Source organism: Pseudomonas sp. Mn2068 (assembly GCF_049319725.1).
Taxonomy (GTDB): Bacteria; Pseudomonadota; Gammaproteobacteria; order Pseudomonadales; family Pseudomonadaceae; genus Aquipseudomonas; species Aquipseudomonas gingeri.
The window spans coordinates 1-57,032 of record NZ_JBMOUG010000022.1; the positions used below are offsets into that span (position 1 = coordinate 1).

At 62.8% G+C, this 57,032-nt stretch carries 47 protein-coding genes (1 of these 47 running past the window's edge); 14 read left to right on the plus strand and 33 right to left on the minus strand.

Annotated elements, in window-relative coordinates:
- Positions 1–129: 129 nt before the first annotated feature.
- Positions 130–2,154: a TonB-dependent receptor gene (locus tag ACL9RJ_RS30960; RefSeq protein WP_422765964.1), complete on the minus strand. Its 2,025-nt coding sequence runs from the start codon at positions 2,152–2,154 to the stop codon at positions 130–132.
- A 291-nt stretch (positions 2,155–2,445) separates the two neighbouring features.
- Here ACL9RJ_RS30960 and ACL9RJ_RS30965 point away from each other — a divergent pair, with 291 nt between their 5' ends.
- Positions 2,446–2,670, plus strand: coding sequence for a VF530 family DNA-binding protein (locus ACL9RJ_RS30965; protein ID WP_017126370.1), 225 nt, complete (start codon positions 2,446–2,448; stop codon positions 2,668–2,670).
- Positions 2,671–2,694: 24 nt separating this feature from the next.
- Positions 2,695–3,345 (plus strand): Pr6Pr family membrane protein, encoded by a 651-nt coding sequence (locus ACL9RJ_RS30970; protein WP_042935383.1) that lies wholly within the window; start codon positions 2,695–2,697, stop codon positions 3,343–3,345.
- A 152-nt stretch (positions 3,346–3,497) separates the two neighbouring features.
- Here ACL9RJ_RS30970 and ACL9RJ_RS30975 read toward each other — a convergent pair whose 3' ends face one another.
- On the minus strand, positions 3,498–4,280 hold the full coding sequence (locus ACL9RJ_RS30975; protein WP_177119182.1) for a siderophore-interacting protein: 783 nt from the start codon (positions 4,278–4,280) through the stop codon (positions 3,498–3,500).
- On the minus strand, positions 4,277–4,858 hold the full coding sequence (locus tag ACL9RJ_RS30980; RefSeq protein ID WP_177084337.1) for a PadR family transcriptional regulator: 582 nt from the start codon (positions 4,856–4,858) through the stop codon (positions 4,277–4,279). The genes ACL9RJ_RS30975 and ACL9RJ_RS30980 overlap by 4 nt, the downstream gene beginning before the upstream one ends.
- Before the next feature lie 265 nt (positions 4,859–5,123).
- Here ACL9RJ_RS30980 and ACL9RJ_RS30985 point away from each other — a divergent pair, with 265 nt between their 5' ends.
- Complete coding sequence (locus tag ACL9RJ_RS30985) at positions 5,124–5,645, plus strand: C40 family peptidase (protein WP_042935332.1); 522 nt, start codon at positions 5,124–5,126, stop codon at positions 5,643–5,645.
- 35 nt (positions 5,646–5,680) lie between these two features.
- Here the strand turns inward: ACL9RJ_RS30985 and ACL9RJ_RS30990 are convergent, their stop codons facing one another.
- Complete coding sequence (locus ACL9RJ_RS30990) at positions 5,681–8,788, minus strand: transglycosylase domain-containing protein (RefSeq protein ID WP_178989750.1); 3,108 nt, start codon at positions 8,786–8,788, stop codon at positions 5,681–5,683.
- A gap of 393 nt (positions 8,789–9,181) precedes the next feature.
- Between ACL9RJ_RS30990 and ACL9RJ_RS30995 the strand changes: the two genes are divergently transcribed.
- Positions 9,182–10,603 carry an amino acid permease gene (locus ACL9RJ_RS30995; RefSeq protein ID WP_177084341.1) on the plus strand — a complete coding sequence of 474 codons (1,422 nt, stop codon included), beginning with the start codon at positions 9,182–9,184 and terminating at the stop codon, positions 10,601–10,603.
- A 70-nt stretch (positions 10,604–10,673) separates the two neighbouring features.
- Here the strand turns inward: ACL9RJ_RS30995 and ACL9RJ_RS31000 are convergent, their stop codons facing one another.
- The 4 genes from ACL9RJ_RS31000 to ACL9RJ_RS31015 form a co-directional block, all read right to left on the minus strand.
- Positions 10,674–11,810 (minus strand): OpgC family protein, encoded by a 1,137-nt coding sequence (locus ACL9RJ_RS31000; RefSeq protein ID WP_017126363.1) that lies wholly within the window; start codon positions 11,808–11,810, stop codon positions 10,674–10,676.
- Between the two features lie 237 nt (positions 11,811–12,047).
- The gene (locus ACL9RJ_RS31005; protein WP_017126362.1) at positions 12,048–12,890 is read right to left on the minus strand and encodes an alpha/beta fold hydrolase; all 843 of its coding nucleotides are present in this window, start codon (positions 12,888–12,890) and stop codon (positions 12,048–12,050) included.
- A gap of 224 nt (positions 12,891–13,114) precedes the next feature.
- A complete protein-coding gene (locus ACL9RJ_RS31010; protein WP_178989752.1) occupies positions 13,115–14,734 on the minus strand; it encodes an FMN-binding glutamate synthase family protein in 1,620 nt (539 codons plus the stop codon).
- Positions 14,735–14,767: 33 nt separating this feature from the next.
- Entirely contained in the window at positions 14,768–15,568 is an 801-nt protein-coding gene (locus tag ACL9RJ_RS31015) for a helix-turn-helix transcriptional regulator (protein WP_017126359.1), read from the minus strand.
- A gap of 151 nt (positions 15,569–15,719) precedes the next feature.
- Between ACL9RJ_RS31015 and ACL9RJ_RS31020 the strand changes: the two genes are divergently transcribed.
- Both ACL9RJ_RS31020 and ACL9RJ_RS31025 read left to right on the plus strand, forming a co-directional pair.
- Positions 15,720–16,541, plus strand: a complete 822-nt coding sequence (locus tag ACL9RJ_RS31020) for a carbon-nitrogen hydrolase family protein (RefSeq protein ID WP_177084345.1) — start codon at positions 15,720–15,722, stop codon at positions 16,539–16,541.
- A gap of 340 nt (positions 16,542–16,881) precedes the next feature.
- Complete coding sequence (locus tag ACL9RJ_RS31025; RefSeq protein ID WP_017126357.1) at positions 16,882–18,207, plus strand: APC family permease; 1,326 nt, start codon at positions 16,882–16,884, stop codon at positions 18,205–18,207.
- 143 nt (positions 18,208–18,350) lie between these two features.
- Here the strand turns inward: ACL9RJ_RS31025 and ACL9RJ_RS31030 are convergent, their stop codons facing one another.
- Genes ACL9RJ_RS31030 through ACL9RJ_RS31050 form a run of 5 tightly spaced genes read right to left on the minus strand, consistent with a single transcriptional unit; the run spans position 18,351 to position 26,699 of the window.
- Positions 18,351–19,760: an ATP-binding protein gene (locus tag ACL9RJ_RS31030; protein WP_103033027.1), complete on the minus strand. Its 1,410-nt coding sequence runs from the start codon at positions 19,758–19,760 to the stop codon at positions 18,351–18,353.
- Entirely contained in the window at positions 19,757–21,571 is a 1,815-nt protein-coding gene (locus tag ACL9RJ_RS31035; RefSeq protein ID WP_017126355.1) for a DAHL domain-containing protein, read from the minus strand. Before ACL9RJ_RS31035 ends, ACL9RJ_RS31030 begins: the two co-directional genes overlap by 4 nt.
- Positions 21,568–22,524 carry a cytochrome-c peroxidase gene (locus tag ACL9RJ_RS31040; RefSeq protein WP_178989760.1) on the minus strand — a complete coding sequence of 319 codons (957 nt, stop codon included), beginning with the start codon at positions 22,522–22,524 and terminating at the stop codon, positions 21,568–21,570. The genes ACL9RJ_RS31035 and ACL9RJ_RS31040 overlap by 4 nt, the downstream gene beginning before the upstream one ends.
- 36 nt (positions 22,525–22,560) lie before the next feature.
- Positions 22,561–24,435, minus strand: a complete 1,875-nt coding sequence (locus ACL9RJ_RS31045; protein ID WP_177084353.1) for a putative bifunctional diguanylate cyclase/phosphodiesterase — start codon at positions 24,433–24,435, stop codon at positions 22,561–22,563.
- Positions 24,435–26,699: a putative bifunctional diguanylate cyclase/phosphodiesterase gene (locus ACL9RJ_RS31050; RefSeq protein ID WP_177119175.1), complete on the minus strand. Its 2,265-nt coding sequence runs from the start codon at positions 26,697–26,699 to the stop codon at positions 24,435–24,437. Before ACL9RJ_RS31050 ends, ACL9RJ_RS31045 begins: the two co-directional genes overlap by 1 nt.
- 247 nt (positions 26,700–26,946) lie before the next feature.
- On the opposite strand from ACL9RJ_RS31050, the gene ACL9RJ_RS31055 reads away from it, so the two are divergent.
- The 3 genes from ACL9RJ_RS31055 to ACL9RJ_RS31065 all read left to right on the plus strand — a co-directional run bounded on the left by ACL9RJ_RS31055 (position 26,947) and on the right by ACL9RJ_RS31065 (position 29,530).
- Positions 26,947–28,299, plus strand: a complete 1,353-nt coding sequence (locus tag ACL9RJ_RS31055; protein WP_422765965.1) for an HD domain-containing phosphohydrolase — start codon at positions 26,947–26,949, stop codon at positions 28,297–28,299.
- Between the two features lie 121 nt (positions 28,300–28,420).
- On the plus strand, positions 28,421–28,849 hold the full coding sequence (locus tag ACL9RJ_RS31060; protein WP_017126350.1) for an NUDIX hydrolase: 429 nt from the start codon (positions 28,421–28,423) through the stop codon (positions 28,847–28,849).
- A 42-nt stretch (positions 28,850–28,891) separates the two neighbouring features.
- Positions 28,892–29,530 carry a LysE family translocator gene (locus ACL9RJ_RS31065; protein WP_017126349.1) on the plus strand — a complete coding sequence of 213 codons (639 nt, stop codon included), beginning with the start codon at positions 28,892–28,894 and terminating at the stop codon, positions 29,528–29,530.
- 15 nt (positions 29,531–29,545) lie between these two features.
- On the opposite strand, the gene metR is transcribed toward ACL9RJ_RS31065, so the two are convergent.
- Entirely contained in the window at positions 29,546–30,463 is a 918-nt protein-coding gene (metR, locus tag ACL9RJ_RS31070; protein ID WP_042935381.1) for a transcriptional regulator MetR, read from the minus strand.
- A gap of 280 nt (positions 30,464–30,743) precedes the next feature.
- On the opposite strand from metR, the gene ACL9RJ_RS31075 reads away from it, so the two are divergent.
- The gene (locus ACL9RJ_RS31075) at positions 30,744–31,736 is read left to right on the plus strand and encodes an alpha/beta fold hydrolase (protein ID WP_103033028.1); all 993 of its coding nucleotides are present in this window, start codon (positions 30,744–30,746) and stop codon (positions 31,734–31,736) included.
- A gap of 52 nt (positions 31,737–31,788) precedes the next feature.
- On the plus strand, positions 31,789–32,445 hold the full coding sequence (locus ACL9RJ_RS31080) for a DsbA family oxidoreductase (protein WP_042935330.1): 657 nt from the start codon (positions 31,789–31,791) through the stop codon (positions 32,443–32,445).
- A gap of 212 nt (positions 32,446–32,657) precedes the next feature.
- Here ACL9RJ_RS31080 and ACL9RJ_RS31085 read toward each other — a convergent pair whose 3' ends face one another.
- From ACL9RJ_RS31085 to ACL9RJ_RS31110, 6 genes are read right to left on the minus strand one after another with little or no spacing between them, the layout of a single operon-like run.
- On the minus strand, positions 32,658–34,058 hold the full coding sequence (locus tag ACL9RJ_RS31085; RefSeq protein ID WP_017126345.1) for a sigma-54-dependent transcriptional regulator: 1,401 nt from the start codon (positions 34,056–34,058) through the stop codon (positions 32,658–32,660).
- Complete coding sequence (locus tag ACL9RJ_RS31090; protein WP_042935329.1) at positions 34,048–35,841, minus strand: sensor histidine kinase; 1,794 nt, start codon at positions 35,839–35,841, stop codon at positions 34,048–34,050. Before ACL9RJ_RS31090 ends, ACL9RJ_RS31085 begins: the two co-directional genes overlap by 11 nt.
- Entirely contained in the window at positions 35,841–36,965 is a 1,125-nt protein-coding gene (locus tag ACL9RJ_RS31095; protein ID WP_017126343.1) for a GNAT family N-acetyltransferase, read from the minus strand. Before ACL9RJ_RS31095 ends, ACL9RJ_RS31090 begins: the two co-directional genes overlap by 1 nt.
- Before the next feature lie 10 nt (positions 36,966–36,975).
- Positions 36,976–37,842 (minus strand): alpha/beta hydrolase, encoded by an 867-nt coding sequence (locus ACL9RJ_RS31100; protein WP_085983777.1) that lies wholly within the window; start codon positions 37,840–37,842, stop codon positions 36,976–36,978.
- Entirely contained in the window at positions 37,839–39,233 is a 1,395-nt protein-coding gene (locus ACL9RJ_RS31105) for an aspartate aminotransferase family protein (protein WP_017126341.1), read from the minus strand. The genes ACL9RJ_RS31100 and ACL9RJ_RS31105 overlap by 4 nt, the downstream gene beginning before the upstream one ends.
- Positions 39,226–39,945, minus strand: a complete 720-nt coding sequence (locus ACL9RJ_RS31110; protein ID WP_017126340.1) for an MtnX-like HAD-IB family phosphatase — start codon at positions 39,943–39,945, stop codon at positions 39,226–39,228. The genes ACL9RJ_RS31105 and ACL9RJ_RS31110 overlap by 8 nt, the downstream gene beginning before the upstream one ends.
- 228 nt (positions 39,946–40,173) lie before the next feature.
- Between ACL9RJ_RS31110 and ACL9RJ_RS31115 the strand changes: the two genes are divergently transcribed.
- Both ACL9RJ_RS31115 and ACL9RJ_RS31120 read left to right on the plus strand, forming a co-directional pair.
- The gene (locus ACL9RJ_RS31115) at positions 40,174–40,947 is read left to right on the plus strand and encodes a MipA/OmpV family protein (RefSeq protein WP_017126339.1); all 774 of its coding nucleotides are present in this window, start codon (positions 40,174–40,176) and stop codon (positions 40,945–40,947) included.
- A 137-nt stretch (positions 40,948–41,084) separates the two neighbouring features.
- Positions 41,085–41,945: a fatty acid desaturase family protein gene (locus ACL9RJ_RS31120; RefSeq protein WP_017126338.1), complete on the plus strand. Its 861-nt coding sequence runs from the start codon at positions 41,085–41,087 to the stop codon at positions 41,943–41,945.
- Positions 41,946–42,087: 142 nt separating this feature from the next.
- Here the strand turns inward: ACL9RJ_RS31120 and ACL9RJ_RS31125 are convergent, their stop codons facing one another.
- From ACL9RJ_RS31125 to ACL9RJ_RS31185, 13 genes are all read right to left on the minus strand, one after another.
- Positions 42,088–42,489 (minus strand): transporter, encoded by a 402-nt coding sequence (locus ACL9RJ_RS31125; protein ID WP_017126337.1) that lies wholly within the window; start codon positions 42,487–42,489, stop codon positions 42,088–42,090.
- 30 nt (positions 42,490–42,519) lie between these two features.
- Complete coding sequence (locus ACL9RJ_RS31130) at positions 42,520–42,894, minus strand: transporter (RefSeq protein WP_017126336.1); 375 nt, start codon at positions 42,892–42,894, stop codon at positions 42,520–42,522.
- A complete protein-coding gene (locus ACL9RJ_RS31135) occupies positions 42,891–43,811 on the minus strand; it encodes an arginase (RefSeq protein WP_178989762.1) in 921 nt (306 codons plus the stop codon). Before ACL9RJ_RS31135 ends, ACL9RJ_RS31130 begins: the two co-directional genes overlap by 4 nt.
- Before the next feature lie 320 nt (positions 43,812–44,131).
- Positions 44,132–45,457, minus strand: a complete 1,326-nt coding sequence (locus ACL9RJ_RS31140) for a sigma-54-dependent transcriptional regulator (protein ID WP_177084365.1) — start codon at positions 45,455–45,457, stop codon at positions 44,132–44,134.
- Positions 45,454–47,355: a sensor histidine kinase gene (locus ACL9RJ_RS31145; RefSeq protein WP_017126333.1), complete on the minus strand. Its 1,902-nt coding sequence runs from the start codon at positions 47,353–47,355 to the stop codon at positions 45,454–45,456. Before ACL9RJ_RS31145 ends, ACL9RJ_RS31140 begins: the two co-directional genes overlap by 4 nt.
- A gap of 202 nt (positions 47,356–47,557) precedes the next feature.
- Positions 47,558–48,292, minus strand: a complete 735-nt coding sequence (locus ACL9RJ_RS31150; RefSeq protein WP_017126332.1) for an amino acid ABC transporter ATP-binding protein — start codon at positions 48,290–48,292, stop codon at positions 47,558–47,560.
- Complete coding sequence (locus tag ACL9RJ_RS31155) at positions 48,289–48,960, minus strand: amino acid ABC transporter permease (RefSeq protein ID WP_017126331.1); 672 nt, start codon at positions 48,958–48,960, stop codon at positions 48,289–48,291. The genes ACL9RJ_RS31150 and ACL9RJ_RS31155 overlap by 4 nt, the downstream gene beginning before the upstream one ends.
- Positions 48,960–49,706, minus strand: a complete 747-nt coding sequence (locus ACL9RJ_RS31160) for an amino acid ABC transporter permease (protein WP_017126330.1) — start codon at positions 49,704–49,706, stop codon at positions 48,960–48,962. The genes ACL9RJ_RS31155 and ACL9RJ_RS31160 overlap by 1 nt, the downstream gene beginning before the upstream one ends.
- 202 nt (positions 49,707–49,908) lie before the next feature.
- The gene (locus tag ACL9RJ_RS31165) at positions 49,909–50,835 is read right to left on the minus strand and encodes a glutamate/aspartate ABC transporter substrate-binding protein (protein ID WP_017126329.1); all 927 of its coding nucleotides are present in this window, start codon (positions 50,833–50,835) and stop codon (positions 49,909–49,911) included.
- Between the two features lie 424 nt (positions 50,836–51,259).
- Entirely contained in the window at positions 51,260–52,798 is a 1,539-nt protein-coding gene (glpD, locus tag ACL9RJ_RS31170) for a glycerol-3-phosphate dehydrogenase (RefSeq protein ID WP_017126328.1), read from the minus strand.
- A gap of 295 nt (positions 52,799–53,093) precedes the next feature.
- Positions 53,094–53,849 (minus strand): DeoR/GlpR family transcriptional regulator, encoded by a 756-nt coding sequence (locus ACL9RJ_RS31175; protein ID WP_017126327.1) that lies wholly within the window; start codon positions 53,847–53,849, stop codon positions 53,094–53,096.
- Positions 53,850–54,030: 181 nt separating this feature from the next.
- Entirely contained in the window at positions 54,031–55,536 is a 1,506-nt protein-coding gene (gene glpK / locus ACL9RJ_RS31180) for a glycerol kinase GlpK (protein WP_017126326.1), read from the minus strand.
- 93 nt (positions 55,537–55,629) lie between these two features.
- Positions 55,630–56,481: an MIP/aquaporin family protein gene (locus tag ACL9RJ_RS31185; protein WP_017126325.1), complete on the minus strand. Its 852-nt coding sequence runs from the start codon at positions 56,479–56,481 to the stop codon at positions 55,630–55,632.
- Between the two features lie 371 nt (positions 56,482–56,852).
- Between ACL9RJ_RS31185 and ybaK the strand changes: the two genes are divergently transcribed.
- Positions 56,853–57,032: the 5' portion of a Cys-tRNA(Pro) deacylase gene (gene ybaK / locus ACL9RJ_RS31190; RefSeq protein WP_103033029.1), read on the plus strand. It continues 291 nt past the right edge of the window; the window shows 180 of its 471 coding nt (coding positions 1–180); its start codon is at positions 56,853–56,855; its stop codon lies off the right edge, out of view.

Genomic DNA, 57,032 nt, shown 5'->3' on the forward strand with positions numbered 1-57,032 from the left:
TCCCACAGTCAGATCCCACAGTCAGATCCCACAGTCAGATCCCACAGTCAGATCCCACAGTCAGATCCCACAGTCAGCTCCCTCAGGCCGCACAGTCATCTCGCGCGGGCCTGGGGAGTGGTGTGATTCCTAGAACGTGGTGCGCAAGCCGAATTCGACGCTGCGTCCCGGTGCCGGCGCGATGTCGCGCAGTATCGAGCTGGCGTAGCGCACGGTCTGGTTGGTCAGGTTGTCGCCCTTGACGAACGCCAGCCACTGGCTGCTGCCGATATCGAAGTGATAACCGGCGCTGGCGCCGAAGGTGGTGTAGCCCGAAGTGCCTGATTCGTTGGCCGGTACCCGGCCCTGTCCCGCCGCGTGCTCGACATCGATGCGCGCCTGCCAGCGCTCCAGTTCCCACAGCAGGCCACTGTTCAGGCGCAGTGGCGCGATACGTGGCAGGGCTTCGCCGGTATCGAGGTTGGTGGCGCGGGTGTAGTCCCCGGACAGTTCCAGGGCAAACTTGCCGTAGGCGCTTTCGCCGAGTTTCCAGTGGTCCTGTGCCTCGAAGCCGGCGAAACGCGCCCGCACGCCCGAGTAGCGGTATTCGGGAATGCCGCCGGCATCCTCCTGGCCTTCATCGTTGAGGGTACGACCGCTGCCCAGCAGGCCGATGTAGTTGGAGAAGCGGCTGTAGAACACGCCGAAGCTGCCTTTGTGGGTGCCGTTGTCGAAGCGCAGGGCCAGGTCGCTGGACACGGCCTTTTCCTTCGACAGGTTGGCATCGCCGACTTCATAGGTGCCGGTGGCCACGTGGGCGCCGTTGGCATACAGCTCGTAGAAGGTCGGCGCGCGCTCGGTGTAGCCCAGGGTTGCGGCCAGGGACCACACGGGCGTCAGGGTGTAGACCGCGCCGGAGGAGAGGCTGCCGGCGGTGAAGCTGTTGCTGCGGTCGGCATTGGCGAAACGCTCGTTGCCCTTGCTGTCCGGATCGACCGTGGTGTGTTCCAGGCGCCCACCGAGGCTGAAGGTCAGGCGGTCGCTGGCCTTGAGTTCTTCGAGCAGGAACAGCGCGCCGCTGTTGGTATCGGTCTGCGGGACAAAGGCTTCCTCGCCCAGGGCGGAGAATTCGTTGCGCGTGACCTGGGCGCCGATCACCCCGTTGAACGGCCCGACCGGCAGGTGGCGGGCTTCGACCCTGGCTTCATAACCCTTGTTCTTGAAGATCGTGCCGACTTCGCCGCCTTCGATTTCCCGGTGTTCGTAGTCGGTGTAGCCGGCATCGAGTTTCACCGAACTGAAGGGCCCTTGCAGGTTACGGATTTCCGAGGCGAAGGCGTAGTGATCCTGCTGCATGCGGATGCGTACATCCTGCTCGGCGGGGGAACCGTAGTTGCTGTCGTAGTTGCTGTAGGACAGGCCGGCATAACCATCGTCCCAGGTGTAGGAACCGCCTACCGCGCCACCGTCCTGGCGTCCGTCGCTGTTGCCCAGGCGACCCTTGCGGCCATCGCCGTCTTCACTGGCCGGGGCATTGCGGCTGCGGGCATAACCGGGAATCCGCAGGTCGTTGAACTCGCGGGCGTTGGCGTCCAGGTGCAAGGCGAAGGTGCCATCGCCGGCTTCCAGCTTGCCGGCACTGCTGCGGTTGGTGTCGGCGCCGCCATAACGCAGTTCGCCGGCACCGTGGATGCCATCGATGGGGCTGGTCGGGATACGGTTGTCGAAGGTGTTGACCACCCCGCCGATGGCGCTGCCACCGTAGAGCAGGGCGGCCGGGCCGCGGACGATCTCGATCCGTTCGACATTGACCGGGTCCAGCGGCACCGCGTGGTCATAGGACAGGGCCGAGGCATCCAGCGCACCGACGCCGTTGCGCAGCAGGCGGATGCGGTCGCCGTCCTGGCCACGAATGATCGGTCGGCTGGCGCCCGGTCCGAAATAGGACGACGACACGCCCGGTTGTTTGTTCAGGGTCTCGCCGAGACTGCCTTGTTGCTGCAAGGTCAGATCGTCGCCTTCGAGCACGGTGCTCGGCGAGGCGGTCTGGGCGCTGCCCAGCGGGTTGGCGGTGATGACCTGGGGTTGCAGCTCCAGGGCATGCACCGGGCCGGCCATCAGTAAGGCGGCGGCCAGCGGAGTCAGACGAGTACGCAGGGGAGAGGAGAGAGGCATTGATGTTTCCTTGGCAAGCGAGGTGCAAAGTGCACCTTTGAGTCGAAAGAACAGGCTTGAAACGGCGGGGTTCTGCCGATGAATGGTGTTGTGTTGTTATAACGTAACATACTTTATCGATTTGGAAATACTCCCGACGCCAGCGCCCCGTTCTGGCGCTAGACTCAATCCAGAGCGGTTTCTGCGTTATTGCACGGTGCCGGACCCGTATCGCCCGTCGCAGCTCTTCCCCCTGGCGAAGGCCTCGGCTAAGGTGCGCGGCTTGTTCCATTTCCTCACTGAAGGTTCGGCATGACCGAGACACCCAACAACCCGCTGCACGGCGTGACCCTGGAGCAGATCCTCAACGCCCTGGTGGCTCATTACGAGTGGGAAGGCCTGGCCGAACGCATCGATATCCGTTGCTTCAAGAGTGATCCGAGCATCAAGTCGAGCCTGACCTTCCTGCGCAAGACCCCGTGGGCACGGGAAAAGGTCGAGAAGCTGTACGTGAAGTTGATGCGCACCAAGCGCTGAGACCTTGCCGTGGAGTTCAAGGGCATGCCTGACCATCACGCCGCCGGCGCTTGTCCGCGTCTCGCGCTGCAGATCGCGGCGCTGCTGGGCTGGAGCGGCCTGAGCATCCAGTTGTACCTGATCCTGATTGCCCGCTGGCAGGTCGAGGCGAGCCTGCTGGGCGGGCTGCTGACATTCTTCAGTTTCTTTACCGTGCTGACCAACACCCTGGTGGCGGTGGTGCTGACCTGGGAAGTGACGCCGCGGGAGTCGGGCGCCCGGCGGTTCTTTCTCCGGCCTTCGGTGCGTACGGCGATTGTGGCGAATATCGTGGTGGTGGCGCTGGCGTACAACCTGTTGCTGCGCCCCCTGTGGCACCCCCAGGGCTTCCAGTGGCTGGCCGACGAGTTGCTGCACGACCTGATGCCGCTGCTGTTCGTGGTCTATTGGTGGCGCTGCGTGCCGAAGGGCACCTTGCGCTGGTGGCAGGTGCTGCCGTGGATGGTCTACCCGCTGGTGTATTTCGCCTACGTGCTGTTGCGCGGCCACCTGATCGGGACGTACCCCTATCCCTTTGTCGATGTCGACACCCTGGGTTATCCACAGGTGTTCATCAATGCCGGGCAGATCCTGCTGGGGTTTGTGCTGGTGTCGCTGCTGTTGATCGGCGTGGATCGCCGGGTGGGCAGCAGGTAGGGCTGTTGCATCTGGACCGACGCTTTCGCGGGCAAGCCCGGCACCTACAGTTTCGTGGTGTCCACTGACCTTGTGTACGATACCCACCCGTAGAAGCAGGGCTTGCCCGCGAAGAGGCCCTTGAGGCTTGCATCAGCCTCTCCGGTGCCGGATCAGTCTTCGGCGCTGTCGTCCAGCTTCCAGTAGCCGACCGCCTTGAGGTATTCCTCGCTCAAGCCATGGGTGCCCAGCAACACCTTGCGCACCTTGCGCGACAGCGCCGCCTCGGTGGCCACCCAGGCGTACAGGCTGCCGGACGGGATGCTCAAGTGTTCGACCGTCTGCAGTAGATCCTGCTCCGGTGCATCGCGCCGTACCCAGATCACTTCTACCTGCGCCGGGCTGTGCAGTGGCTGCTGTTCCGCCGCGTTCTCCACCTCGACCACCACCAGCGCCCGCCGGTTGGCCGCCAGGCCTTCCAGACGCCGTGCGATGGCCGGCAGGGCGGTCTCGTCGCCGATCAGCAGGTAGCTGTCGAAGATATCCGGCACCACCATCGAACCGCGCGGCCCGCCCATGTCCAGGAACTGCCCCGGCGCCGCCTGGGCAGCCCAGGTTGAAGCAGGGCCGTCACCGTGCAGGACGAAATCGATGTCCAGTTCGCCGATGGCCAGGTCAAAGCGCCGTGGCGTGTAGTCGCGCATCGCCGGCAGCGAACCGTTGTCCTTGGTGCCAGGAACCCAGGCATCCAGGGCCGCCTGTTCGGCGGCGTTCTGCGGGAACATCAGTTTCACGTGATCGTCCGTGCCCAGGCTGACAAAACCGGCCAGCTCCGGGCCGCCGAGGGTGATGCGACGCATGCGTGGCGTCAGGTCGACCACGCGCAGCACTTCCAGGCGGCGGCGCTTGATCTCGTGCATGACACGGTGAATCCCTTGTTGATTGACTGCATTCATTCCGGTTTCTCCGAGCAGGATGGCGTGGCTACAGGTCCGTCGACGATGGCTTTGGCGGTGTCGTTGAGCAGGTCGCGCACGCGCAGGATTTCCTCCGCGCTCCAGCGACCGTGATGCAGTTGCAGGGCGTGCCGCAGGTTGTGCACGGCCTCGTGGATTTCCGGCGGACGGTCATGTCCACGCAGGGAACGCTTGCTGACATCGATGCGCATGCGCACGCCATCCAGGGCAATGGCCTGGTCGGCCAGGGACTGGCGTCCGCTGTCGGTCACGCTGTAGCGCTTTTTCCCACCTTCCGCGTCGCCGGTGATCAGCTCGCTTTCTTCCAGGAAGGTCAGGGTCGGATAGATCACGCCGGGGCTCGGGCTGTAGGCGCCGTCGAACATGCCTTCGATCTGGCGGATCAGGTCGTAGCCATGGCAGGGCTGTTCGGCGATCAGCGCCAGCAACAGCAGTTTCAGGTCGCCCGGGGCGAAGACCCGCGGGCCGCGACCGCCGCGTTCGCGGCCGGGACGACGCTCGAAACCGTCATGGCCGTCGCCGAATTCGCGGTGGGGGTGATGGTGATGCTCTCTCATTTTCTCTTTCTCCTGTCTTCGTTAGATATACCTTAAGATATATCTTAACTGTCGTGCAAGAAAAACGACGAACGTCATCCCGACCGCGAGAAGAACCCGGGAGTGCCGATCGAGCAGTAGGGCGGTTTGGCCGTGCTACAGGGGAGAGGAGATTTTCGCGTGGTTTCCTAGGATGTTTCCTACGTGAAGCTGAGAAAAGCACTCTGAGCAAGCCCTGGGCCGCTCCGTACCATGCCGCCTGATGTCCACAAAGGCGACGTTTATCATGTCCAGGTCAGTGTTGGTTGTATTGTTATTGATGGTGCTGGGAAGCTTCGGATCAGCCCATGCCACCCTCAAGTCAGCGAAAAATTCTTCGGCCAGGACCACTCAGGTCCCGGCCACCGGTGGGGCCGCGGAGTCGTCCATCGATAATGTCATCGACCGCGCGCACCAGTTGATCGGTACGCCTTATCGTTGGGGCGGCATGTCGGTCAAGGGCTTCGATTGCAGTGGCCTGCTGGTCTATCTGTTCCAGAACGAGGCCGATATCAAGCTGCCACGAACCACGGTGGGGATGCGTCGCTCCAGCGCCAGGACCATCCAGCGCGGCAGCCTGCAGCCCGGCGATGCGGTGTTTTTCAATCGCAATGGCCAGGGCAGCGTGAGCCATGTCGGGCTCTATGTGGGCGGCGGCAAGTTCATCCACTCGCCACGCAGTGGCAAGACCGTGCGCATCGACTCCTTGAGCAACTCCTATTGGAAAAAGAGCTACACCCTGGCCAAGCGCTTTCATTCCGAGAGTTGATGTCACCTTGATTGTAGGAGCCAGCCAGCGGGCTCCTACAAGGGGTGGGCCTGTGCGACGCTGGTGGTGGTGCACAAGGTGTTGCTGCCCGCCTGCAGGTAGGGCGTCAGGATCGGGGCCATGCCCTTGAGCACCTGGACCGGCAGGGCCGAGGTGAACTTGAAGGTTTCGGCCGAGCGCCCCGGGACAAAGGCGGTCAGGGTGCCGAAGTGATGGGCGCCGATGTAGAACACGAAAGTCGCCGTACGGTTGATCGATTTCGAACTCAACACCCGGCCGCCGGCGCCGATGGCCTCGATCCGGTTATCCCCGGTGCCGGTCTTGCCGCCCATGGCCAGTGGAGTGCCGTCCGGCTGTTTGAAACTGCCGGACACACGCCGGGCGGTCCCCGCATCCACCACCTGTGAAAGCGCCAGGCGCAGGGCCGTGGCCACCTCCGAGGGCAGCACCCGCTTGCCCTTGCCCGGATCATTGACCAGTTGCGTTTCGTACGGCGTGTTGGCGGCGAAGTGCAGGCTGTCGATGCGCAGTATCGGCATGCGCACGCCGTCGTTGAGAATGATCCCCATCAGTTCGGCCAATGCCGCCGGCCGGTCGCCGGAGCTGCCGATGGCGGTCGCCAGCGACGGTACCAGGTGATCGAAGGGATAGCCGACCTGTTGCCAGCGCTGATGGATATCGAGGAAGGCCTCGATCTCCACCATCACCCGGATCCGGCTGTCGCGGGCGCTCTTGTGCTTGCTCTTGAACAGCCAGCCATAGACTTCCTGGCGTTCGAATTCGCTGGCGGCCACCACCTGGCTGAACTTGGCCTGGGGATTCTTCAGCAGGTAGCCCAGCAACCACAGGTCGAGCGGGTGGACCTTGGCGATATAGCCCTGGTCCGGGAGGTCGTAGGTCCCGGGACCATAACTCTTGTAGAGCTTGGCGAGGCGTTCGTCGGTGACCTTCTCGGTTTTCAGGTGGGCCCGGACAAAGGTGTTGAAGGCCGCCTGCGGGGCCTCCGGCAACAGGTAGCGGTGCACGGCCGCCAGGCGGATCGGTGTCGGATGCATGCTGTCGAGGAAGGTCTCCAGGCGTTCCTGGGAATCCTTGTTCTGGTACTTCTTCCAGAAGCGCAGCATGAAGGCCGTGCCCTCGCGGTCGGCGAAGCGCGCCAGGTATTCCTGGCGACGCGGATTGTCATCGTCCTTGAGCAATTCGGCGCTGTTGTTCGGGCCCTGGTAGGTGCTGTAGCGCACCAGGTCGCGCATCAGCCGGATAAAGGGCAGGTTGATCGATTCGCGCAGGGCCTCGAGCAAGGTCGGGTTGCGGCCATTGTCTTCGTTGCGGAAGTTGTGGAAGTGATGCAGGCCGCCGCCGGTGAAGAAGCTTTCGCCGGGGCTTGCCGAATACTGCCGGTTGAGCGCCGCTTCGAGCATTTTCGGCAGGTCGCGGTCGCTGTTCTGCGCCAGGTAGTCCACGGCCCAGCGGGTGATCCGGTCCTGGTCGTTGATCTCGACTTTCTTCAGCGCCGCCGGGGTCTGGTCGCCGTAGCGATCATGCAGCTCGGCGATGATCTGCAGGTAGGTGGTCAGGACCCGCAACTTGGCGGTGGAGCCCAGTTCCAGCTTGCTGCCCTCGTTGATATCGAACGGCTGGTCGGTGCTGTCGGTCTGTACCCGCACCCGATAGCTGTCCGGGGTCAGTTCGAACAGGGTGAAGCTGTAGCGCACCTGCTGGGTGCTGCTGGCGGTCAGCAGGCGCTCGCCCAGCAGGCCGATGGAATTGGCGAACTCCGGGTTCGCCAGGCGGCGCAGGTAGTCGCTGACCTGGCCTTGCAGGTCCGATTGCAAGGTACTGGTGGCCGACAGGTCGAGACGGTCGAGGTCGTACAGGGGGCGGTTGAGCATCGCCGCCAGGCGGCTGCGGGCGACGCTGATACCCTTGTTCGACTCCACCGGCTGGATCGTCGGCTCCTGCAGCCAGTCGCGATAGCTGACCTTGCTCGCCAGCGCGGCGGCAGCCAGCGGCGCGTCGATCACGCCATTCTGGGCCAGCAGGCGCAGGTGGCTGTCGGTCAGGTCGGCCAGTTCATCGCGGCCCCGTGCCAGGTAGTGCGATGGCCGCCGCTGGGCGATCATCAGCGACAGCACCTCGCGCAGCGCCAGCCCGCGTTTGGCCAGGCTCTGCGGATCGCTGGCGGTGCTGCTCAACTGCGCGTTGACCTGGGCGAAATCCGCGCCATACCAGACCCGCAGGCCTTCGGCCATGCCATGCACTTCACCGTGACCGGGCACCGCCGACAGGGGCACGCTGTTGAGGTAGTCACGCACCACGTTCTGCCGCACCTGCAGGGTCTGCGGTCCGTCCTGGTAGGCGCGCACGCTGGCGGAAATCATCTGGCGGATCTTCTCGCTGCCGGACAGGGTCAGGCCATCCGGCGAGTGCCGGTACTTCTCCAACTGGGTCGCCAGGGTACTGCCGCCGGCGGTCTGGCCGCCGACATGCAGGACCTTGGCGATCTGCGACAGCACCGCCTTGCCGAAACGCGGCCAGTCCACGGCAGGGTTGGCCATGGGTTGCGCGGGGTCGAGCAGATCGCGGTTTTCGATGAACAGCAGGCTGTTGACCACCAGCGGCGGAATGGCCGCGAAGCTGGCATAGAGCTGTTGTGGATAGTTGTACTGGTAGAGGTCGGCGCCCCGGCAGTCGGTGATCGACAGGCCGGCCTGGATCTTCTCTGCATAGGGTACGAAGAAGCCGGCCTTGCTGTAGTCGAGCAGGGCGGGGGAGAAGCGCGCCTGCGCCTCGATCAGGTAGCCGCGTTTGGCCAGCCGGGTGAGAAAAGTCCCCAGGTCGCTGTAGCCCAGGCGTTTGTCGAAGGGGCCTTCGCCGGGATACAGCAATGAATCGCTGGGACCCGAGGCGAGTGAGTAACCCAGGTCGCCGGCAAAACGGCTGAATTCCCGGGCCTGGAGTTTCGACGTGCGCATCTCGCGGGACGCGGCGACGCCGAGCAGAATCAGGGCGATCAACACCACCAGCCAGAACAGGCGCCACCAGGGCCTGCGTCTGCGGGGTTTTTTCGGTAAAGGCGCCTCATCCGAACTGTTGGTTGGCACCACAGTCTTGGTCGAATCGGAGTTCCATTGAGCACCCATAGTCGATTCATCCATTCACGCAGATTGATCGCACTTGCCTGAAGCTTAGACGCTGCCAGAAGGCCAGGAAAATTTTGTGAGGGCGGTCAGGTATTTCCGACCGGTAACGGTTTTTCGGCGCAGATACGTCGGGAACACGACGTCAGGCGTATGGCCGGGCCAAGGGCTGACAAGCCTGGGATAGAGCCCCGCGCAGAGTAGGAACGGTCCGGGCGGGAGGCATGACGCTGCACCATTGTTGTGCAATACTCGCCGGCCCGCTGATCCTGCAGGTCTGCCCTGCGGGACGGCTGCGCTCACGAAGCGCAGCCGGCATCCGGGAGTCCGGGCCTACCCGTCCGTCGCTCCTTTGCCCGGTGGTTCATATCCAATAACAAGACGAGGTTGTCCCCCATGCCCGTTGGCACCCCCCTGCCCCCTGGCGAGACCGCTCAAGGCGGCCCGCTCAAACGCGAACTCGGTGAGCGGCATATCCGCCTGATGGCGCTCGGCGCCTGTATCGGCGTCGGCCTGTTCCTCGGCTCCGCCAAGGCCATCGAAATGGCCGGTCCGGCGATCATGCTGTCCTACATCATCGGTGGCCTGGCGATCCTGGTGATCATGCGCGCCCTCGGCGAAATGGCCGTGCACAATCCGGTCGCCGGCTCCTTCAGCCGCTATGCCCAGGACTATCTCGGCCCGCTGGCGGGCTTTCTCACCGGCTGGAACTACTGGTTCCTGTGGCTGGTGACCTGCGTCGCGGAAATCACCGCGGTCGCGGTATACATGGGCGTCTGGTTCCCCGATGTGCCACGCTGGATCTGGGCTCTGGCGGCACTGGTCAGCATGGGCACGATCAACCTGATCGCGGTGAAGGCCTTTGGCGAATTCGAGTTCTGGTTCGCCTTGATCAAGATCGTCACCATCATCGCCATGGTCATCGGCGGCGTGGGCGTGATTGCCTTCGGCTTCGGCAACGATGGCGTGGCCCTGGGCATTTCCAACCTGTGGAGCAATGGCGGCTTCATGCCCAACGGCATCAGTGGTGTGCTGATGTCCCTGCAGATGGTGATGTTCGCCTACCTGGGCGTGGAGATGATCGGCCTGACCGCCGGCGAGGCCCGCAACCCGCAGAAGACCATTCCGAATGCAATCGGCTCGGTGTTCTGGCGCATCCTGCTGTTCTACGTCGGCGCGCTGTTCGTGATCCTGTCGATCTACCCCTGGAACGCCATCGGCACCCAGGGCAGCCCATTCGTGATGACCTTCGAACGCCTGGGGATCAAGACCGCTGCGGGCATCATCAACTTCGTGGTGATTACCGCCGCGTTGTCCTCCTGCAACGGTGGCATCTTCAGCACCGGGCGCATGCTCTACAGCCTGGCGCAGAACGGCCAGGCGCCGGCGAGCTTCGCCAAGACCTCGAGCAACGGCGTGCCACGCCGCGCATTGTTGCTGTCCATCGGTGCCTTGCTGCTGGGCGTGCTGCTCAACTACCTGGTGCCGGAGAAAGTCTTTGTCTGGGTGACGTCCATCGCCACTTTCGGCGCGATCTGGACCTGGGTGATGATCCTGCTGGCACAACTGAAGTTCCGCCGTGGCCTGACGGCGGCGCAGCGTGCCGGCCTGCAGTACCGCATGTGGTTGTACCCGGTCAGTTCCTACCTGGCGCTGGCGTTCCTGGTGCTGGTGGTCGGCCTGATGGCGTACTTCCCGGACACGCGCGTCGCGCTGTATATCGGCCCGGCGTTCCTGGTGCTGCTGACGCTGCTGTTCCATGTGTTCAAGCTGCAACCGAACAGCGTATCGGCCGGTGCCACCCACTCGGCCTCGTAAACGCCGGATCGCGATGAAAAAGCCCGCAGGCGAGTGATCGGCTGCGGGCTTTTTTACGGGTGTCGTCGTTCTACGCTGTCGCTGTCCGAGCCGGTTGTTCCAGGCGCTGGCCAAGGCGCTTGTTGAAATCCAGCCACGCCCCCAGCAATGCCATCAGCCCGGCACCGACCAGGGCGGTGAATATCTGCATGGCGAAGGCATCGTCGGCCATGGCATTGATCATGTCCGCCAGCGGTGCCAGCAACACGCCCAGGCAGAAGACTTCCAGCGAGTAACGCCCCATGCGGCAGGTCTGGCGGGCCAGCCAGTTGTCTGTCCAGTTGCCCCTGGGCAGCAACTTCGCGGTGACATAGGCCAGCGCCAGGAAGTGCAGCAGGCGTACCGGCGACAGATCGGTCTTGCTGATGGGGTAGATCAGCTCGCTCAGCGTCGCCGGAACCAGGGCATCGTGGACCTGTGGCCATCGCCAGGCAATGGTGAGCACGGCGCACACCAGCACATAGAGGGCCGCCACCATGAACAGTGGCTGGCGCGACAGCCCCAGCGGCTGCACGGGCTTGGGTTGCTGCGCGTGAATCGCCGCCGCGCCGCCGAGCACGAACAGCAACTGCCAGGTGACCGGATTGAAGTACCACACGCCGTCGGCAATCGCCGCCAGATTCCAGCCCAGCCTTGGCGCGAGCAGGTACACCGTCAGCGACACCAGCACCACCAGCCAGGTCTTGCGCAGCAGCAGGGGCAACACCAGCGGCAGGCCACCCAGCAGCACGATATACAGAGGAAGCGGGTCCATCAGGTTCGGTTTGAAACGCAGCAGCAGTTCATCCACCAGGGCCTGTTGCGGGTGGGTGACGAAGTGGGTCAGGCCCATTTCCTGGACCAGGTCACGGGTTTCCACGTGGCTGTTGGCGAAGAACACGATGCCCATCAGCATCGCCAGCAGGAAGATATGCACCACATACAACACCCAGGTGCGGCGCAGGATTTTCAAGGTGGCGAACCAGTAACCGTCGCGTTGCAGGATTTTGCCGTAGGCAAGAATCGCCGCGTAGCCGGCGAGGAACACGAAGACCTCCGCCGCATCGCTGAAACCGATGTTGCGCAGGGTGATCTGGCCGAGTGGATTGTGGGGCACGTGATCCCAGAAAATGAAGATCAGCGCCAGTCCCCGAAAAAAGTCGATGCGCGGGTCGCGTCCGTTCAGCATGGCAGCGGGCTCTGTGGGCGAATGTTGAATATGACCGGTGCGGCTGTCAGAAATTGCACACCACAGGTCGGCGGCGCGCAGGGTGGCGTGATTTTCCGTTAATTGCAAAAGTGGGCTATTACCAAATGTCACATTTTTCTGCCTACGCGCGCGAGGCGAGTCTTTGCGTGCGTTGACAGGCGTGGGGCCGGCCCACGAATCGGCCCGGGGGGGCGGTTCGCGGGCGGCTGCGGTGATCTACTTGTCGTCGAGGAAGTGCAGGAGGGCGGCATTGAACAATGCCGGATCCTGAAGGAACGCAAAGTGGCTGGCATTGGGCAGGATCAGCAGGCCCGCGCCGGGAATGGTCGCCGCCATGTACTCGGTATTCTCGCGCTTGATCGCCTCGTCGTGGTCACCGTCGACGATCAGTACCGGGGTCTTGATCTTCGCCAGGTCGGCGTCCGTCCAGTTCGGCTGGCTGGCCCACATATGGCCGATCTGTTCGACGAAGGCATCATATTCCCCGGGTGTCGGCGACAGCCTGGCGTATTCCTTGCCGGCCCGCTCGATGTAGGCGGCGAAGGTCGGGTTCTTCTCGACATTGTCTTTCACGCCCGCGGTCGTGCTGTTGGCGGCGAAGGCGAAGATCTTGCCGACACGCGTTGGATGACGCATGGCCAGGTCCAGGCCGAGGATCGCACCGTCACTCCAGCCGACGATGTCGGCCTTGGGGATTTTCAGGGTATCGAGGACCGCGACCACATCATCGGCCATCAGGTCGTAGCCGTAGGGTTGGGCATCGCGCGAGCTGCGCCCATGACCCCGGCTGTCAATGCTGATCACCGTGTGTTTCGCCGCCAGGGCCTTGACCTGGTTGCCCCAGTAATCGGAGTTGCCGAGGCCACCGTGCAACAGCACCACCGGGGAGCCGTGGCCGGTCCGTGTGTAGTAGAGCTTGATGCCGTTGACGGCGGCATAACCGGTTTTTGCACCGACGACAGGAGTCGGGGTCGGCGGCAGGGTTTCCCAGCGTTCGGCGGCCTGGGCCAGGGTGAACGACATCAACAGACAGACAGCAACCAGCAAGCGATTTCGCATCGTGATCTCCAGCTTGTGAGAGGGCGGGACTGGCAGCGCCATGGCCGGGTAAAGGGCAGGCGCCGCCTGATCATAGAACCGATGCCACCGGCAAACCGAGGTCCGTGCTGCATTGTTTATAAAAAGTTTAACAGCCCGCCCGCAGCCGACAGGTCGGTCATCGAGCGGTCTGCCTGATCGGCCTGACCGGTGCCCGGACCTTGCACCGGCCAGTCGTCACGGTCTCAGGCCGCGACGACTTCGTGGGGTTCGAAGCTGTCGGCCCGGGCCATCTGCCACATGCGCGAATAGAACTCGCCGTTGACTTCACCGGTGAGCAGTTCGCCCGGCTTGAGGAACACGTGCAGTTGCGAGAACAGCTTGATCTCGGTTGCCGACATCCGCCGGACCAGGTGCTTGGCTTCCAGCTGGGACGGGTGATCCAAGCCCGCCGCGGCGAGCATTTCCGCCAGGGCCTTCAGGGTGTTGCGATGGAAATTGAATACCCGCTGGGCCTTGTCCGGCACCACCAGGGCGCGTTGGCGCAAGGTGTCCTGGGTGGCGACGCCGGTCGGGCATTTGTTGGTGTGGCAGCTCTGCGACTGGATGCAGCCGATGGCGAACATGAAGCCGCGCGCCGAGTTGGCCCAGTCGGCGCCGATGGCGAGGACGCTGGCGATATCGAAGGCGCTGACGATCTTGCCGCTGGCGCCGAGCTTGATCTTGTCCCGCAGGTTCAGGCCGACCAGGGTGTTGTGCACGAACAGCAGGCCTTCGCGCATCGGTACGCCGATATGGTCGGTGAACTCCACCGGTGCCGCGCCGGTGCCGCCTTCCTTGCCGTCGACCACGATGAAGTCGGGGTAGATGCCGGTCTCCAGCATCGCCTTGGCGATGCCCATGAACTCCCATGGGTGGCCCAGGCAGAACTTGAAGCCCACCGGCTTGCCGCCGGACAGCTCACGCAACTGGGCGATGAACTGCATCAGTTCGAGCGGGGTCGAGAAGGCGCTGTGACGTGACGGCGAGATGCAGTCTTCGCCCATCATGATCCCGCGGGTCTCGGCGATCTCCCTGGTGACCTTGTGCTTGGGCAGGATGCCGCCGTGGCCGGGCTTGGCGCCCTGGCTCATCTTGATTTCGATCATCCGTACCTGCGGGTCCTGCGCCTGGGTGGCAAAGCGTTCCGGGTCGAAACGGCCGTCGGCGGTGCGACAGCCGAAATAGCCGCTGCCCAGTTCCCAGGTCAGGTCGCCGCCGTTTTCCCGGTGGTAGGGGCTGATGCTGCCTTCGCCGGTGTCATGGGCGAAGTTGCCGAGCTTGGCGCCCTGGTTCAGGGCCCGGATGGCGTTGGCACTGAGGGAGCCGAAGCTCATCGCCGAAATGTTGAACACAGAGGCCGAGTACGGTTGCTTGCACTGCGGCCCGCCGACGATCACCCGAAAGGCGCTGGGATCGCTCAACGGCGCGGGGCGCATCGAATGGCCGATGAATTCGAAGCCCGACTGGTACACGTCGATCAGGGTGCCGAAGGGCTTGTCGGCGCTTTCATTCTTGGCCCGCGAGTACACCAGCGAGCGCTGGGCACGGGAGAAGGGCAGGGCGTCGCTGTCGGATTCCAGCAGGTACTGGCGGATTTCCGGGCGGATGCCTTCGACCAGATAGCGGATATTGCCCAGGATCGGATAGTTGCGGCGCACCGCGTGGGGACTCTGCAGCAGGTCGAACAGGCCCAGCAGGCTGAGCAGGCCGGTGACCAGGGTGAACGGCCAGAGCCAGTCATGTTCCAGGAACGGCAGGCTGGCGAGGGTGAAGATCACACAGCCGGCAAAGAAGGCGTAGCGGCTCAGAAGGGACAGGCTCATACGGTTTCCTTGGGTTCGGACTCATCAGGTCGGTCAGGCATTCTGCGCCTGGAGGAAAATCGAGAACAACTCGGATTGGGATTTGATCCCCAGCTTGCTGTACATGTGTTTCTTGTGGACTTTCACGGTTTCGATGGAGATTTCCAGCTTGCGGGCGATTTCCTTGCTCGAACAGCCGCTGAGCATCAGGCGCCCGACATCCAGTTCGCGGGCGGTCAGTTGCGCGCCCTTGAGTTGTTGTACCGAAGCTTCCAGTTGGATGCGCCAGTCGCCCTGTTGCGGTGTGGCCGGTACGGCGGTCTCTTCGTGGACCTCATGGGGCAGGCGCTGGCGCAACAAGCCCAGCACCCAGGGTTGGATCAGTGAGAGGAGGGCGATCTGCTCCGCGCTGAAACGACTGGTGGAACCCAGCGACAGGCACAAGGTGCGGTCGTCGTCGAGCTGGCAATTGAACTGGATTTCGTCGGCCACCACATTCAGACGAAAGTAGCGCTGGTAGTACTCGGTCAGTTCGAAGTGCTCCGGCGCCACTTCGGCCAGGCGATACAGGCCGGTGCGCGAATACTCGCGGCTGGCGATGTAGAACGGGTCCAGCAGGTACAGGCCCTTGAGGTAATCCTGGAACAACTGGTCGGGGCTGCCGTCTTCTCCCGGGCATTCGGCGAACACTTCCGGGCGCCGCTGGCTGCTGAACAGCAGGACCACCCAGCTGTCGAACGTCACGTACTGGTTGAGCAGGCGCACCAGTTGCGTCCAGAAGTTCGGCCGGTCGAGGGCTTCGATCATTTGCCCCACCGAGCGGTGCCAGGCGATGTCATCGAGGACAAGTGTCATTCGTCTACCCCTATCGAGTTACCCCGGCCGCGTAATTCCCATGGCCCGGCGTGGGTGCGCATACTGAGGCCACACGCAATGGCCCGGCACTTATTGTGCCAGCTCGGCGCCGTCATTGAGCTTTGCCTGCGACAGAAAACAAGGAATACCCATGAAAGTCGAACTTGCCCAGCTTGCTGGCCGGGACAACGATACAGCTTACAACCTCGAACGGGCACTCGCCGCCATCGCTGCCTGCGCCGCCGATACCCAGTTGATCGTGTTTCCGGAAACCCACCTGATGGGCTTCCCGTCCGCCGAGACCGTGGCCGCGATCGCCGAGCCGCTGGACGGCCCGACCGTGCAGGCAGTGCAGCAGGCCGCCCGCGAGCGCAACGTGGCGGTGGTCATCGGCATGGCCGAGAACGACAACGGCCAGTTCTACAACACCACCCTGATGATCACCCCGCAGGGCATCGCCCTGCGCTATCGCAAGACCCACCTGTGGGCCTCGGATCGCGGTGTGTTCAATCCCGGCGATCGCTATGTGACCTGCGAGTGGAACGGCGTGCGCGTCGGCCTGCTGATCTGCTACGACATAGAATTCCCGGAAACCGCCCGCGCCCTGGCGCAGCTGGGCGCCGAACTGCTGATCGTCACCAACGGCAACATGGACCCCTACGGGCCGACCCACCGCACCGCGATCATGGCCCGGGCCCAGGAAAACCAGGCCTTCGCGCTGATGGTCAACCGGGTGGAAGAGGGCGATGGCGGCCTGCTGTTCGCCGGCGGCAGTGCCCTGGTGGATCCGTTCGGGACGCTGCTCATGGAAGCCGGTCGCGAGGAAGGCCGGTTCAGCGTGCAACTGGACCTGGGCCAACTGGCCGCGGCCCGGCGTGACTACCGTTATCTGGACGACCAGCGCCTGCGCTTGCCGGGCGAGGTTATCGAACATGCCAATGGCGTGCGGGAGTTGCTGATTCCTCAGATCTGATCGAGGGAGGCCCGGGCAGCGCTGTTGTGCTTCAGGGCCTCTTCGCGGGCAAGCCCGCTCCCACAGTGGCAGTGAGGCCTGGAGGGATGGGCCTGTCTGCAGGGCGCGATGCAAGGCCTGGAGGAGTGGGCTTGTCTGCAGGGGCGTGATGTGAGGCCTGGAGGGATGGACGGGTCTGGAGGGACGATGCAAGGCCTGTGGGAGTGGGCTTGCCCACGAAGGCGCCGGCCCCGACACCACAGGATCTGAATGCTGCACTCATAAGAATTTCGTAGTACCGCTGCACCTTTGCCGAACTCGGCTCTGCCATAAATCCAATAACATTCGGAGTAGTCGCCTCATGGCTCGTTTGCAACGCACCCTTTCGCTGGGGTCGGTGGTGCTGTTCGGCATCGCCTATATGACGCCGATCATTGTCCTCGGTACTTTCGGCATTCTCGCTCAATCCACGGCAGGCATGGTGCCGGCCGCCTATCTCGCGGCGCTGGTGGCGATGTTCTTCACCGCCATGAGCTACGGTCGCATGGCCGCGGCCTTCCCGGTGGCCGGCTCGGCCTACAGCTATGTGCGCAAGGCCATCAGCCCGAAACTCGGTTTTATCGCCGGCTGGGCGGTACTGCTCGACTATCTGTTCCTGCCGATGGCGATCTGGCTGATCGGCGCGGCCTACCTCAATTCGGCATTTCCCGCGGTACCGCAGGCGGTCTGGGTGCTGGCCTTCATCGTCATCACCAGCCTGATCAATATCGTCGGCCTGCGCCTGGCCAACGGCATCAACGCGTTGCTGATGCTGGTGCAGTTCCTGGTGCTGGTGGCCTTTGTCGCCCTGGCCATCCACTATATCGGTGGTGACGCCAGCAAGCCGCTGTGGACCCTGGCGCCCTTCTTCAATGGCGACATGCAGATGCCGCTGGTGATGAGCGGCGCGGCGATTGCCTGCTATTCCTTCCTGGGCTTCGACGCGGTCAGCACCCTGACCGAGGAAACCCGCGACCCGCGCCGCACCATTCCACGGGCGATCATGCTGATCACCCTGATCGGTGGCCTGATCTTCGTCGGCGTGTCGTATTTCGTGCAGTTGGCCCATCCGGCGTTCGTGTTCGACAACGTCGACTCGGCGGCCTACGAGATCGCCCGCAATATCGGCGGTGACCTGTTCGTGACCATCTTCCTGATCGGCCTGATCGTTGGCCAGTTCGCCTCGGGTCTGTCGGCCCAGGCCAGCGGTTCGCGCCTGCTGTACGCCATGGGCCGCGACGGCGTGTTGCCGAAGGCGTTCTTCGGCAGCCTGAGCGAACGTTTCGGCACGCCGATCAACAGCATCCTGCTGTGCGCCGTGGTGGCCTTGCTGGCGCTGAAGCTGGACGTGACCACCTCGACCTCGTTCATCAACTTCGGTGCGTTCCTGGCCTTCAGCCTGGTCAACCTGTCGGTGATCTTCCATTACTGGATCGGTGGTGAGAAACGCGGCCCGCGCGAGTTGCTGCTGTTCCTGATCTGCCCGCTGATCGGCCTGCTGGCGGACCTGTGGCTGATGGTCAGCCTCGATCACCTGGCGATCTACCTGGGCGTCAGCTGGCTGGCAATCGGCCTGATCTACCTGGCGTTCCTGACCGGCGGCTTTCGCAAGCAGCCACCGGAGATGGATTTCCAGGAAGCCAACTGAGCCAGGGCCAGGCCCTTGATTGATCGTTTCCACGCTTTGCGCCCGCTTTTGTGACGCGGAGCGTCACGGGCTGCATTCCCACGCAGAGCGTGGGAACGATCAAACCTTTGCTGCGCGTGGGAACGATCAAAGGATGGGAGCGATCATGTGCCGGTCTTGCTCTGGCGGATCGGCAGCTCGACCCTGAAGGTCGTGCCTGTTCCCAACTCGCTGCGTACCGAAATCTGCCCGGCGTGTTTCTGCACGATGCCATAGGACAGTGACAATCCCAGCCCGGTGCCCTGGCCGACCGGCTTGGTGGTGAAGAACGGATCGAAGATCTTCTGCACGGTTTCCGGCGCCATGCCGGAACCGGTATCGGCCACCTCCAGCCAGACGCGGTCCCCCGCGACCCCGCCGAGCAGGCTGATGGTGCCGCGTTCCGGGCCTATCGCCTGGGCGGCATTGACCACCAGGTTCATGATGACCTGGTTGATCTGCGAGGGCAGGCATTCGATTTCCGGCAGTCCGGCGTAGTCCTTGATCACATCGGCCTTGTACTTGAGCTCGTTGGCGACGATGTTCAGGGTGGATTCGATCCCCTGCTGGAGATTGCTCCACTGCCACTCCTGGGTCGAGTCGACCCGGGAGAAGTTCTTCAGGTCCTTGACGATCTGCCCGACCCGCCCGATGCCCTCCTTGGACTCCTTGATCAGCAACGGGATATCTTCCTTGAGAAAATCCAGTTCGACCCTTTCGCGCAAGGCCTGCAGGCGCGCGAGCAATTCGCTCGAAGCGATGCCTTCCTCGGCGCCGCGGTAGGCGTCGAGCATTTCTTGCAGTTGGTTGAAATAGCCATCGAGGGTGCCGAGGTTGGAGCCGATGAAACCGATGGGGTTGTTGATTTCATGGGCGACCCCGGCGGCCAGCTGGCCGAGGGAGGCGAGTTTCTCCGACTGCACCAGCTGGCTTTCGAGCTGCTTGCGCTCGTCGATCTCGTGCTGCAGGGCCTGGCTCGCCTGCCTGAGGGCCAGGGTGCGCTGTTCCACCAGGTCTTCGAGGGTGTGCATCTGCAGGTTGGCGCGCTGGGTCATTTCCCATTTGTTGGTCAGGGTATTGGCCAACTGCTGGACCTCGATATTGTCGAAGGGCTTTTTCAGGATCAACAGCCGGTCATGGCCGTGCAGGCGCTCCAGCAACTCTTCCCAGGAATAGTCGGTATAGGCGGTACAGACCACCACCTGCAGGTTCGGGTCGACTTTCCACAGGTGCTCGATGGTTTCGGCACCGTCCCAACCCTGGGGCATGCGCATATCGACGAATGCCAGCGCATAAGGCCGTTCATGGGCCAGGGCGTACTCGACCTTGGCCAGGCCTTCCTGGCCACCATAGGCGGAGTCGAGTTCAAACGGCTGGCGACTGTCGGCCTTGACCTCGTGGCCGAACAGCGCCGCTTCCATCAGGTCGAGGTCCGGGCTTTCGTCCGCTGCCGGCATCAGTATCTTGCGAAAGTCATCGTGGATCGACGGTGTGTCGTCCACCAGCAGGATGCGACGGTTCGAGTGCGTTGTCATGAGACCCCCACGGCGGTTTTCAATGGCAATTCGAGGGTGAAGACAGCGCCTTTTCCAGGGCCGTCGCTATGGGCGGTGAGGTGTCCGTTCATCTCTATCGCGGCCAGGGCGCAGCTGTGCAGGCCGAAGCCGTGGCCGTCCTTGCGGGTGGTGAAACCGTGGGCGAAGATGCGCGTCATGTTCTCCGGCAGGATGCCTTCACCGTCGTCCTTGACGCTGATATGCAGGGTCGAGCCCTCGACCACCCGGACCTGCAGGGTCAGCTTGCGGGCCCGGTCGGACAGGCTGGACATCGCCTGCTTGGCATTGCTGATCAGGTTGATCAGGATCAGCAGCATGCGGTGCTTGTCGGCCATCACCTGGGGCACATCCTCGTAGTCGCGGACCACGGTGACATTGTGCCGGGTCAGGGCGCCGGAGTTCATGCGCAGGGCATCTTCGAGCAGCTCGCCGATGTGCAGCGGTTCTTCGAGGCTGGAGACCCCGGCATAGGATTGCTGGGTGGAGACGATGTCCTTGATGTGGTCGACGCTTTTGCCCAGCTGGACCAGCTCGTCGGCCATGCCTTGCTGTTCCGCGGCAATGGCCTCGACCAGCTGGTTGAGGTAGCCCGGCAGCAACTTGCCCTTTTCGTCACGGGTCAGGAACTCGCCGAGATCGTCGCGATGCTCGTTCATCAGCGCGACCGCCCGGCCCAGGCCCAGTGCCTTGCTGGTGCGCAGCTTGCGGGCCACCAGGTCGGCGGAGATGTTCACGCTGTTGAGCACGTTGCCGACGTTGTGCAGCACGTTGGTGGCGATCTCGGCCATGCCGGCGTGGCGGGCGGTGTCCATCAGTTCGCTCTGCGCCTCGCGCAGTTCGCGGGTGCGTTCCTCGACCCGTTGCTCCAGGTGCTCGTTGGCGGTCTGCAGGTCCCGGTTGATCTGGTTGATCTGCGCATAGCTGCGAACCAGGCGGCTGGCCAGGTACAGCAGCAGGACGACCATCAGGGCGGAGAAGATCAACAGGTACAGGTGATATTGCTGGTCGACGCGGTCGGCGCTCTGCTGGTCCTGGTTCAACTGGTCGGTGATTGCATCCAGGCTTTCGGACACCGGGACGGCGGCGATCTCGTCGAGCAGGGTGTTGACCAGGGGTTGCTCGCGCAGGATCAGTTGCACATGGTTGAGCAGGATCTCCATCGGCACCTTGAACTCCGGCGGCAGGCGCTGCTGGTCGACCGTGACCTGGTTGATCCCCAGGAGAATGCTGTTGGCGCGATCTTCCGTGGTGCTCTGGGCAAACTCCAGAGTGCTGAGCAACAGGTCGTAGATGTCATTGGAAGTGGCCTGGAGCATCAGTTTGTCGTAGTCCTGGAGCCCGCTGAGCTGAAGCTGGATGTCGTCTTCGGCGGTTGGCAGGAAGGCCAGCGAGTTGCGCAGCACGGCGTTGTGGGACTTGAACTGTTCGACCAGCCGGGTTTTCTCCGAGAGTGCCTGGCTCAGGGTCGCCCGACGTTCCTTCCAGGCGCCCGGATCATCTTTCGGCTGGTTCAGCGCTGTCGCTTCGAACGTATGCAGCAGGGTCTTCATGTCGACCTGGGGCTTGATCAGCGGATCGTAATTACGCGCGACGGCAATCCTGGCCTTGAGGATTTCCGTGTCCCAGCGCGCGTCCAGTTGCTTGACCTGGGCAATCAGGTCACGGGCTCCGGCGTAGTCCTGGGATGTGTCGGGGCGTGACATGAGGTACAGAAACACCAGCACCGACGCCAGTACGAGGGTGAGCAGCGGCAAGAGCACGCGGTTCAACAAGCGACGGGTCAGTATCATAGCGGCTTGCCTCCCAGTTCTCCGGTCAGTGTCTTGAGAAACAGGATGATCAGGCGCTTGTCCTCGGCAGAGGGAATGCGCCCCAGTTGATAGGTGAACATCACGCTGACCGCCTCATCGAGGGTCTTCGCCGACCCATCATGAAAGTACGGTGCGGTGAGGGCGACGTTACGCAGGCTGGGAACCTTGAACACGTGACGGTCTTCCTCGTCCCCGGTGCTCAGGTAGCGTCCCAGGTCGGCCTCGGTCGGATTGCCGCGGGCCTGGAAATAGTCGCCCATCACCCCGAACTTCTGGAACATGTTGCCGCCGATATTCACTCCCTGGTGGCAGGCGATGCAGCCGTAGTCCTTGAAGCGCTGGTAACCGTACTTCTCGTCGAGGCTGAGGATGTCGGTGTTGCCCAGCAGGTACTGGTCGAACCGCGAGTTGGGCGTCAGCAGGGTCCGTTCGTAGCTGCTCAGGGCGTTCTGCACGTTGACGGCGCTCACGCCATCGGGATAGGCGCCGCGAAAGGCCGCCTGGTACGCCGGGTCCTTGACCAGGACGTCGATGATGTTCGGCCAGCTGTTGCCCATCTCGATCGGGCTGCGCACCACTTCCTCGACCTGGGCTTCCAGGCTCTCGGCGCGTCCGTTCCAGAATTGCCGGAAGTTCAGCGCGGCATTGAGTACGGTCGGGGTATTCACGCCGACCGTCGCGCCATGAAAACCGATGGAAAACGGCTTGTCGTCGGCACCGCCTTTTTCCAGTTGATGGCAGGTGGCGCAGGACACGCTGCCATTGATCGACAGGCGCTTCTCATTGAACAACTGGCGACCCAGTTCCACCCGGCGCGGGTCCTGTTGCGGAATATCCGGCAGGGGCTTGAGCGGTTCATCGAGGGGCGCAGCCAGGACGGGCAGGCACAGCGCTGTCCAGAGCAACAACACAAGCGTTCCAGGTGATGACATCGCGTGCTTCCTTGGCGGTAAGGGCTGTGGTGTCAATCAGTCGTGTCGCGGCGTTTCGAATCGCCGGTCCTTCAACAGGCGGGCAAACTCATCGGCCGCGACGGCCTTGCTGAAGTAATAGCCCTGGCCTTCCTCGCAATGATGGGCCTTGAGGAAGTTCAGTTGTTCAAGGGTTTCCACGCCCTCGGCGATAATGTTCAGGTTCAGGCTCCTGCCCAGGCTGATGATCGCGTCGACCAGTGCCGCATCGTTGCCTTCGCCCTTGAGATTGAGCACGAACGACTGGTCGATCTTCAACACGTCGATGGGGAAACGCTGCAGGTAGCTGAGGCTGGAGTAGCCGGTGCCGAAATCATCGATGGCCAGGCGGATGCCCAGGGCCTTGATGGCATGCAGCAGTTCGATCGTTGCCTCGACATTCTGCATCAGCACGCCTTCGGTGATTTCCAGTTCCAGCCGTTTCGGGTCCAGGCCGGTTTCCTCCAACACCTCTTGGATACCTTCGAGAAAACCTCGCTGTCGGAAGTCAATGGCCGAGATGTTGACGGAGATTATGATCGGGTCGAGTCCTTCCCGTTGCCAGCTTTGGGCCTGGGCACAGGCCTGGCGCAATACCCAGCGGCTCAGGGGCACGATCAGGCCACTGTCCTCGGCCACCGGAATAAAGTCCGCGGGATAGACCCAGCCGCGCTCCGGGTGTCGCCAGCGGATCAATGCTTCGGCGCCGACCACCCTACCGTGGCTCAGTTCCAGCTTGGGTTGGTAGTGCAGCACGAACTCATCGCGTTCCAGGGCCTGGCGGATACCGGACTCGATGGACTGCTGTTCGCGGGCCCGCAGGTTCATGTCCTCGATGAAAAAGGCGAAACCGCTGGGCCCGTGCTCCTTGGCGCTGCGCATGGCGGTTTCGGCCTTCTTGATCAGGCTCAGCGCATCCACGCCATCGCCAGGGAAGAGACTGATACCCAGGCTTGCGGTGACCCGCAGATCATGCCCGGCCACTTCCAGGGGCGTATTCACGGCGGCCAGGGCCTTTTCGGCGATACCCTTGGTCTGGTGGGGGTGGGCGATATCGGGCAGCAGCAGGACAAACTCGTCGGAGCCGTAGCGAAACACCGAATCCGACTGGCGCAACGCGCCGATCAGGCAGCGCGCCACATGCTTGAGCATTTCATCGCCGGCCGGATGACCGAGTGCGTTGTTGATGCGCTTGAAGCGATCGAGGCCGAGGAACATCACCGCCACCTGTTCGTCGTGGCGCCGGGCCAGGGCGATGGCCTGGCCCAGCCGGTCGCCGAGCAGGGTGCTGTTGGGCAGTTCGGTCAACACATCGAATTGCAGCAGGCGCGAGACCTGCAACAATTCCTGGACCCGCTCCTCGATCGTGCGCTCCAGGTCGGACATGCGCATGGCCATGTCCTGGGCGAGTTGCCATTTCCAGGTCAGGGCACTGGCCATCTGGCGGATTTCCAGGCTGTCGAAGGGCTTTTTCAGGATCAGCAACTGGTCGCCGAACTCCAGGCGGTCGGCCATGGATTCCCAGGAGTAATCCGAATAGGCGGTGCACAGGGCGATCTGCAGGTCCGGGGCAACTTTCCACAGCCGCTCGATGGTTTCCAGGCCGTCCCAGCCCGGCGGCATGCGCATATCGATAAAAGCCATGGCGTAGGGGCGGCTGGCGGCCTGGGCGAGCTTGACCAGTTCCAGGGCTTCCTGCCCCTGGTAGGCCGAGTCCAGTTCGAACGTCTGGCGCTCGGGTCTGGAAACACCGAACAGCAGGGTTTCGGTGGAATCCAGGCTCAGTTCGTCGTCCTGCTCCGGACCGAGGATCTTGCGAAAGTCATCATGAATCGAGGTGGTGTCGTCGATGATCAGAATGCGCCGATTGGCGGCGCCGGCCAGGACGTTCATCACGGTACCTCGCGATCGTGCGGCGTTTCAGGGTTGATATTGCCCGCCTGCAACAACTGCGAGGCGTGCTGGCTGTCGACGGCCTTGCTGAAGTAATAGCCCTGGGCGTTCATCGGCGAACCGGTGGAAATCAGCGAGCTGCGCTGCTCGAGGGTTTCCACCCCTTCGGCGATGATGCCGATGCCCACTTCCCGGGCGAAGTTGATGATGGCGCGCAGGGTATTGGCGCTCTCCGGATCCTGGGTCGCGTGACGGATGAACGACTGCGCCAGTTTCAGGTGATTGACCCGGTAGGTCCTCAGGTAGTCGAACGACGAGTAGTCGGTGCCGAAATCGTCGATGGCGATCTTCACCCCGAGTTCGCGCAATTGCGGCAGCACGTCGTTCTGTGTCCATTTGGTCTGGGCCAGGGTCGCCTCGGTGACATCGAACTCCAGGTCCGCGGGCGAAATACCCCAGCGGGTGGTGGTTTCGACCACGTCGCGAACCAGTTCACCACCACTCTTGAGTTGGACCAGCGACAGGTTGATCGCGATCACCGGCGGAGCCATGCCTTCGTCGCGCCATTGGCGCATCTGCCGGCAGGCCCGGTCCAGCACCCAGTGCCCGAGGGCGACGATGGTGCCGGTCTTTTCCGCCGCCGGAATAAACACATCGGCACCGAGCAGACCGCGTTCGGGGTGGTTCCAGCGCACCAGTGCCTCCATGCCGAGGATCTTGCCGCTGGCCAGGTCGACTTCGGGCAGGTAGTGCAGTTCCAGTTCATCGTGTTCGATGGCATGTTTCAGGTCATTGGCAATGGCGACCCGCTCGGTGACTTCCTGATTGATCTCCTCGGAATGGAAGTGGTACTGGTTGCGACCCTGTTCCTTGGAACGGTACAGCGCCATGTCGGCCTGGACCAGCAGGGTATCGGCGCTTTCGCTGTCCGGGGCGTAGGTGCTGATGCCGATGCTGACGGAAATCCGCACGTCGTTGCCGTCGAGTTGGTAGGGCTCGACCAGGGCATTGCGGATTCTCGCTGCCAAGGCACCGGAATGGGCCGGGTCGCTCATCTCGGTCTGCAGCACCGCGAACTCATCGCCGCCCAGGCGTGCCACCACATCGCTGTCGCGGGTACAGGCCTTGATGCGGCGGGACACTTCCTGGAGCAGCAAGTCGCCGACAGGATGGCCGAGGGTGTCGTTGATGCGCTTGAAATGGTCCAGGTCGAGATAGAACACCGCGAATGGCGAGGCCCCGCGCTGGGCGGCGGCGAAGCTCTGGTGCAGGCGTTCGATCATGGTCGAGCGGTTGGCCAGCCCGGTGAGCCCGTCGGTGCGGGCGAGCAGGGCGATCTTTTCCTCGGCCACCTTGCGCTCGGTGATATCGATGATGATGCCTTCTACCTCGAGCAGACGGCCTTCGCCATCGCGCACCGGCACATAACGGTTCTCGACCCAGCGCCAGTGACCATCGCCCGTGCGCAGGCGGTATTCGATGGAGGCGCCCTGGGCGTCCTTGTCCAGTACCCGGGCCATGGCCGTGTCGACCTTGGTCTGGTCCTCGGCATGAATCAGCACCTGACGCCAATCCTCCGAGCCCACCAGGTCCTTGGCCACATGCCCGAACTTGGTGATGTTGTGGGAGATGTACATCAGTGGAAACGATGGCTCGCCCCGCAGGCGGTAGAGGATGGTCGGGCTGTTTTGGACGATGATATTGGCATCGGACAGTTCGCGGGTACGCTCCTCGACGGCCTGTTCGAGCTGGTCCATTTTCAGGGCCGCGTCCTCGGTCATCTGCCATTTGGCGGTCAGGGCGCTGGCGAGCTGGCGGATCTCGATCGCATCGAACGGTTTTTTCAGGATCAACAGGCGATCGCCCATGTCGACACGCTCGTTCATGTCCTCCAGCGAGTAATCGGAGTAGGCGGTGCACAGGGCGATCTGCAGCTTGGGATCGACCTGCCAGAGTCGCTCGATGGTTTCCAGGCCGTCCCAGCCGGGCGGCATGCGCATGTCGATAAAGGCCATGGCATAGGGACGTTCCTCGGCCAGCGCCTGCTCGACCCGGGCCAGGCCGTCCTGGCCCTGGAACGCCGAGTCCAGCTCGAACGCGTATTGCGCACGGGTGACGGGAGTACCGAACAAGGCTTCCTCGGCCGATTGCAGATCGTCTTCGACGACGTGCGGGCAGAGGATCTTGCGGAAATCTTCGTGGATCGACGCCGTATCGTCGATGACCAGGATGCGCCGGTTGCTGCGGTCCGCCGTGCTGTTCATCGCAGGGCTCGGATCATATGATTGTCGAAATGTACCGAATGCATGCAGAAATCCTTTCCCGGTGGGCACACAGCGACTGCGCGCTCGACTGCCTGGAGCATAGATCGGCTTGCACACACCTGTCGAAATAGTTGCGTTGATCGGTGGTCGAGGCGGCCATAAAAATCTACCCTAAGGGCGAAGACAGGGATCGTCGGCCATTTAGAGATCCCGCACGCGAAAGTCCTATGCTGACATGAGGTGCTCCATGGATGAATCCACCGCCGGTTCCGTGACCAGACCCCGTGTTCTGCTGGTCGATGACGAAGAATCGATTCTCAATAGCCTGCGACGCCTGTTGCGCAGCCAGCCCTACGAGCTGTTCCTCGCCAATAGTGGAGCCAGTGCCCTGGAAATCATGGCCGGGCAGCCCATCGACCTGGTCATCAGCGATGCGCGCATGCCCAACATGGATGGCGCCACCCTGCTGGCGAGCATCCATGAGCTGTATCCCTCCACGCTGCGGATCCTGCTGACCGGTTATGCCGATATGGACATGATCATCAAGGCGATCAACGAGGGGCAGATCTATCGCTATATCAGCAAACCCTGGAACGACGAGGAACTGATGCTGACGGTGCGCCAGGCCCTGGCGTTCCAGCATTCAGAAAGCGAGCGCCAGCGCCTGCAGGCGCTGGCCCGGGAACAGAACCAGCAGTTGCAGACGCTCAACGCGACCCTGGAAAAACGCGTGCTGGCACGCACCAGCGAAGTCCAGCAGACCGCCGACATGCTCGACCTGGCCTATGAGGAACTCAAGCGCAGCTATGCGGTGACCGCCGAGGTGTTTTCGCGGATGGTCGAGTGGCGCCTGCCCCAGGACAAGCAGACCAACCGGGCGATCATCGATCTGGTGAAGGCCTGGTGCAAGGCCCATGAGCTGGACGAGGCCGATACCCGCAACCTGGCCATGGCGGCGGCGTTGCACAACATCGGCAAGATGAGCTGGACCGACGGCATGATGGGCGCGCCGGCGGACCTGCTGCACCATACCGATCGTGAGCGTTATCGTGGTTATCCAAAGCAGAGCGAATCATTGCTGATGACCCTGGAGCCGATGCAGGACGCGGCCCGCTTGATTCTTCATCATCAGGAGCGCTGGGATGGCAGCGGTTTCCCCGATCACCTCAAGGGCGACGCCATTCCCCTCGGCGCAAGGGTGCTGAAACTGGCCGTCGATTTTGTCGAGTTGCAGCGTGGGTTGATTCTCGAGCGGCATCTGAACAGCGACGAGGCCCTGGTGTTCATCCGCAAGTATGCGGGGCGCCTGTACGACCCGGAACTGGTCGAGGCGTTCGTCAAGGTCTGTGCCGACCACCTGAGCGATGTCACCGCTGGCGATCCGAGCGTCAAGGTACTGGGCACCCGCGAGCTGGTGGCGGGCATGATCCTGGCGCGCAACCTGAATGCCGACAACGGCATGCTGCTGCTCAATGCCGGCAAGGTGCTGAGTGGCCTGCTGGTGGAGAAGTTGATCAGCTTCGAGGCGATGGAGAAAGCCAAGTACAGCGTCTTCGTCAAGGTGCCCGAAGAGGTGGCGCTACTGGAGCAGGAGACCTGAATCCGATCCGATAACCTGTAGGCGCCGGGGGAGTATTCGCCTTGACCGACAGGTTCAGGGCTTGCCTGCCGGTCGCCCCGGATGTGATCCTGCCGGCTTTTTTCAGGACTGTGCCGAGACCATGACCGCCTTTTCCGCTTCCCGGACCATCCGTATCGCCGCCGCCCTGCTGATCGGCCCCGATGGCCGGACCCTGCTGGTACGCAAGCGTGGCACCCAGTCTTTCATGCAGCCCGGGGGCAAGATCGAAGCCCATGAACAGCCGGCCGCGGCCCTGGTCCGCGAGCTTGAGGAAGAACTGGGGCTGCGCGTCGATCCCGCTGCCGCCCGATACCTCGGGCAGTTCTGCGCGCCGGCCGCCAACGAACCCGGTTTCGATGTGAGCGCCGAGCTGTTCCTGCTCGATATCGGTGAAGCGGTCGAGCCTGCGGCCGAGATCGAAGAGGTGGTGTGGATCGATCCGGCCACCGACGGCAATCTGTGCCTGGCGCCATTGACACGGGACCTGATCCTGCCGTTCTATCGTGCCTCGCTGCAGGCCCCTGCCTGATCCCAGTGGAACCTGACTTGTTTTGTCGACCAAGGACTGTCCATGATTCCCGCCCAAGAGTTGCTGCTGTTCGCTGCCGCCAGTCTGTTGATGGTCCTGACTCCGGGACCGAACATGATCTACCTGATCTCCCGCTCGATCTGCCAGGGACCCAAGGCCGGGGTGGTGTCGCTGCTCGGGGTGGTGGGCGGTTTCTTCGTTCACCTGTTTGCCGCGGCGGCGGGGCTGACGGCGGTGTTCATGGCCGTGCCGGTGGCCTATGAAGTGCTCAAGTGGGCCGGTGCGCTGTACCTGCTGTGGCTGGCCTGGCAGGCCCTCAAGCCGGGTGCCCGCTCGCCGTTCGAGCCCCGCCAGTTGCCACCGGACTCGTCGGCGCGGCTGATCGCCATGGGCTTTCTCACCAGTGCCCTGAACCCGAAGATCGCGGTGTTCTACCTCTCGGTGTTTCCGCAGTTCATTACCCCGGAGCACGGTTCGGTATTTGCCCAGAGCCTGATGCTCGGTGTCACCCAGATCAGCGTGAGTTTCACCGTCAATCTGCTGATCGCACTGTTTGCCGGCGGCCTCGCCACCTGGTTCATGCACAACCCGCTGTGGCTGGCGGTGCAACGTTACTTCATGGGCTTCGTCCTGGCCGGGCTGGCCGTGCGCCTGATGCTCGAGCAACGCCGTACCGCTTGAACAGGGTGTGGCGCGTCAGCGCACTGCGCTGACGCCATCCAGGGTCGAGAACGAGGTGTCCTTGGCCGTCAGCAGGAAGTCGCGCATATAGGGGGCATCGAGCATGTCCGCGCGGATGGCCGCGTACAGCGTGGCGAACAGGCCTTTCTCACCCAGGCGCTTGGCCTTCACATAACCCCGTGAGCTGTACTCATGCAGTGCCCAGTGGGGCATGCCGCAGACACCGCGGCCGCTGGCCACCAGCTGCATCATCATCACTGTCAGTTCCGAGGTGCGCACCTGCGCCGGCTCGATATCGGCCGGTTCCAGGAAGCGTGTGAAGATATCCAGCCGATCGCGCTCCACCGGGTAGGTGATCAGGGTTTCCTTGAGCAGGTCCTCGGGCACGATATACGCCTTGTTCGCCAGGGCGTGCTGGTTGGCGACCGCGAGCATCGCCTCGTAGGTGAACAGCGGGACATAGGTGATGCCCGCCAGTTCCAGCGGATCGGAGGTCACCACCAGGTCCAGGTCGCCGCGTGCCAGGGCCGGCAGCGGGGCGAAGGAAAACCCGGAGGCCAGGTCCAGTTCGACTTCCGGCCAGGCATCGCGGAACTGGTCGATGGTCGGCATCAGCCACTGGAAGCAACTGTGGCATTCGATCGCCATGTGCAGCCGCCCCGCGGTGCCACCGGCCAGTCGCGCGATATCCCGTTCCGCCCCGCGCAGCAGCGGCAGGGTGGCATCCGCCAGTTGCAGCAGGCGCAGGCCGGCGCTGGTGAAGCGTACCGGCTTGGTCTTGCGCACGAACAATGGCATGCCCAGGCGTTCCTCCAGTTCCTTGAACTGGTGGGACAGGGCCGACTGCGTCAGGTGCAGCCGTTCGGCGGCCTCCACCAGGCTGTCGGCTTCACGCAGGGCGTGCAGGGTTTTCAAGTGACGGATTTCCAGCACCAGGGGCTCCATGAGCAAAGTTTGTAATGAGCGCGCAGGGGGTGAGTTTGTCTCATGCTGGGGCGGCTGTCGACGGGTAGCGATCGGCCTGCCGGGGACGGTGGTGCCTTATCGCTCAAGCCGACTTCCACTGGGGTGGGCGACACAAGGCGCGGGTCGCTAGACAAAAAAAGCGCCACTGGGCAATCTTCATCAAACTGTCATTGAACTGTGGCAGCGCGCTTGAACAAATTTCATCAGACTCGCGCTCCACTGGGGTTCTGCGTTTTGGTGTTTTTTCATGCGTGTAGTTATTTTCCTGGCCGCACTGTTGTTCGGCCTGCCGTCCTTTGCGGCTTCTCGATGCGATGTCAATGTTCCAACCGAGCATGTCGACCTGGATCAGGTCAGCCTGGCCTACCAGAGCATTGGTCGTGCCTCGGATCCGGCCTTGTTGCTGATCATGGGCCTGGGCGGGCAGCTGATCCACTGGCCGGACGAAGTGGTGGTCGCCCTGTGCCAGCAGGGTTTCCGGGTGATCCGCTATGACAACCGCGATGTCGGCCTGTCGAGCTGGCGACAGGCGCCGGCGAGCGCCAACCTGACGTTCGAGGTCCTGCGTTACAAGCTCGGTCTGCCGGTGGCGGCGCCGTACAGCCTGACCGATATGGCCGGTGATGCGCTGGGCTTGATGGATGCCTTGCAGATCGAGCAGTTCCACGTGCTCGGCGCGAGCATGGGCGGAATGATCGCCCAGCATGTGGCGGCGATGGCGCCGCAACGGGTCGAGAGCCTGACGCTGGTGATGACCAGTTCCGGTGCCGAAGGCCTGCCGGCGCCGAATGCGGCCCTGGTGCAGTTGCTGTCGCGGCGCAGTGCGCCGAATCGCGAGGTGGCGATCGAGCAGCAGGCCGATCTGCTGGCGGCGCTGGGCAGTCCCGAGGTCCGCGATGACCGGCACAAGCTGTTGCAGCAGGCGGCGACCTCCTATGACCGGGCGTTCAATCCGGAAGGGGTGAAGCGCCAGATCATGGCGATTCTCGCCGAACCGAGCCGGGTGCCGCTGCTGAATCAGCTGCGGGTGCCGACCCTGGTGGTGCATGGTACGGCCGATCCGTTGTTGCCGGTGATGCACGGCGTGCACCTGGCGGCCCATATCCAGGGCAGCCAGCTGGTGCTGATCCCGGGGCTGGCCCATCGTTTCCAGGAGGCATTCAAGGCGCCATTGCTGGCGGCGGTGCTGCCGTACCTGCGGGCGCACCAGCAGGACGTCAGCCACTGGGCGCAACTCTGAGGCGGGTGTATCGTGCAGGCTTTACGGCGAATCAACGCCTGTGAGGTTGATCATGAGTACCCCGTTGAAAATCGATTTTGTCAGTGATGTGTCCTGCCCCTGGTGCGTGATCGGCCTGCGCGGCCTGACCGCGGCGCTGGATCGCCTGGGCGCCGAGGTCCAGGCCGAGATTCACTTCCAGCCGTTCGAGCTGAACCCGAAGATGGGCGCCGAAGGGCAGAACATCACCGAGCACATCACCCAGAAATACGGCTCTACGCCGGAGCAGTCGCAGAAAAACCGCGAGATGATCCGTGAGCGCGGGGCCGAGGTGGGCTTCAGTTTCAGGACCAGCGGCGACAGCCGTATCTACAACACCTTCGATGCCCATCGGCTATTGCATTGGGCCGGCCTGGAAGGGCGCCAGTACAACCTCAAGGAAGCCTTGTTCAAGGCGTACTTCACCGACCAGGGCAACCCGTCCGATCACGCCCAGTTGAGCCTGATCGCCGAGAGCGTCGGCCTGGATCGCCAGCGCGCCGAAGCGATTCTCGCCTCCGACGAGTACGCCGCCGAGGTCCGTGAACAGGAGCAATTGTGGGTGTCGCGCGGGGTGAGTTCCGTGCCGACCATCGTCTTCAACGATCAGTATGCGGTGAGTGGCGGGCAGCCGGTGGAGACCTTTGTCGGCGCGATCCGGCAGATCATCGCCGAATCCGCGAAGGCCTGACCTTGATGGGGGAGTGGGCTCTGTAGGAGGGGGCTTGCCCCCGAAGCTTTTGGCGACCTTTAGGGCCTCTTCGCGGGCAAGCCCGCTCCCACAAAAGCCTGCTCCCACACAAGCCAATTCCACACCAGTCCCTCTCACAGAGCTCCTTCCCGCGAGCCCCCTCTCACAGAATTCCTCCCACAGGCGTCTGCTACCGTCGCTGCCCAGGATGTTCAGCGAATGATCTTGTCGACCTGGATCGCCAGCTTCTTCAGGCGATACCAGAAGCTGCGCTCGGAAATCCCGATCATCTGCGCCGCCGCGGCCTGGACCCCATTGGTTTCATGCAGCGCGGCGAGGATGTAGGCCTTCTCCACTTCCGCCAACGCCGCATCCAGATCCTTCGGTACCGCGGCGCCGACGCTCAAGGCCGCCGCCGTGTTGCCCGGTTCCGCTGACGGCGGGGCAAACAGGTAGGCCGGCAGGTCGCTTTCCTCGATCACCGGGCTGGCGGCGACAATGGTCGCCCGCTCCACGCAGTTCTGCAGCTCGCGGATATTGCCCGGCCAGCTGTAGTTGGCCATGGCCTGCATGGCCTGCGGGCTGAAACCGCTGATGCGCTTGCCGGCGCTGGCCCCCAGCGAGTGGGCGAAATGCCGGGCCAGCGGGGCGATGTCCTCGACCCGCTCGCGCAGGGAGGGCAGGGGAATCGGGAAAACGTTCAGGCGGTAGTACAAGTCTTCGCGAAACTCCTTGTTCGCCACCGCTTCGAGCAGGTTCTTGTTGGTCGCGGCAATCACCCGCACGTCGACCTTGCGTTCGCGCGGGTCCCCCACCGGTTCGATCACCCGCTCCTGCAGGGCCCGCAGGATCTTCGCCTGCAAGGCCAGCGGCATATCGCCGACTTCATCGAGAAACAGCGTGCCCTTGTCCGCCTGCATGAAGCGCCCGACACGGTCGGAGACGGCGCCGGTAAAGGCGCCCTTGCGGTGCCCGAACATCTCGCTTTCCAGCAGGCCTTCGGGAATGGCCGCGCAGTTCACCGCGACAAACGGCTTGTCGGCGCGGTTGCCGTGCTTGTGGATCGCCCGGGCGACCATTTCCTTGCCGGTCCCGCTCTCACCGGTCAGCAGGATGGTGGCGTTGCTGTCACGGACCGAGTCCACTGCCTGCAGGACCCGGCGAAAGGCTGGGCTGTCACCCACCAGGCTGTCGATCTGCTGGTGTTCGTCGAGTTCGGCGCGCATCCGCGCGTTATCCCGCAGGATGTCGCGAAACTGCAGGGCCTTGCTGACGGTGATATCCAGTTCGTCGATATCGAAGGGCTTGGCGATATAGTCGAAAGCACCGTTGCGCATCGACTGCACGGCATTTTTCACGGTGCTGTAGGCGGTCATCACGATGACCGGCAACTGCGGGAAGCGCAGCTTGATCTCGGCCAGCAACTGCGGGCCGTCCATGCCGGGCATGCGCCAGTCGCTGATGACCAGGTCGATGTCTTCCTGATCCAGCACCACCAGGGCCTGGATGCCGTTGCCGGCGGTGAATACCTGGATCTCGTTCTGGCTCAGGGCCGAACTGAGCAGGTCGCAGAGCTTGGGTTCGTCATCGACCACCAGGACCTTATGCGTCATCGTCGTGTTCCTCGTCATCCTCGACATCCAGGTCTTCGCCATGGGCCGGAATGTACAGCTTGAAGCTGGCGCCTGCATCTTTCTCGCTGATGCATTCGATCCGTCCGTCATGGTTTTCCATGATCGAGAAGACTTTCGCCAGGCCCAGGCCGGTGCCCGAGGCCTTGGTAGTGACAAACGGCGTGAAGATCCGTTCGATCATGTCCGGTTCGATACCCTGGCCGGTGTCGGAGACGCTGATGATGGTGTTTTCCTGGTCCTTGGCAATGCCCAGGGTCAGGCGGCCGCCCTTGGGCATGGCGTCGATGGCATTGAGGATCAGGTTCAGGCAGGCCTGCTTCAGTTGCCGGGCATCGGCGTACAGGGTAGCGCCGGGTGCCTGGTCGTCGATCCGCGCATCGATGTTGTGGGTGGCCAGTTCCGGTGCGCAGAAGCCGAGGATCTCCTCGGCCAGCTCCCGCGCCGGCTGGATCGAGCGAATCGGCGCGCTCGGCTTGGCGAAGTCGAGGAACTCGGTGATCAGGTCGTTGATCCGCGACACTTCGCTGATCACGTATTCCAGGTGGCGCTTGTCGGTATCCGGCAGGTTGGCCCGGCGGTGCAGCAACTGGGTGGCGGTCTTGATGATGCCCAGCGGGTTGCGGATCTCGTGGGCCAGGCCCATGGCGACCTCGCCCAGCGCGTGCAGGCGATCGCGGCGGCGCAACTGGGCCTCGAGGTGATGCAGCTCGCCCAGGCGCTCGGTCATGTGGTTGAAGGTGTGGCTCAGTTCGGCCAGCTCGTCGCTGCCGGTCACCGGGATACGCTTGCTGTAGTTGCCGGAGATCACCGCCCGCACGCCTTCGGACAGGCCGCGCAGGGGCTGGGTCAGGCGTTGCGAGACCAGCCAGCCGACGCTCAGGGACAAGGCCGAGCCCATCAGGAAGATCAGGATGAACAGGTTGCTCTGGTTGACCAGCCCGACCAGGCTGCTGTGGCGCAGCAGGCCACTGAAGATCACCCCCTGCAGGTCGCCGGTATCGTTGAAGATCGGCCAGTACAGGCCGCTGTAGCGGCTGGTGAACAGTTCGCTGGGCAGGCGGGTGTCACGCAGGGTCTTTTCGATTTTCGCCGGGATCTGCAGCGGGTGATCCTCGAAGCGCTGGGTCGAGAAGATCTCGGAAAAGCCCTTGGAGTTCGCCAGGTACAGGCGCAGGTCGAGGGAGTGCACGTCGGCCACGCTGTTGAGGAAGCTGCTGTCCAGGTAGGTGGCGATCAGCAACTGGTAGTCGACGCCTTCCTGCGAGGTCTGGAAGGTCGAGACAACCACGCCGGTCGGCACCCCGGCGACCTTGATGGTCTGCAGGACCGCGTTGGGCGCCAGGCTGATCTGGCTGACGATATCGTCGGGCTCGGTGGTGAACACCACCTTGTGGTCCTGGGTGCGGATCAGCGCCACCAGGTCGATGCCCATGGCGTCGGCGATGTCGGCGGTGAGCTTGTCGTGCTTGGCGGCCTGGCGCGAGGTCGGCGGCCGGGTGTAGAGCAGGAACAGCTGGGCGACCCGGGCGTTGTCGCGCTGGATCTCGCTGATCTCGTCCTTGACGATCTTGGTCGACTCCTGCAGCCAGATGCGCACGTTGCTGTCGAAGATCTGCGACAGGGTGGTCGCCGCCAGTTCGGCGGCGATCATGGTCGGCACCACGCTGACCAGCCAGAACGCCAGCAGCAGTTTGCGTTGCACACTCCAGCGCGAGATCGAGAAGGGGCGACGTTTACGGCGGCGTTCTGGAGTGGAAGTCATCAGGTTTCGCTTATCGCAGCAGCCATGGCAGGGTCGAATCGGTCCGGGCGGATAAACAGTTTGACCAGTCGTAGGACATTGTTGATCAGCCAGTTGCGATGGTGAAAGAACAGGTTGTTGCCCTGGAAGGTACAGCCCAGGCGAATCTTGCTGGCATAACCGGCCTGACCGCATTCGTACAGGGGAATCCCCTCGCGGATACAGTATTCGACATTGGCCAGCCAACTGCGGAAATACAGGTTGTGCTCGCGGCTCTGGTTCGGGTCATGGCCGAAGAACTTGTCGATCAGCCGCTCCCCATCCAGCAGGATCAGGTTGAACGCCACCAGTTGCTCGTCGATCCAGTAAAGGACACAGGCGGCACGTTCGTCCAGGTGTTCCAGCACGCTGGTGAAGTAATCCGCCGGCAGGCGTTCGAACTGGGTTTCGCTGCGTTCCAGGGTCGCCTCGTACAGTCGCATGATCTGCGGCAGGACGTCATCGATATTGCGCCGCCATTCGATCCGCGGCCCCGGTGCCCGCAGCTTGCGCCGCAGGTCCTTGCGGGTGGACTTGCCCAGGGTGCCCAGGTACGCGTCGACCGAACCGAAGGGGATCGGCAACAGGGCGCTCGGCAGGCTGAGCACCTTCTGGAACCCGGCAGCCTTGCAGCTGGCGCTCCAGTCATCGTCGGCGCTGGGCGCGTCCTTGACCGCGGTCAGGCGGATCCGGAGGGTGGCGGCATCGTCGCGGGCCAGGATCAGCAGGCGCTCCAGCAGTTCCTGGCGCCGTTGCACCGGGACGTGGCTGGCAATGCCGGCACTGCATCGCTCCGCCACCGGCGAGCCGATGGCGTAGAGCGGGAATTCGAGCACGCCCGGCAGGATCCTGTTGATCCAGCCGGTAATGCGTTTACTGGTGCCTTGCACCGTGGTGTCGAGCTTGTAGCGGGTAATGAAGGCGGGGGCGACCGCCAGCAGCCGATCGTCTTCGAAGAGCGCCAGGTAGCGCCATTCGAAGTCGTCGATGCGGGCTTTCTCCACCGCCAGGTAGTACTCCCAATTCTCCAGCGCACCCGGGAAACAGTCGTTCCAGGCTGCGCGTTCAATCGCCTCGATGCTAGAGAAGGCTTGGGCGGTAATCACGGGTCTTTCCTTAGGCCAGTTGCCGGTAGTCTTCGCGCACGCTCGGGACGTCACTCAGACGTTCGATGAAGTCGGCACTCAACTCGATCACTTCGCGGTACTGCAGGTCGACAGTGATCATGTGGTAGCAATTGTCGAGCATGACCTTGGTGACGGGGCCACCCAGGTGACGTTCGACGTAGTTGGCGTTCCACGGGCTGGTGATATCGTCCTCGACGGAGTGGATCACCAGCGCCGGGGTCTTGATCGACGGCATGCGCCGCATGACCACGGCGTTCATCCGGTGCAGCTCGCGCACCGTGATGCCCTCCATGGTCAACAGCCCGGCATCGCTGCTCTGGCCGGCTTTCATCTGGCGTTCGACAATCGCCCGCAGGCGTTCGTTCTTGATGCCATAGGGCGGCTTTTCCTCGAAACGACAGATGTGCACGCCGAACGGAATCTTCATCAGCAAGGGCGTCAGGAACGCCAGCTTGTGGATGCTCCAGCCGTCGTAGCGCAGGGTGGTCGAATACATCAACAACCCGGCTACTTGCCCGGGGAACTCGGAGGCGACGTACATGGACATGACCGCGCCCATGGACAAGCCGCCGACGAACACCTGGGCGTGACGCTGCTGCACGCCGACGAATGTCTTGCGCACACCTTCGTACCAGTCCTGCCAACCGGTGGCCTGCAGGTCGGCGTTGCCGCCGCAATGGCCGGGCAGGGTGGGCACGTAGACCGTGCAACCACCACGCTTGACCAGGCCCTGGGCGACCCGGCGCAGTTCCGCCGGGGTGCCGGTCAGGCCATGGATCAGCAAGACCCCGACCGGACCGTCGCCGAGGACGAAGCCCGCGTCGCCTTCGCCCAGATCGATGGCTGCCATGTTCACCGCTTCATGGCCCGGTTCAGCAACTGCTCGAGCAGTTTCAGGCCCAGGTCGATTTCCGCGTAGCTGATTTCCAGCGACGGGGCCAGGGTGATGACGTTCTTGTAGTAGCCGCCGACGTCGAGGATCAGGCCGAGTTTCTGACCGTCAACCACCATGTCGCCCTTCATGCCTTCCTCGACCATGTAGTCCAGGGTGGCCTTGTCCGGGGTGAAGCCGTCGGTGGTGCAGATTTCGCAGCGCAGGGCCAGGCCCAGGCCATCGACGTCGCCGATGATCGGGAAGCGTTTCTGCAGCTCTTGCAGGCCTTCGAGGAAGTACTTGCCCTTGGCCATGACCATCGCGCCGTAGTCGACTTCGCTGGTCATCTTGAACATTTCCAGGCCTACCGCCGTACCCAGTGGGTTCGAGGCGAAGGTGGAGTGGGTCGAACCTGGCGGGAAGACCTTCGGGTTGATCAGCTCTTCACGGGCCCAGATGCCGCCCAGCGGGTTCAGGCCGTTGGTCAGCGCCTTGCCGAAGACGATCACGTCCGGCTTGACGTCGAAGTGTTCGATCGACCACAGCTTGCCGGTACGCCAGAAGCCCATCTGGATTTCGTCGACGACCATCAGGATGCCGTGCTGGTCGAGGACCTTCTTCAGCTCGCTGTAGAAGTTCATCGGCGGGATCACGTAGCCGCCGGTGCCCTGGATCGGCTCGACGTAGAACGCCGCGTATTCGCTGGAGCCGACTTTCGGGTCCCACACGCCGTTGTATTCAGTCTCGAACAGACGGGCGAACTGCTGCACGCAGTGGCTGCCGTACTCTTCCTTGGTCATGCCTTTCGGGCCGCGGAAGTGGTACGGGAACGGGATGAACTGGGCGCGCTCGCCGAAGTGGCCGTAGCGGCGACGGTAGCGGTAGCTCGAAGTGATCGAGGACGCACCCAGGGTACGGCCGTGGTAGCCGCCTTCGAAGGCGAACATCAGGCTCTTGCCGTTGGTGGCGTTACGCACGACTTTCAGCGAGTCTTCGATGGACTGCGAACCGCCGACGTTGAAGTGCACGCGACCGTCGAGGCCGAACTTGTTCTTGGCGTCGACCGCGATCCTTTCCGACAGCTCGATCTTGCCTTTGTGCAGGTACTGGCTGGCGATCTGCGGCAGGGTGTCGATCTGTTGCTTGAGGGCGTTGTTCAGGCGTGGGTTGGCGTAGCCGAAGTTGACCGCCGAGTACCACATCTGCAGGTCGAGGTAGGCCTGGTCTTCGGTGTCCCAGACGTAGGAGCCTTCGCAGCGGCTGAAAATGCGCGGTGGCTCGATGTAGTGGACGGTATCGCCGTAGGAGCAATATTTGGCTTCTTTTTCCAGAAGCACCTGGTCTTCGGCGGTAGCGATACGAATCTCAGACATGGTGGAAGAGTTCCTGAGTTTGTGAAGAGTTTTCAGCGCTGTCGAGCGCGAAAGTGTTGGCGTTGGCGGCTTCGCTGCTCGGCAGCAGGGCCAGCAGCGCCGGGAGTTCGGCGAACGATTCGAAACGCACATGCGGGATGCCGTTGCGTTCGCAGTGTTCGGCCAGGCGGTCCTTGGCGAACACGAAGTCGGCGGTCGAGGCCACGCACATGTCCGACTGACCGTCACCGATCACCAGTACGCGTTTGCCCTTGGGCGTGGACTTGCATTTGCAGTTGCCGGAAGCGGCGCGGCAGGCATCGCTGGAATAGGGGAAATCGATGCGCCAGCTGTTCTGGTCGACCTGGCGCAGGCGGTTGGCGAGGATCGGTAGCAAGGTCACGTAGTTGCGTGACAGAATCCGCGCGATGCCTTGCTCGATACCGTCGCTGACCACTTCGATGGTCGCGCCCAGGCTCATCACGTGGTCGACGAAGTCGGGGAAGTCGGGGTCGATGTCGATGGTGTCGAAGTAGGCCAGCAACTCGGCGGGCGTTGCCTTGACCAGGGCCAGTTGGCGGCTCAGGCACTCACGCGAACCGATGTGACCGTCCAGCCATTCCTGTTCGATCGTCTCCCAGCTCGGGTCGGCGAATTGTTCCAGGATGTTGTCGATCGCGTCGGTGCGGGAGATGGTCCCGTCGAAGTCACACACGATATGCCAGTGCATCATCTGCAGTTACCTGTTGAATAAGAGCGCACTTTGCGCATGCCAGGTGCCAGAGCACGGAGCGTGCCAACCGGCTGGAACGCCTTTGTTCGCGGGCTCCTGCCGGTGTTTGTATGGGAAAGGCTACAAAGAGCTACAAATTTTGTAGCTTGCTACAAAGAACATCAGTGCTTGCCTACACTGGGTGCGCTGGTGATTGATGCGCGCATGTTCAGAACAAGGAAACGATTAATGGCCAGGTTTACCCCCACATTGCTGCTCGCCGGTCTCTTGTCCCTGAGTGGCCTGAGCACCGGCGTGCTGGCCGAGGAAGGCCTTACCGGGCAGATCGGTGCCGGTATCGGCTACCAGCCCCATGACCCCACGGGCAGCAGCTATGACACGGTGCCCTTGCCTTACCTGGACCTGGATTGGGGGGACGTCAGCCTCAGCGGCGACGACGGCCTGACCTGGGATGCCTTCAAGGACAGTGGTTTCACCGCCGGGCCGTTTATCAACTACCTGCCGGGCCGCAACGCCGATGGCGACCTGCGTGGCCTGCGCAATGTGCCGGACATGGGCCAGATCGGCGGTTATGTGCAGTACGCGCCGGCTGACTTCTGGCGGGTGTTCGTCCAGCTGGGCAGCGCGGTCGGCGGTGGCAACGGCCAGGGCGGCCTGCTCGGCAAGATTGGCGGCGAGCTGGGTTACCCGCTGGGCATGGGCATCATCGGCAGCAGCAACCTGAGCGCACACTTTGCCGATGCCCGCCAGACCCGGACCTTTTTCGGCGTGAGCGCCGAGGAAGCCCAGGCTTCGGGGATCGAGCAGTACAAGCCGGGCGGCGGCCTGCAGAACTACACCCTGACCCAGAACTTCGCGATCCCGCTGGGTGGGGCCTGGTCGCTGATGACCAGCGCGAGCTGGATTCACCTGGTGGGCAACGCCGCCGACAGCAGCATTGTCAGAGAGCGTGGCGACAACAACCAGGGCCAGGTGCAGACCGCCATCAGCTACAAGTTCTGAACCCGCCTGCGCGACGATCATGCCGCGTTGTAGGCCGGCTCGCCCGATCGTCGCCCGGCCGGTTTTTGTAAAGTAGTGAAAGCTGGTCTGGTGTTTGCAATGCCCCCCCGGAAATCATTTTCCGGGAAGTTTTTCAGATGGCTCGTCCTGCTTACCGCCTGTTGGCTTATTCGCTCTGGGACCTGGTACCCATTGTCATGGCGCTGGCGCATTTCTCCTTCGTGTTGTGGCTGGTGCTGGGATTCCACGACCAGTCCTGGTGGATCATCATCCCGGCGGCGCTGCTCTATGCGGTCAGTCTGTCGTGGAGCATCAACAGCATCTCCCACAACCAGATCCACAACCCCTACTTCACCCCGCACTGGATGAATCGCGGGTTCGACCTGCTGCTGTCGCTGACCATCGGCTTTTCGCAGACGATGTACCGCGATATCCACAACCGTCACCATCGCGGCAACTCCGACCTGCCACGGGAGGACGGGACCACCATCGACCCGCTGTCGATCTACCTGCACGGCAAGGACGGCCAGCCGGACAATGTCTGGGCCTATACCTTCCTGAGTTTCTTCCGTGACGATCCCAAGGCCTATTACGAGGAAATGAAGCGCAAGCACCCGGCGGATGCCCGTTGGGTCAAGGTCGAGATCTATGCGACGGTGGCGTTCTACCTGGGCCTGGCGGCCTGTGACTGGCGCGCGGTGCTGGTGTTGCTGCCGTTCTGGTACCTGGGACAGTCGCTGTCATCGCTCAACGGCTACTACGAGCACCTGGGTGGCAACCCGGACCTGCCGATCGCCTGGGGCGTGAGTTCCTACAGCCGGCTCTACAACCTGATCTGGATGAACAACGGCTATCACGCCGAGCATCACTATCGGCCGAAGATGCACTGGACCAAGGTCAAGGCGTTCCATGCGCAGATCAGGGAGCAGCAGCGGGAGGCGGGAGTGAAGGTGATTCCGGTATCCCATGGCCTGGGCTTTCTGGTGAAACACCGCTGACGGTGGGGGCCGGCTTGCCAGCGATGACGATGCCAGTCGCGCCGCCGCTTTCGCGGGCAAGCCCGCTCCCACAGGACGGGGGGGCTCGCCACGGACTATTGTCCAGCCTGGGACTTTGTGGGAGCCGGCTGGGTGGTGATGCTCAGTTCTTCTCGCCTTCGGCCAGCAGGGCGATCCCGCCGATAATCACCAGCACGCCGACCCAGTGCAGCACGCTGATCTGCTCGCCCAGCCCCAGCCAGGAACCGAGCAATACTGCGACGAACACCAGCGAACTGAGGGGAAACGCCAGGGACAGGCTGCTGCGTCGCAGGATCAGCATCCACACGAAAAAGGCGCCGATGTAGCAACCGATCGCCACCCAGACACCCGGGTTGACCACGACCGCAGCCAGCCATTGCAGGTTGAAATTCATCTGTCCCAACTGATCGCCGCCGACTTTGGTGGCGATCTGCCCGGCACTTTCGAATGTGATCAGCAGGGCCCACAGCACGATCGTGCCGAAGCGCCCGTGGAGCCAGTCCACGTGCTTGGAAGTGCTCATAAATCCGTTCCTTCAAACATGAATTGAGTCTCAGCTACCGGCGATGGCAACCAGCATGACGCCCAGGGTGATCACCAGCGTGCCCATCCAGCGGCGCCGGCTGACGGTTTCCCCGAGCACCAGCTTGCCCGCCAGGACCACCCCGCAATAGGCCAGCGCGGCGGAAGGGAACAGCAGGCTCAGCGGGGCCCGCGACAGCGCCTCGAGCCAGACCAGGAATTCGACGGCATAGGCGCCGATGCCGCACCACAGCAGGGGCGCATTGAACACCTGGCCCCAGAAGGCATTCAGGCGAAAGCCGCCTTCGAGTTCCGGCAAGCGGTCCAGGCCGATCTTGAAACAGAGTTGGCCGACCACGTCGAGGACAATGGAAAAGGCCACCAGCAGAACAACGGTCAGGGTCACGGAAACAGCTCCTCGAACAGCGTGATCAACGCCTGGTTGGTGGTCGCGTTGCGCTGCAGGTCAGCGGCGCTCCAGCGTTCGGCCGGCGGTTGATCGGATTTGGCTTCCCAGCGCTTGAAGGCGTTGCTGAAGGCCGGTTTGGCGAATTCGCCGCAGATATCGATGCCGAGGATGCGCTTGTGCGCGGCCAGGGCCCGGATGGCATCGAGCAGGTGGGTCAGGCGCATGCCGCCCTGGTCCCAGTTGGTGGCGGCATCTTCGCTGGCCAGTACGTCCTTGTCGATGGTGATCCAGATGGCCTCGGTGGGCAGGTCCCGGATCAGCCGGTCGAGGAAGTCCGGCCAGTGTTCGTCGGCCAGGTTGCGCCAGTGCAGGTGGTTTTCCTGCTGCTGGTGGCCGGCACCGTCGCCGATCCGCCCCCAGACCTTGGACGGCGCATGCTGCCAGGGAAACAGCTGCAGGTCGCCGCGGCGCAGGGCACCGAGATTGCCGCCGCGCAGTTGCGGGGTATCGAGGTCTTCGCTGCATGGGCCGAGGGTGACGATACGCTTGATGTTCGGCAGCTTCAGCGCGCGGTTGACCCACGAGCCGCAATGCCGGCGTGGAGCCAGGTGCACCCAGTCGGGATGGTTGTCGAAGTGGATCAGGCTGACCGGCTCCGGCAGGTTGCCGAGGAAGGCCGGGGTCAGGTGATGGTAGTCGCCGGAGCCGACGAAATAGATGTACGGCTTGCCGGTGGCGGGCGCCGGAAGCTGGCGCAGGCGTTCGGCAAAGCGGCGGTAATGGCGTTCGGTGGTCCAGAGTCGCAGTTTGGGGCCCAGGTCCAGCAGGTCCAGGCGTTTCGCGCGACCGCTGTCGAGCAGGTGCCGGATCGGCGCCTGGGCCGTCAGGCTGTGGTCGAGATCTAAAATGTTCACAACGTCGATTTATCCGTGGCAGCGCCCCCACATCAAAGTACCTGGCCAGGCTGAAAGGCAGGCATTGCGGGCTTTGCCGGGTAAATGCAAAGGACGGGCCAGCCATGCCACGGGATCTTGAATGCGCAGGTACATCCGTGGGAGCCGGCTTGCTGGCGATAGCGGTTGGCCGGTCGAAGGTCATGTTGGCTGACCGATCGCTATCGCTGGCAAGCCAGCGCCTACAGGTGTGCGATGTGTTCGTGAGTGAGTTCAGCCCTGCAAGCGCAGGCCGATGCTCGCCAGCACACCAGGCGCAGCCTTGAAGAGCCAATCCCTATTCAGTGGCTTAGGCCGTATTTCTTGACCTTGTCGAACAGGGTGGTCTTGGCCATGCCCAGTTCCTGGCTGGCCTGGGTCAGGTTGCCGCCGCTGCGCTGCAGGGCGTCGTTGAGCAGGTTGCGCTCGAAAGCCTCGACCGCTTCGGCGAAGCCCAGGCCGCCGGTGCTCTGCGTGCCGGACTTCTTGAAGGCCGGCAGGCCGAGGGCGAAGCGCTCGGCGACATTGCGCAGTTCGCGCACGTTGCCCGGCCAGTCGTGGCTCATCAGGTTCGACAGGGTCTGGTTGTCCAGCTCCGGCGCGGCGCGGTCAAAGCGCAACGAGGACTGCTGCAGGAAGTGTTCGAACAGTTGCAGGATATCCTCGCGCCGCTCGCGCAGGGGTGGCAGTTCCAGGGTCACCACGTTCAGGCGGTAATACAGGTCGCTGCGGAATTCGCCAGCCTTGCCCAGTTCATCCAGGTCGGACTTGGTGGCAGCGATCACCCGGCAGTCCACCGCCACGCTCTGGTTCGAGCCCAGGCGTTCCAGGGTGCGTTCCTGCAGGACGCGCAGCAGTTTGATCTGCAGCGCAATCGGCATGCTTTCCACTTCATCGAGAAACAGCGTGCCACCATGGGCGTGTTCGATCTTGCCGATCCGGCGTTTGCCGGCACCGGTGAAGGCATTGGCCTCGTGGCCGAAGATCTCGCTTTCGAAAAGGTTTTCCGGCAGGCCGCCGCAGTTGAGGGCGACGAACTGTTGCGACTGGCGGCGGCTGAAGTCGTGCAGGCAGCGGGCGACCAGTTCCTTGCCGGTTCCGGTTTCACCTTCGATCAGCACGTTGGCCGAGGTATCGGCGACGTTGGCGATCAATTCCCGCAGATTCTGCATGGCCGGCGAGCGGCCGATGATCCGCCCCTCGAGGGAGTCGCGCTCGGCCAGTTGCCGCCGCAACGACCAGACTTCCCGCGCCAGGCCGCGTTGTTCCAGGGCGCGGCGGGCGACTTCGACCAGGCGCTCGGGAGAAAAGGGTTTTTCCATGAAATCGTAGGCACCGCTGCGCATCGCGCCGACCGCCATGGAGATATCGCCATGGCCGGTGATCAGCACCACCGGCAGGCTGCGATCGCGGGCCTTGAGGCGGGTCAGCAGTTCCAGGCCGTCGATACCCGGCAGGCGGATATCGCTGATGACGATGCCGGGAAAGTTGTCACCGATCCGCGCCAGGGCTTCTTCGGCACTGCCGACGCCTTCGCTGGGAATATCCTCCAGGGACAGCGCCTGCTGGCAGCCGAGCAGCACATGGGGATCGTCTTCGACGATCAGGACGGTCAGGTCGTTGTTCATATCGGCTCGGCCTTGGCAGGGTTGACCCGCGGTAAATGGAGGACGAAAGCGGTGCCGCCGGTGGCCGGGTGTTCCACCCCCAGGTGGCCGCCGGCTGCCGCGGCAAGGCTCGCGGAAAGGGTCAGGCCCAGCCCCAGGCCCTGTTCTCCGGGCTTGGTGGTGAAGAAGGGTTCGAACAGGTGCTTGCGTGCTTCGAGTTCGATGCCATGGCCGTTGTCGCGTACCAGCAGGCGATACTTGCCCTCGACGAAGTCGCCTTCCAGCCACAGTTCCGGCAGCGGCTGCGCCTGCATGGCATCGAGGGCGTTGCCGATCAGGTTGACGAGGATCTGTTCCAGGCGCGTCTGGTCGATCGCCAGCTGGACATCGTCATAGTCGCGATGGCTTTCCAGGTGCAGCGCCTCGATCCGGCTGTTGAGGACCTGCAGGGCCGCCTCGATGGCCTTGCCCAGGCTCGCCTCGCCCTTGTCGTCGCCGCGCCGGGCGAAGGAGCGCAGGCTGGCGGTGATGCGGCCCATGCGATCGATCAGTTCGTTGATGGTCCGCAGGTTGGTGCTGGCAGTCTCCAGCTCGCCGCGTTCGAGAAAACGCACGGTATTGCCGGACAGGGTGCGCAAGGCCGCCAGCGGCTGGTTCAGTTCATGGGCGATACTGGTGGACATCTGCCCGATGGCGGCCAGCTTGCCGGCCTGGACCAGTTCGTCCTGGGCGCGGCGCAGGGTTTCCTCGGCCTGGCGCCGTTCGCGGATCTGGTCCTTGAGGCGGTCATTGCTGGCGCGCAGGTCGACGGTGCGTTCGGTGATCCGTCGTTCCAGCTGGTTGTTGGCTTCCTGCAAGGCTTCGCGAGCGGCCAGCCGGGTTGCGATCACCTTGCGTCGCTCGTTCCAGGCGATCAGCAGGAATGCCACCAGGGCGAAGGCCACCGCCACCAGGATGCCCTGGTTGGCGGCTTCCCGGCGCAGGTCCTGCAACGGTGTGAGCAGGGTGAAATGCCAGGGCGTGTCGGCGAGGCCACGGGTCTGCGCCAGGTAGCTGACATTATCGCCGTCCTTGACCAGCTCGCTGTTGGCGGGGAAGGTCAGGGTTTCCACCCCTTCGGCCAGGCGTTCGCGGGCCAGCGGCTGCAGTTCGTTCAGCGGCCACCAGTAGTATTGCAGGCTGCGCGCCAGGCGCTCCTTGATCTCCGGGGTCAGCGGCCGGACCGACTTGAGGCGCCGGGTCGGATCGCTGGAGAGAATGATGATGCCGTTCTCGTCGCTGACGAAGGCTTCCAGGCGTGCTCGCTGCCAGCGTTCTTCGAGGGCTTCGAGGCGGACCTTGATCACTGCCACGCCGATGATCTTGCCTTGCTCCTCGAGCCCGTGGGCCAGGTAGTAGCCCGGCTCGCCGAGGGTGCTGCCGATGCCGTAGAAGCGTCCGGGCTGGCCGCGCACGGCGTCCTGGAAGTAGGCGCGGAACGACAGGTCTTCGCCCAGGTAGCTGTCGGCGTCGCGCCAGTTGCTGGTGGCGAGGACCCGGCCGGTGGTATCCAGGACATAGATCGCCCTGCTGCGGCTGCGGCGGTTGAGGCCTTCGAGGTATTCGTTGACGGTCTGGCGGTGTTCGGCGTCGGGGTCCTTGAGCAGGGCCGAGACGCTGGATTCGAGCTCCAGCAGGCTGGGGAGGTAGGTGTACTTGCTGATCTCGCTCTCGACGGTCCGGGCATGCAGCTCCAGCGCCCGTTCACCGCTCTCGCTGAGGGTGCGGATGCCGTAGTGTTCGCTGATGCGATAGCCGGCATAACCCAGGCCGATCATCAGCAGGATGACCAGGGGCGGCAGGAACAGGTGGCGGATCAGGCGGGGTTTCACGGCGAGTGATGGCGGCGTCGCGCGATAGGAATTGGGGTCGCATTTCATCACAGATGCCTTGGGTCAACCAGATCGTCTTTCTTGTGGAAACACTGATCGGGGTGTACGCGGAACCTGTAGGAGCGGGCTTGCCCGCGAAAGCGATACGGGTCGCGAAACCGGATATCGCCTGGAATAACGCCTTCGCGGGCAAACCCGCTCCTACCTATACCTGCTCGCGCGCCCTTGCGGGCGTGCGAGCCTGGCCGTTTCAGTGCTGCAGGATTTTCTCGAGGAAGTGCTGCGCACGGTCGGAGCGGGCGCTGATGTCGCCGAAGAACTCGTCCTTGTTGCAGTCTTCGATGATCTTGCCCTGGTCCATGAAGATCACGCGGCTGGCGACCTTGCGGGCGAACCCCATTTCGTGGGTCACGCACATCATGGTCATGCCTTCATGGGCCAGCTGGACCATCACGTCGAGCACTTCGTTGACCATTTCCGGGTCGAGCGCAGAGGTCGGTTCGTCGAACAGCATGACGATCGGATCCATCGCCAGGGCCCGGGCAATCGCCACGCGCTGCTGCTGGCCCCCGGAAAGCTGGCCGGGGTGCTTGTGGGCATGGGCCGACAGGCCGACGCGCTCGAGCAGTTGCAGGCCTTTCTTCGTCGCTTCTTCCTTGCTGCGGCCGAGGACCTTGATCTGCGCGATGGTCAGGTTCTCGGTGATGGTCAGGTGGGGGAACAGCTCGAAGTGCTGGAACACCATGCCCACCCGCGAACGCAGCTGCGGCAGGTTGGTCTTCGGGTCGGCGATGGAGGTGCCGTCGACCACGATATCGCCTTTCTGGAAGGGTTCCAGGGCGTTCACGCACTTGATCAGGGTCGACTTGCCGGAGCCCGACGGGCCACAGACCACGACCACTTCACCCTTTTTGACTTCGGTGCTGCAATCGGTCAGCACCTGGAAGTCGCCATACCACTTGTTGATGTTCTTGATAGAGATCATACGGCAAACCTTTTTTGCAGACGCTTGACCAGCAGCGAGGCGGCAAAGCTGATTGTGAAGTAGACCAGACCGGCGAAGATCAGGAACTCGTTGGAACGGCCGACGATGTCACCGCTCGAGCGCGAGGCGTTGAGGAAGTCCACCAGGCCGACGGTGTAGACCAGCGAGGTGTCCTGGAACAGGATGATGCTCTGTTGCAGCAGCAACGGGGTCATCTTGCGGAACGCCTGGGGCAGGATGATCAGGCGCATGGTCTGGCCATAACCCATGCCCAGCGCCTGGGCGGCACCCATCTGGCCCTTGGGGATCGACTGCACGCCGGCCCGGACGATTTCACAGAAATACGCCGCCTCGAACATCATGAAGGCCACGATGCAGGAGGTGAACGCACCGATCGGTGTGTCTTCGCCTGTGATCCAGCGCAATACGAAGGGGACCGCCAGGTAGAACCAAGTGATCACCAGCAGCAGCGGGATCGAGCGGAAATAGTTGACGTAGGCCCCGGCGACCCGCGACAGCAGCTTGCTGTGGGACAGGCGCATCAACGCCAGGATGGTGCCGAGGATGATCCCGCCGACGACGCCGAGAATCATCAGTTGCAGGGTCATCAGCATGCCGTTCCACAGGCCGGGAATGGCCGGGACGATGTCACTGAAGTCGAATTCCATTATTTACCCCCCACGGAGATCAGGCCGGGCACCGAGACTTTCTTCTCGACCACGCGCATGAGCAGCATCAGGCTCATGTTCAGGGTGAAGTAGATCAGTGTCGCCAGGGTGAAGGCTTCGAACAGGTTGGCGGAGAATTCGGCGGTCTGCTTGGTCTGCGCGAGCAGTTCCATCAGGCCGATCAGCGAGGCCACGGACGAGTTCTTGAAGACGTTGAGGAATTCCGAGGTAAGCGGCGGAATGATGATGCGATAGGCCTGGGGCAGCAGCACGTTCCAGTAGATCTGCGGCAGCTTGAAGCCCATGGCGCGGGCGGCCGCTTCCTGGCCGCGTGGCAGTGCCTGGATTCCGGTGCGTACCTGTTCGCAGACCCGCGCGGCGGTGAACAGGCCGAGGCAGATGACGACGCTGAGGTAGGCCGAGGTGGTCGGGTTCAGGTCCTGCTTGTACCAGTCCTGCAGGTTCTGCGGCAGCAGGTCGGGTACCAGGAAGTACCAGATGAACAGCTGGACCAGCAGTGGCACGTTGCGGAACAGCTCCACGTAGCAGGTCGCGATGCCCGATACGATGCGGTTTGGCACCGTGCGCATGACGCCAAGAATGGAGCCAAGCAGCAAGGCGACAAGCCAGGCCACGACGGCGATGGCGATGGTCCAGCCCAGGCCGGCGATATACCAGTCGAGATAGGTCTCGCTGCCCACGCCGGTGGACTTGAAGAACACGCCCCAGTCCCAGTTGTAATTCATTAGGGTCTCCCCTCGGATTCGATCGATGTACAAGCACGTGCTTCCCCGGGACTCCGCCCCGCCCGACAGCGTTCGTCAGGCACACGCGCACCGCTCGCGGTCCGAGTGTTGTTCCATGCAATCAATAAGAAGCCAGTACAGCAGGTGGTCAACAGGCTTCCAGGGCTGCCGCGGCGGCCCTGGAAACAAGGTTAGTCGCGACTCAGATTTTTACTTCAGGCGCTGGCTTGTCGCTTGGATTGGAAATCAGCTCCTTCACCTTGTCGCTCATCGGGAAGTTCAGGTTCAGGCCTTTCGGTGGAATCGGGCTTTCGAACCACTTGCTGTAGATCTTGTTGATCTCGCCGGACTTGTAGAGCGCGACGATGGCGTCATCCACCGCTTTCTTGAAGGCCGGGTCGTCTTTGCGAACCATGCAGGCGTAGGCTTCGAAGGACTGTGGAGTACCGGTGATGACCCAGTCATCCGGCTTCTTGGCCTTGGCTTCTTCACCGGCCAGCAGGGCGTCGTCCATCATGAACGCCACGGCGCGACCGCTTTCCAGCATCTGGAAGGATTCGCCGTGGTCCTTGGCGGAGATGACGTTCATGCCCATCTGCTTGTCGGCGTTCATCGCCTTGATGATGCGTTCGGACGTGGTGCCGGCGGTGGTCACGACGTTCTTGCCTTTCAGATCGGCAAAGTCTTTGTAGGATGGGTTGCCATCCTTGTCTTTCTTGACCAGCAGACGGGTGCCGATTTCGAACATGTTGATGGTGAAGTCAACTTGCTGGGCGCGTTCGGCATTGTTGGTGGTGGAACCGCACTCGATGTCGACGGTGCCGTTCTGAACCAGCGGAATACGGGTTTGCGAGGTGACCAGGTTGTACTTGGCCTGCAGGTCGGGCTTGTTCAGGTCTTTTTTCAGGGCCTCGACGATGGCCAGCTGAATGTCGTGGGAGTAACCCACTGGCTTGCCGGAAGCATCCGCGATGTAGGAAAACGGAATGGAGCTGTCGCGATGCCCGAGGGTGATGGTACCGGACTCTTTGATCTTCTTCAGGGTGCCGGTCAGTTCGGCGGCGAAAACTGGAGTGCTGATCAGAGCGGCAGCGATTGCTGCGCCCAGGATATGGGGAACGATGCGCATCAGATAATTTCCTCGAGATTGTTTTTTTTATGGAGCCGTTCAATCGACTCTCGGATACCTCGAACGGTTCGACCGGCTCAAGGGCGGACAGAACATTCGCTCAGAAGTGTAGAGCATGAGTCATGCCAGGCCAGGCGAGAGGGATTTAGGTGTTGATTTTAAAGGGATTTTAGTTCGAGTAGAGGCGGCGAGGCGGGAGCTATCGTCCGGTAAGCCGAATACTGGCCCGTGATGGCGTTCGGAAAGCCGAATGGGGAAGGGGCGGTGGGAATGGCTTGTTTTCGACGCTTGTGAGGATCTTGCGGTTGGCCTGGAACTTGTGGGAACCGGCTGGCCGGCGATGGCGTCCTGATCGACGCTGCAAGGCTTGGGGGCCTCATCGCCGGCCAGCCGGCTCCTGCAAAGGCCCCCGACTGGCCTGGAATCAGGCCGCTTCGATCTTGCTGCGATGCTGTTCGAGCTTGTCGAGATAGTCCTGCAGTTGCTGCTGCTCCGCCGGGCTGGTGAACAGGCCGAGCTTGCTGCGGCGCCAGAGGATGTCCTGGGCGGTGGTGGCCCATTCCTCGCTGCACAGGTAATCCACTTCGCGGCTGTAGAGGCCGCCACCGAGGTGCTCGCCCAGGTCGGCCAGGTCCTGCACGCCTTCCAGCAGGCGCCAGGTCCGGTTGCCGTAGCTGGTGGCCCAGCGACGGGCGATCTCGCTCGGCACCCAGTCGAAACGGCTGCGGATCGCTTGGGCCAGGGCCTGTGGCGTGGTCATCTGCTCACCGCCGGGCAGCGTCGCGGTGGCGGTCCAGCTCGGGCGCATCTGGGTGAAGAATGGCAGCAACTGGGCCATCGCCGACTCGGCCAGCTTGCGGTAGGTGGTCAGCTTGCCGCCGAATACCGACAGCAACGGCGCTTCCCCGGTATTCGCGGAGAGGGCCAGGGTGTAGTCGCGGGTGACCGCCGACGGGTTGTCGGATTCGTCATTGCACAGCGGCCGGACGCCGGAGTAGCTGTGCAGGATATCGCCGCGGGCCAGCTGCTTCTTGAAGTGCGCGTTGACCACCTTGAGCAGGTAGTCGGTTTCCGCCTCGGTGATCGTGACCTTGGCCGGATCGCCCTGGTATTCACGGTCGGTGGTGCCGATCAGGGTGAATCGTTCCAGGTACGGAATGGTGAACACGATGCGCTGGTCTTCGTTCTGCAGGATGTGCGCGTGTTCGCCTTCGTAGAGGCGCGGCACGATCAGGTGACTGCCCTGGATCAGGCGGATGCCGTAGGGCGAATCCAGTTTCAGGTCATCCTTGATGAATTTGGCGACCCATGGGCCGGCCGCGTTGACCAGGGCCTTGGCCTGGATCGAGAAGCGGGCGCCATCGGCGCGCTCCATTTCCAGGTGCCACTGGCCCTTGCTGCGACGAGCACTGACGCAACGGGTGCGGGTGTGGATATGGGCGCCTTTCTCGCGGGCGGCCATGGCGTTGAGAACGACCAGGCGGGCGTCGTCGACCCAGCAGTCGGAGTATTCGAAGCCTTTGCTGATCTCGGCCTTGAGCGGGCTGTCGGCACCGAATTTCAGGCTGCGGGAGCCGGCGAGTTTTTCGCGCTTGCCCAGGTGGTCATACAGGAACAGGCCGGCACGGATCATCCAGGCCGGACGCAGGTGCGGGCGGTGCGGCAGGACAAAACGCATCGGCTTGACGATATGGGGCGCCTTGGCGAGCAGCACTTCGCGTTCGGCCAGCGCTTCGCGCACCAGGCGGAACTCGTAGTGCTCCAGATAGCGCAGGCCACCGTGGATCAGCTTGCTGCTGGCCGACGAGGTATGGCTGGCGAGGTCGTCCTTTTCGCAAAGGAACACCGAAAGACCGCGACCGGCTGCGTCCGCGGCAATCCCGACACCATTGATACCACCGCCAATCACGGCGATGTCATAGATCTCGGCAAGGGGTGGTGCAGGCAAGGTGCTGGGGGTCATGGGTGAGCCTCGCGTTGGTCTTTCTATATTTGAATTCGAACATTAATGTTCATTTTCGAAAATAGTAGCGGATAAACGCGCACACGACCACCGAAGTCTGATTGAAAAAATTGATCAATACAGGCTGAAAGGAAAATTATCGAACATTGTAGGGCGATCGACGATGCGCCCGGGCGGGATATGGCGGCATGATCGTTCCTGCGCTCCGCGTGGGCATGCAGCCCGCGACGCTCCGCGTCACCTGCAGGACGGACGCGGAGCGTAGGAACGATCGTCAACGATCAGCGATTGAAACTCAGACCACTTCCAGGCGGATCTTGTGCTGGTTGAGCAGTTGCGCCAGGGCCGGGACCGGGGCCTGGTCGGTTACCAGGCAGTCGATCAGGGTGATCGGCCCCAGGCGCACCATGGCATTGCGGCCGAACTTGCTGGAGTCCGCCGCCAGAATGACCTGGCGGGCATTGGCGATGATCGCCTGGGAAACCCGCACTTCCTGATAGTCGAAGTCCAGCAGGCTGCCGTCTTCATCAATACCGCTGATGCCGACGAGGGCGAAGTCGACCTTGAACTGGTTGATGAAGTCGACGCTGGCCTGGCCCACCACGCCGCCGTCGCGACGGACGTTGCCGCCGGCCAGTTGCACTTCGAAGTCGTCCTTGGCACTGAGGATCGACGCCACATGCAGGTTGTTGGTGATGATCTTCAGCTGGTTGTGGTTGAGCAGCGCGCGGGCAATGGATTCGGTGGTGGTGCCGATATTGATGAACAGCGAGGCGTGATCGGGGATCTGTGCGGCGATGGACTCGGCGATACGCTGCTTTTCATCGCGCATCTGGTCGGCGCGCATGGCGTAGGCGGTGTTCTCCACGCTGGAGTCGTAGGCGGCCCCTCCGTGGTAGCGGCGCAGCAGGTTGGAGTCCGCCAGCTGGTTGATATCGCGGCGGATGGTTTGCGGGGTGACGACAAATAACTGGGCCATTTCCTCGATGCTGACATAGCCGCGTTCGCGGACCAGTTCGAGGATTTGCTGCTGGCGGGGAGGCAGATTCATGGGGCGTCCTTTTGGGCTGCCGTACAAATTCTTCCATCATGCCGCAGGAAGGACCTGTCTGCCACTTGCAGGGCCAATGAATCGTGGAGGAGCGGTGGTTGCGTCGTAAATCGGGCAATGTCTGTCGGTTAAGTCCCCTGTAGGAGCCGGCAAGCCGGCTCCTACAGGGGGCGTGTCCGGATTAGTTGCTGCCTTCGTGGGGTTCCCAGTCGCGGGTACGGCTCACGGCCTTTTTCCAGCCGTCGTAGAGTTTTTCCTTCTCGACTTCGGCCAGTTGCGGTTCGAACTCACGCTCGATCACCGCCTTGCCGCGCAATTCTTCCAGGCTGCCCCAGAAGCCGCACGCCAGGCCAGCCAGGTAGGCGGCGCCGAGGGCGGTGGTCTCGCGCATTTGCGGGCGCTCGACCTGGGTGCCGAGGATGTCGGCCTGGAACTGCATGAGGAAGTTGTTCGCCACCGCGCCACCGTCGACGCGCAACGCCTTGAGGCGCTCGCCCGAATCCTGCTGCATGGCGTCCAGCACGTCGCGGGTCTGGTAGGCAATCGATTCCAGGGCCGCGCGGATGATGTGGTCGACCCGCACGCCACGGGTCAGGCCGAACAGTGCGCCACGGGCATAGGGGTCCCAGTACGGCGCGCCCAGGCCGGTAAAGGCCGGGACCAGGTAGACGCCGTTGCTGTCCTTGACCTTGTTGGCGAAGTACTCGGTGTCGTGGGCGTCGTTGATGATCTTCAACTCGTCACGCAGCCATTGCACCGTGGAACCGCCGTTGAACACCGCCCCTTCCAGGGCGTAGGCCACTTCACCGCGGGGCCCGCAGGCGATGGTGGTGAGCATGCCGTGGTTGGATTTCACCGCCTTGGTGCCGGTGTTCATCAGCAGGAAGCAGCCGGTGCCATAGGTGTTCTTGGCCTGGCCGGGCTCCACGCACATCTGGCCGAACAGGGCGGCCTGCTGGTCGCCGGCGATCCCGCCGATGGCGATGCCGCTCTTGGTGCGGCCGTAGATTTCCGAGGACGATTTCACTTCCGGGAGCATTTCCCGGGGAATGTCCAGGAGCTCCAGCATCTTCGCATCCCATTCCAGGGAGTGGATGTTGAAGAGCAGGGTGCGCGAGGCGTTGGTGTAGTCGGTGACGTGGGTCTTGCCGCCGGTGAATTTCCAGATCAGCCAGCTGTCGACGGTGCCGAACAGCAGCTCGCCATTGCGTGCGCGTTCGCGGCTGCCTTCGACGTTGTCGAGGATCCATTTCAGCTTGGTCCCGGAGAAGTACGGGTCGGTGACCAGGCCGGTGGTTTCGCGGATGTAGTCTTCATGGCCGTCGCGCTTGAGCTGCTGGCAGATCTCGGTGCTGCGACGACATTGCCAGACGATCGCGTTGTAGATCGGGCGGCCGGTGGTCTTGTCCCAGACCACGGTGGTTTCCCGCTGGTTGGTGATACCGATGGCGGCGACCTGGTCATGGTGCAGGCCGGCCTGTGCCAGGGCCTCGACCATCACCGCGCTCTGGGTGGCGAAGATCTCCATCGGATCATGTTCGACCCAGCCGGCTTGCGGATAGTGCTGCTGGAATTCACGTTGGGCGGTGCAGACCACGTTGGCGTCGCGGTCGAAGATGATCGCCCGGGAGCTGGTCGTACCCTGATCGAGGGCAATGATGTAGTTCTTATTCTGAATGTCGGTCATTTTCGATTGCCTTGGACTGAAATAGGGAAAAATGGGGTCGGCGGACGTCGTCAGGGAAAACAACGCCCGCAGGGTCGGGCATGTTGCGGTGTTTCAGGAAGCCTGGACCTTTTTGGCAGCGGTCGTCGGTTCATCCTCTACAACAACGGCGGCACCGGGCAGATGGCGGGCAATCATCCCGCGATACAGCACAGCGCCAAGGCAGGCACCGACAATCGGTGCAAAAATCGGAATCAGGAAATACGGGATATCGCGTCCGCCGGTAAAGGCTATTTCACCCCAGCCGGCGAAGAAGGTCATCAGCTTCGGACCGAAATCCCGTGCCGGGTTCATCGCGAAGCCGGTCAGCGGGCCCATCGCACTGCCGATCACGGCAATCAGCAGGCCGATCAGCAGCGGCGCCAGGGGGCCGTTGGGCAAACCGTTGTTGTCGTCGGTCAGGGACATGATCACACCCATCAGGATGGCGGTGATCACCACTTCGACCAGGAACGCCTGGGCGGTGGTCAGGGCCGGATGCGGGTAGGTGGAGAACACCGAAGCCAGTTCCAGGCTGGCCTGCGAACCACGGATCATGTGGTGTGTCTGTTCGAAATCGAAGAAGAGGTTGCTGTAAAGCGTGTAAACCAACGCGGCGGCACAGAAGGCGCCGGCGACCTGGGCGAGAATGTAGAACGGCAGTTTGCGTTTTTCGAAGTCAGCGAACAGGCACAGCGCAATGCTGACGGCCGGATTGAGGTGAGCGCCGGAAACGCCGGCGGTCAGGTAGATCGCCATGCTGACTCCGATCCCCCAGATGATGCTGATTTCCCACAGACCAAAGCTGGCACCCGCGACCTTGAGCGCGGCAACGCAACCCGTGCCGAAGAAAATCAATAATGCGGTACCGAGAAACTCGGCAATGCATTGTCCCGACAGCGACGGTTGTTTCAAAGCGGTGGTCATTGGATACCTCGATTTTTGTTGTTGTCTGACGCCAATCCCGTTGGTTGGCGTGGTCTTTCGCCGACTTGCGGGGATCCCCATCCCTGAAAGCGGTGTGTCGCTGGGTACTGCTGGTGTAGGACTTTTATCTTCAGATTCGAAAAAATATAGACAAGAAACACTGCTGTCAAAGGTCGAAATTGAACTATCGTCCACATTCTGACTATTGATCGGATGAATGGAATGGTTTTGTCTGTCGGAGTCGGGCGCTGGGGATGATGCTTTCGACCTGTCCTTTAGCTTGAAATAGACGCTTGCACGTCGGTAATAGAGCCTTTTCCCCTGGGATGGCCTAAAATCCGGGCTTATCTTCCTACCCGTCGGGAATGACCATGACCCCTGCCTTGGACTTGCTGAAAAAAGTTCGTGCCGAACATCGTGTGCACAGTTACGAACATGATCCGAAAGCCGCTTCCTATGGCCTGGAGGCTGCGGAGAAGCTCGGCCTCGCGCCGGCCCAGGTGTTCAAGACCTTGCTCGCCAGCAGCGAAAAAGCCGAATTGCTGGTGGCG

Excerpts from the sequence above, each read along its gene's own strand:
- ACL9RJ_RS31025 (WP_017126357.1), top strand. The coding sequence starts at position 16,882 with ATGGCTCGTTTGCAACGCACCCTTTCGCTGGGGTCGGTGGTGCTGTTC.
- ACL9RJ_RS30960 (WP_422765964.1), bottom strand. The coding sequence starts at position 2,154 with ATGCCTCTCTCCTCTCCCCTGCGTACTCGTCTGACTCCGCTGGCCGCC.
- ACL9RJ_RS31045 (WP_177084353.1), bottom strand. The coding sequence starts at position 24,435 with ATGAACGTCCTGGCCGGCGCCGCCAATCGGCGCATTCTGATCATCGAC.
- ACL9RJ_RS31030 (WP_103033027.1), bottom strand. The coding sequence starts at position 19,760 with ATGACAACGCACTCGAACCGTCGCATCCTGCTGGTGGACGACACACCG.
- ACL9RJ_RS31060 (WP_017126350.1), top strand. The coding sequence starts at position 28,421 with ATGACCGCCTTTTCCGCTTCCCGGACCATCCGTATCGCCGCCGCCCTG.
- ACL9RJ_RS31035 (WP_017126355.1), bottom strand. The coding sequence starts at position 21,571 with ATGATACTGACCCGTCGCTTGTTGAACCGCGTGCTCTTGCCGCTGCTC.
- ACL9RJ_RS31115 (WP_017126339.1), top strand. The coding sequence starts at position 40,174 with ATGGCCAGGTTTACCCCCACATTGCTGCTCGCCGGTCTCTTGTCCCTG.
- ACL9RJ_RS31015 (WP_017126359.1), bottom strand. The coding sequence starts at position 15,568 with ATGACACTTGTCCTCGATGACATCGCCTGGCACCGCTCGGTGGGGCAA.
- ACL9RJ_RS30995 (WP_177084341.1), top strand. The coding sequence starts at position 9,182 with ATGCCCGTTGGCACCCCCCTGCCCCCTGGCGAGACCGCTCAAGGCGGC.
- ACL9RJ_RS30985 (WP_042935332.1), top strand. The coding sequence starts at position 5,124 with ATGTCCAGGTCAGTGTTGGTTGTATTGTTATTGATGGTGCTGGGAAGC.
- ACL9RJ_RS31155 (WP_017126331.1), bottom strand. The coding sequence starts at position 48,960 with ATGGAATTCGACTTCAGTGACATCGTCCCGGCCATTCCCGGCCTGTGG.
- ACL9RJ_RS31125 (WP_017126337.1), bottom strand. The coding sequence starts at position 42,489 with ATGAGCACTTCCAAGCACGTGGACTGGCTCCACGGGCGCTTCGGCACG.
- ACL9RJ_RS31065 (WP_017126349.1), top strand. The coding sequence starts at position 28,892 with ATGATTCCCGCCCAAGAGTTGCTGCTGTTCGCTGCCGCCAGTCTGTTG.
- ACL9RJ_RS30980 (WP_177084337.1), bottom strand. The coding sequence starts at position 4,858 with ATGAGAGAGCATCACCATCACCCCCACCGCGAATTCGGCGACGGCCAT.
- ACL9RJ_RS31050 (WP_177119175.1), bottom strand. The coding sequence starts at position 26,699 with ATGAACAGCACGGCGGACCGCAGCAACCGGCGCATCCTGGTCATCGAC.
- ACL9RJ_RS31145 (WP_017126333.1), bottom strand. The coding sequence starts at position 47,355 with ATGAAATGCGACCCCAATTCCTATCGCGCGACGCCGCCATCACTCGCC.
- ACL9RJ_RS31000 (WP_017126363.1), bottom strand. The coding sequence starts at position 11,810 with ATGCTGAACGGACGCGACCCGCGCATCGACTTTTTTCGGGGACTGGCG.
- ACL9RJ_RS31160 (WP_017126330.1), bottom strand. The coding sequence starts at position 49,706 with ATGAATTACAACTGGGACTGGGGCGTGTTCTTCAAGTCCACCGGCGTG.
- ACL9RJ_RS31020 (WP_177084345.1), top strand. The coding sequence starts at position 15,720 with ATGAAAGTCGAACTTGCCCAGCTTGCTGGCCGGGACAACGATACAGCT.
- ACL9RJ_RS30970 (WP_042935383.1), top strand. The coding sequence starts at position 2,695 with ATGCCTGACCATCACGCCGCCGGCGCTTGTCCGCGTCTCGCGCTGCAG.
- ACL9RJ_RS31090 (WP_042935329.1), bottom strand. The coding sequence starts at position 35,841 with ATGACTTCCACTCCAGAACGCCGCCGTAAACGTCGCCCCTTCTCGATC.
- ACL9RJ_RS31185 (WP_017126325.1), bottom strand. The coding sequence starts at position 56,481 with ATGACCACCGCTTTGAAACAACCGTCGCTGTCGGGACAATGCATTGCC.
- ACL9RJ_RS31140 (WP_177084365.1), bottom strand. The coding sequence starts at position 45,457 with ATGAACAACGACCTGACCGTCCTGATCGTCGAAGACGATCCCCATGTG.
- ACL9RJ_RS31110 (WP_017126340.1), bottom strand. The coding sequence starts at position 39,945 with ATGATGCACTGGCATATCGTGTGTGACTTCGACGGGACCATCTCCCGC.
- ACL9RJ_RS31010 (WP_178989752.1), bottom strand. The coding sequence starts at position 14,734 with ATGAGCCTGTCCCTTCTGAGCCGCTACGCCTTCTTTGCCGGCTGTGTG.
- ACL9RJ_RS31150 (WP_017126332.1), bottom strand. The coding sequence starts at position 48,292 with ATGATCTCTATCAAGAACATCAACAAGTGGTATGGCGACTTCCAGGTG.
- ACL9RJ_RS31005 (WP_017126362.1), bottom strand. The coding sequence starts at position 12,890 with ATGCGAAATCGCTTGCTGGTTGCTGTCTGTCTGTTGATGTCGTTCACC.
- ACL9RJ_RS31085 (WP_017126345.1), bottom strand. The coding sequence starts at position 34,058 with ATGACGCATAAGGTCCTGGTGGTCGATGACGAACCCAAGCTCTGCGAC.
- glpD (WP_017126328.1), bottom strand. The coding sequence starts at position 52,798 with ATGACCCCCAGCACCTTGCCTGCACCACCCCTTGCCGAGATCTATGAC.
- ACL9RJ_RS31055 (WP_422765965.1), top strand. The coding sequence starts at position 26,947 with ATGGATGAATCCACCGCCGGTTCCGTGACCAGACCCCGTGTTCTGCTG.
- glpK (WP_017126326.1), bottom strand. The coding sequence starts at position 55,536 with ATGACCGACATTCAGAATAAGAACTACATCATTGCCCTCGATCAGGGT.
- ACL9RJ_RS30975 (WP_177119182.1), bottom strand. The coding sequence starts at position 4,280 with ATGAATGCAGTCAATCAACAAGGGATTCACCGTGTCATGCACGAGATC.
- ACL9RJ_RS31175 (WP_017126327.1), bottom strand. The coding sequence starts at position 53,849 with ATGAATCTGCCTCCCCGCCAGCAGCAAATCCTCGAACTGGTCCGCGAA.
- ACL9RJ_RS31075 (WP_103033028.1), top strand. The coding sequence starts at position 30,744 with ATGCGTGTAGTTATTTTCCTGGCCGCACTGTTGTTCGGCCTGCCGTCC.
- ACL9RJ_RS30965 (WP_017126370.1), top strand. The coding sequence starts at position 2,446 with ATGACCGAGACACCCAACAACCCGCTGCACGGCGTGACCCTGGAGCAG.
- ACL9RJ_RS31080 (WP_042935330.1), top strand. The coding sequence starts at position 31,789 with ATGAGTACCCCGTTGAAAATCGATTTTGTCAGTGATGTGTCCTGCCCC.
- ACL9RJ_RS31040 (WP_178989760.1), bottom strand. The coding sequence starts at position 22,524 with ATGTCATCACCTGGAACGCTTGTGTTGTTGCTCTGGACAGCGCTGTGC.
- ACL9RJ_RS31120 (WP_017126338.1), top strand. The coding sequence starts at position 41,085 with ATGGCTCGTCCTGCTTACCGCCTGTTGGCTTATTCGCTCTGGGACCTG.
- ACL9RJ_RS31105 (WP_017126341.1), bottom strand. The coding sequence starts at position 39,233 with ATGTCTGAGATTCGTATCGCTACCGCCGAAGACCAGGTGCTTCTGGAA.
- ACL9RJ_RS31165 (WP_017126329.1), bottom strand. The coding sequence starts at position 50,835 with ATGCGCATCGTTCCCCATATCCTGGGCGCAGCAATCGCTGCCGCTCTG.
- ACL9RJ_RS30990 (WP_178989750.1), bottom strand. The coding sequence starts at position 8,788 with ATGGGTGCTCAATGGAACTCCGATTCGACCAAGACTGTGGTGCCAACC.